General features: G+C 63.5%; 57 protein-coding genes, 1 tRNA gene and 2 pseudogenes (1 of these 60 only partly in view). 22 read left to right on the forward strand and 38 right to left on the reverse strand.

Annotated features, from left to right (window positions below; genetic code table 11):
• Nucleotides 1-24: 24 nt before the first annotated feature.
• The 3 genes from QMK31_RS03570 to QMK31_RS03580 form a co-directional block, all read right to left on the reverse strand.
• On the reverse strand, nt 25-771 hold the full coding sequence (locus QMK31_RS03570; RefSeq protein WP_283499546.1) for an HAD family hydrolase: 747 nt from the start codon (nt 769-771) through the stop codon (nt 25-27).
• 293 nt (nt 772-1,064) lie between these two features.
• Nucleotides 1,065-2,060 carry a Gfo/Idh/MocA family protein gene (locus QMK31_RS03575; RefSeq protein ID WP_283499547.1) on the reverse strand — a complete coding sequence of 332 codons (996 nt, stop codon included), beginning with the start codon at nt 2,058-2,060 and terminating at the stop codon, nt 1,065-1,067.
• Between the two features lie 349 nt (nt 2,061-2,409).
• Entirely contained in the window at nt 2,410-3,411 is a 1,002-nt protein-coding gene (locus tag QMK31_RS03580; protein WP_283499548.1) for a hypothetical protein, read from the reverse strand.
• Nucleotides 3,412-3,817: 406 nt separating this feature from the next.
• Between QMK31_RS03580 and QMK31_RS03585 the strand changes: the two genes are divergently transcribed.
• Nucleotides 3,818-3,982: a hypothetical protein gene (locus QMK31_RS03585; protein ID WP_283499549.1), complete on the forward strand. Its 165-nt coding sequence runs from the start codon at nt 3,818-3,820 to the stop codon at nt 3,980-3,982.
• A gap of 120 nt (nt 3,983-4,102) precedes the next feature.
• Here QMK31_RS03585 and QMK31_RS03590 read toward each other — a convergent pair.
• Nucleotides 4,103-4,477 (reverse strand): annotated as a pseudogene (locus QMK31_RS03590) (transposase); the annotation flags it as partial.
• 586 nt (nt 4,478-5,063) lie between these two features.
• Between QMK31_RS03590 and QMK31_RS17285 the strand changes: the two are divergent.
• Nucleotides 5,064-5,618 (forward strand): ROK family protein, encoded by a 555-nt coding sequence (locus QMK31_RS17285; protein ID WP_502852471.1) that lies wholly within the window; start codon nt 5,064-5,066, stop codon nt 5,616-5,618.
• Here the strand turns inward: QMK31_RS17285 and QMK31_RS03595 are convergent.
• The 6 genes from QMK31_RS03595 to QMK31_RS03620 all read right to left on the reverse strand — a co-directional run bounded on the left by QMK31_RS03595 (nt 5,597) and on the right by QMK31_RS03620 (nt 10,913).
• Entirely contained in the window at nt 5,597-6,373 is a 777-nt protein-coding gene (locus QMK31_RS03595; protein WP_283499550.1) for an endo alpha-1,4 polygalactosaminidase, read from the reverse strand. The two genes, QMK31_RS17285 and QMK31_RS03595, sit on opposite strands and share 22 nt — an antisense overlap.
• Before the next feature lie 356 nt (nt 6,374-6,729).
• Nucleotides 6,730-7,035: a hypothetical protein gene (locus QMK31_RS03600; protein ID WP_283499551.1), complete on the reverse strand. Its 306-nt coding sequence runs from the start codon at nt 7,033-7,035 to the stop codon at nt 6,730-6,732.
• A 210-nt stretch (nt 7,036-7,245) separates the two neighbouring features.
• On the reverse strand, nt 7,246-7,692 hold the full coding sequence (locus QMK31_RS03605) for an SRPBCC family protein (protein ID WP_283499552.1): 447 nt from the start codon (nt 7,690-7,692) through the stop codon (nt 7,246-7,248).
• 73 nt (nt 7,693-7,765) lie between these two features.
• Complete coding sequence (locus QMK31_RS03610) at nt 7,766-8,116, reverse strand: hypothetical protein (RefSeq protein ID WP_283499553.1); 351 nt, start codon at nt 8,114-8,116, stop codon at nt 7,766-7,768.
• Nucleotides 8,117-8,670: 554 nt separating this feature from the next.
• Nucleotides 8,671-9,588 (reverse strand): MBL fold metallo-hydrolase, encoded by a 918-nt coding sequence (locus tag QMK31_RS03615; protein WP_283499554.1) that lies wholly within the window; start codon nt 9,586-9,588, stop codon nt 8,671-8,673.
• Entirely contained in the window at nt 9,585-10,913 is a 1,329-nt protein-coding gene (locus QMK31_RS03620; RefSeq protein ID WP_283499555.1) for an MFS transporter, read from the reverse strand. Before QMK31_RS03620 ends, QMK31_RS03615 begins: the two co-directional genes overlap by 4 nt.
• 98 nt (nt 10,914-11,011) lie before the next feature.
• Between QMK31_RS03620 and QMK31_RS03625 the strand changes: the two genes are divergently transcribed.
• A complete protein-coding gene (locus QMK31_RS03625) occupies nt 11,012-11,656 on the forward strand; it encodes a TetR/AcrR family transcriptional regulator (protein ID WP_283499556.1) in 645 nt (214 codons plus the stop codon).
• Here the strand turns inward: QMK31_RS03625 and QMK31_RS03630 are convergent.
• From QMK31_RS03630 to QMK31_RS03640, 3 genes are all read right to left on the reverse strand, one after another.
• Nucleotides 11,653-12,702, reverse strand: coding sequence for a medium chain dehydrogenase/reductase family protein (locus QMK31_RS03630; RefSeq protein ID WP_283499557.1), 1,050 nt, complete (start codon nt 12,700-12,702; stop codon nt 11,653-11,655). The genes QMK31_RS03625 and QMK31_RS03630 overlap by 4 nt on opposite strands.
• Nucleotides 12,703-12,784: 82 nt before the next feature.
• Complete coding sequence (locus QMK31_RS03635; protein ID WP_283499558.1) at nt 12,785-13,378, reverse strand: TetR/AcrR family transcriptional regulator; 594 nt, start codon at nt 13,376-13,378, stop codon at nt 12,785-12,787.
• Nucleotides 13,379-13,705: 327 nt separating this feature from the next.
• Complete coding sequence (locus QMK31_RS03640) at nt 13,706-14,113, reverse strand: RidA family protein (protein ID WP_283499559.1); 408 nt, start codon at nt 14,111-14,113, stop codon at nt 13,706-13,708.
• Nucleotides 14,114-14,191: 78 nt separating this feature from the next.
• Here QMK31_RS03640 and QMK31_RS03645 point away from each other — a divergent pair, with 78 nt between their 5' ends.
• From QMK31_RS03645 to QMK31_RS03655, 4 genes are read left to right on the forward strand one after another with little or no spacing between them, the layout of a single operon-like run.
• Nucleotides 14,192-14,581 carry a winged helix-turn-helix transcriptional regulator gene (locus QMK31_RS03645; protein ID WP_283499560.1) on the forward strand — a complete coding sequence of 130 codons (390 nt, stop codon included), beginning with the start codon at nt 14,192-14,194 and terminating at the stop codon, nt 14,579-14,581.
• A gap of 36 nt (nt 14,582-14,617) precedes the next feature.
• Nucleotides 14,618-15,187, forward strand: coding sequence for an IclR family transcriptional regulator domain-containing protein (locus QMK31_RS03650; protein ID WP_283499561.1), 570 nt, complete (start codon nt 14,618-14,620; stop codon nt 15,185-15,187).
• The gene (locus tag QMK31_RS17290; RefSeq protein WP_502852368.1) at nt 15,171-15,347 is read left to right on the forward strand and encodes an MmgE/PrpD family protein; all 177 of its coding nucleotides are present in this window, start codon (nt 15,171-15,173) and stop codon (nt 15,345-15,347) included. Before QMK31_RS03650 ends, QMK31_RS17290 begins: the two co-directional genes overlap by 17 nt.
• Nucleotides 15,348-15,400: 53 nt before the next feature.
• A complete protein-coding gene (locus QMK31_RS03655) occupies nt 15,401-16,102 on the forward strand; it encodes an MmgE/PrpD family protein (RefSeq protein ID WP_283499562.1) in 702 nt (233 codons plus the stop codon).
• Nucleotides 16,103-16,239: 137 nt separating this feature from the next.
• Here QMK31_RS03655 and QMK31_RS03660 read toward each other — a convergent pair whose 3' ends face one another.
• On the reverse strand, nt 16,240-16,671 hold the full coding sequence (locus QMK31_RS03660) for an Lrp/AsnC family transcriptional regulator (protein WP_283499563.1): 432 nt from the start codon (nt 16,669-16,671) through the stop codon (nt 16,240-16,242).
• A 115-nt stretch (nt 16,672-16,786) separates the two neighbouring features.
• Here QMK31_RS03660 and QMK31_RS03665 point away from each other — a divergent pair, with 115 nt between their 5' ends.
• Nucleotides 16,787-17,566 (forward strand): carbon-nitrogen hydrolase family protein, encoded by a 780-nt coding sequence (locus QMK31_RS03665; protein ID WP_283499564.1) that lies wholly within the window; start codon nt 16,787-16,789, stop codon nt 17,564-17,566.
• Nucleotides 17,567-18,064: 498 nt separating this feature from the next.
• Nucleotides 18,065-19,409, forward strand: a pseudogene (locus QMK31_RS03670) (IS1380 family transposase).
• Nucleotides 19,410-20,012: 603 nt separating this feature from the next.
• Here the strand turns inward: QMK31_RS03670 and QMK31_RS03675 are convergent.
• The 3 genes from QMK31_RS03675 to QMK31_RS03685 all read right to left on the reverse strand — a co-directional run bounded on the left by QMK31_RS03675 (nt 20,013) and on the right by QMK31_RS03685 (nt 22,739).
• Nucleotides 20,013-20,084, reverse strand: a tRNA-Gln gene (locus QMK31_RS03675).
• A 104-nt stretch (nt 20,085-20,188) separates the two neighbouring features.
• The gene (gene gltX / locus QMK31_RS03680) at nt 20,189-21,712 is read right to left on the reverse strand and encodes a glutamate--tRNA ligase (RefSeq protein WP_283499565.1); all 1,524 of its coding nucleotides are present in this window, start codon (nt 21,710-21,712) and stop codon (nt 20,189-20,191) included.
• 91 nt (nt 21,713-21,803) lie between these two features.
• Entirely contained in the window at nt 21,804-22,739 is a 936-nt protein-coding gene (locus tag QMK31_RS03685; RefSeq protein ID WP_502852473.1) for a LysR family transcriptional regulator, read from the reverse strand.
• An 84-nt stretch (nt 22,740-22,823) separates the two neighbouring features.
• Between QMK31_RS03685 and QMK31_RS03690 the strand changes: the two genes are divergently transcribed.
• Entirely contained in the window at nt 22,824-23,897 is a 1,074-nt protein-coding gene (locus QMK31_RS03690) for an aminotransferase class V-fold PLP-dependent enzyme (protein WP_283499567.1), read from the forward strand.
• 40 nt (nt 23,898-23,937) lie between these two features.
• Here the strand turns inward: QMK31_RS03690 and QMK31_RS03695 are convergent, their stop codons facing one another.
• Complete coding sequence (locus QMK31_RS03695) at nt 23,938-24,645, reverse strand: type 1 glutamine amidotransferase domain-containing protein (protein WP_283499568.1); 708 nt, start codon at nt 24,643-24,645, stop codon at nt 23,938-23,940.
• A gap of 36 nt (nt 24,646-24,681) precedes the next feature.
• Nucleotides 24,682-25,716 (reverse strand): NADP-dependent oxidoreductase, encoded by a 1,035-nt coding sequence (locus QMK31_RS03700; RefSeq protein ID WP_283499569.1) that lies wholly within the window; start codon nt 25,714-25,716, stop codon nt 24,682-24,684.
• 92 nt (nt 25,717-25,808) lie between these two features.
• On the opposite strand from QMK31_RS03700, the gene QMK31_RS03705 reads away from it, so the two are divergent.
• Nucleotides 25,809-26,480 carry a TetR/AcrR family transcriptional regulator gene (locus QMK31_RS03705; RefSeq protein ID WP_283499570.1) on the forward strand — a complete coding sequence of 224 codons (672 nt, stop codon included), beginning with the start codon at nt 25,809-25,811 and terminating at the stop codon, nt 26,478-26,480.
• 5 nt (nt 26,481-26,485) lie between these two features.
• Here QMK31_RS03705 and QMK31_RS03710 read toward each other — a convergent pair whose 3' ends face one another.
• Genes QMK31_RS03710 through QMK31_RS03720 form a run of 3 tightly spaced genes read right to left on the reverse strand, consistent with a single transcriptional unit; the run spans nt 26,486 to nt 29,421 of the window.
• Nucleotides 26,486-27,223 (reverse strand): fumarylacetoacetate hydrolase family protein, encoded by a 738-nt coding sequence (locus QMK31_RS03710; RefSeq protein WP_283499571.1) that lies wholly within the window; start codon nt 27,221-27,223, stop codon nt 26,486-26,488.
• A 33-nt stretch (nt 27,224-27,256) separates the two neighbouring features.
• Entirely contained in the window at nt 27,257-28,354 is a 1,098-nt protein-coding gene (locus QMK31_RS03715; RefSeq protein WP_283499572.1) for a branched-chain amino acid aminotransferase, read from the reverse strand.
• Nucleotides 28,351-29,421, reverse strand: a complete 1,071-nt coding sequence (locus QMK31_RS03720) for a 3-isopropylmalate dehydrogenase (protein ID WP_283499573.1) — start codon at nt 29,419-29,421, stop codon at nt 28,351-28,353. Before QMK31_RS03720 ends, QMK31_RS03715 begins: the two co-directional genes overlap by 4 nt.
• Nucleotides 29,422-29,544: 123 nt before the next feature.
• Here QMK31_RS03720 and QMK31_RS03725 point away from each other — a divergent pair, with 123 nt between their 5' ends.
• On the forward strand, nt 29,545-29,796 hold the full coding sequence (locus tag QMK31_RS03725; RefSeq protein ID WP_283499574.1) for a DUF6458 family protein: 252 nt from the start codon (nt 29,545-29,547) through the stop codon (nt 29,794-29,796).
• Between the two features lie 199 nt (nt 29,797-29,995).
• Here QMK31_RS03725 and QMK31_RS03730 read toward each other — a convergent pair whose 3' ends face one another.
• The gene (locus QMK31_RS03730; protein ID WP_283499575.1) at nt 29,996-30,973 is read right to left on the reverse strand and encodes a putative endonuclease domain-containing protein; all 978 of its coding nucleotides are present in this window, start codon (nt 30,971-30,973) and stop codon (nt 29,996-29,998) included.
• Nucleotides 30,974-31,262: 289 nt separating this feature from the next.
• Nucleotides 31,263-32,780, reverse strand: coding sequence for an MFS transporter (locus tag QMK31_RS03735; RefSeq protein ID WP_283499818.1), 1,518 nt, complete (start codon nt 32,778-32,780; stop codon nt 31,263-31,265).
• Between the two features lie 259 nt (nt 32,781-33,039).
• Between QMK31_RS03735 and QMK31_RS03740 the strand changes: the two genes are divergently transcribed.
• Complete coding sequence (locus tag QMK31_RS03740) at nt 33,040-33,600, forward strand: TetR/AcrR family transcriptional regulator (RefSeq protein ID WP_283499576.1); 561 nt, start codon at nt 33,040-33,042, stop codon at nt 33,598-33,600.
• Between the two features lie 63 nt (nt 33,601-33,663).
• Here QMK31_RS03740 and serA read toward each other — a convergent pair whose 3' ends face one another.
• Nucleotides 33,664-35,256: a phosphoglycerate dehydrogenase gene (gene serA, locus QMK31_RS03745; protein ID WP_283499577.1), complete on the reverse strand. Its 1,593-nt coding sequence runs from the start codon at nt 35,254-35,256 to the stop codon at nt 33,664-33,666.
• A gap of 86 nt (nt 35,257-35,342) precedes the next feature.
• Between serA and QMK31_RS03750 the strand changes: the two genes are divergently transcribed.
• Nucleotides 35,343-35,738, forward strand: coding sequence for a DoxX family protein (locus QMK31_RS03750; RefSeq protein ID WP_283499578.1), 396 nt, complete (start codon nt 35,343-35,345; stop codon nt 35,736-35,738).
• Here QMK31_RS03750 and QMK31_RS03755 read toward each other — a convergent pair.
• The 11 genes from QMK31_RS03755 to QMK31_RS03805 form a co-directional block, all read right to left on the reverse strand.
• Nucleotides 35,735-36,091, reverse strand: a complete 357-nt coding sequence (locus tag QMK31_RS03755; protein ID WP_283499579.1) for a hypothetical protein — start codon at nt 36,089-36,091, stop codon at nt 35,735-35,737. The two genes, QMK31_RS03750 and QMK31_RS03755, sit on opposite strands and share 4 nt — an antisense overlap.
• Nucleotides 36,088-36,678 carry a hypothetical protein gene (locus tag QMK31_RS03760; protein ID WP_283499580.1) on the reverse strand — a complete coding sequence of 197 codons (591 nt, stop codon included), beginning with the start codon at nt 36,676-36,678 and terminating at the stop codon, nt 36,088-36,090. The genes QMK31_RS03755 and QMK31_RS03760 overlap by 4 nt, the downstream gene beginning before the upstream one ends.
• Before the next feature lie 30 nt (nt 36,679-36,708).
• On the reverse strand, nt 36,709-38,007 hold the full coding sequence (locus QMK31_RS03765) for an Nramp family divalent metal transporter (protein WP_283499581.1): 1,299 nt from the start codon (nt 38,005-38,007) through the stop codon (nt 36,709-36,711).
• A gap of 220 nt (nt 38,008-38,227) precedes the next feature.
• Nucleotides 38,228-38,371 (reverse strand): BBE domain-containing protein, encoded by a 144-nt coding sequence (locus QMK31_RS03770; protein WP_283499582.1) that lies wholly within the window; start codon nt 38,369-38,371, stop codon nt 38,228-38,230.
• 57 nt (nt 38,372-38,428) lie between these two features.
• The gene (locus tag QMK31_RS03775) at nt 38,429-38,686 is read right to left on the reverse strand and encodes a hypothetical protein (protein ID WP_283499583.1); all 258 of its coding nucleotides are present in this window, start codon (nt 38,684-38,686) and stop codon (nt 38,429-38,431) included.
• A 228-nt stretch (nt 38,687-38,914) separates the two neighbouring features.
• Complete coding sequence (locus QMK31_RS03780) at nt 38,915-39,580, reverse strand: DUF998 domain-containing protein (protein ID WP_283499584.1); 666 nt, start codon at nt 39,578-39,580, stop codon at nt 38,915-38,917.
• 80 nt (nt 39,581-39,660) lie between these two features.
• A complete protein-coding gene (gene ilvC / locus QMK31_RS03785; protein WP_283499585.1) occupies nt 39,661-40,689 on the reverse strand; it encodes a ketol-acid reductoisomerase in 1,029 nt (342 codons plus the stop codon).
• Nucleotides 40,690-40,733: 44 nt separating this feature from the next.
• Nucleotides 40,734-41,243 (reverse strand): acetolactate synthase small subunit, encoded by a 510-nt coding sequence (gene ilvN / locus QMK31_RS03790; RefSeq protein WP_283499586.1) that lies wholly within the window; start codon nt 41,241-41,243, stop codon nt 40,734-40,736.
• A 2-nt stretch (nt 41,244-41,245) separates the two neighbouring features.
• Nucleotides 41,246-43,039, reverse strand: coding sequence for an acetolactate synthase large subunit (locus QMK31_RS03795; protein ID WP_283499587.1), 1,794 nt, complete (start codon nt 43,037-43,039; stop codon nt 41,246-41,248).
• 86 nt (nt 43,040-43,125) lie between these two features.
• Nucleotides 43,126-44,820, reverse strand: a complete 1,695-nt coding sequence (gene ilvD, locus QMK31_RS03800) for a dihydroxy-acid dehydratase (RefSeq protein WP_283499588.1) — start codon at nt 44,818-44,820, stop codon at nt 43,126-43,128.
• A 48-nt stretch (nt 44,821-44,868) separates the two neighbouring features.
• Nucleotides 44,869-47,079, reverse strand: a complete 2,211-nt coding sequence (locus tag QMK31_RS03805; protein WP_283499589.1) for a bifunctional alpha,alpha-trehalose-phosphate synthase (UDP-forming)/trehalose-phosphatase — start codon at nt 47,077-47,079, stop codon at nt 44,869-44,871.
• A gap of 246 nt (nt 47,080-47,325) precedes the next feature.
• On the opposite strand from QMK31_RS03805, the gene QMK31_RS03810 reads away from it, so the two are divergent.
• The 8 genes from QMK31_RS03810 (at nt 47,326) to QMK31_RS03845 (ending at nt 53,642) form a co-directional block, all read left to right on the forward strand.
• Entirely contained in the window at nt 47,326-47,514 is a 189-nt protein-coding gene (locus tag QMK31_RS03810) for a hypothetical protein (protein WP_283499590.1), read from the forward strand.
• A gap of 188 nt (nt 47,515-47,702) precedes the next feature.
• On the forward strand, nt 47,703-48,125 hold the full coding sequence (locus tag QMK31_RS03815; protein ID WP_283499591.1) for a hypothetical protein: 423 nt from the start codon (nt 47,703-47,705) through the stop codon (nt 48,123-48,125).
• Between the two features lie 63 nt (nt 48,126-48,188).
• Nucleotides 48,189-50,006, forward strand: a complete 1,818-nt coding sequence (locus QMK31_RS03820) for a glycoside hydrolase family 15 protein (RefSeq protein ID WP_283499592.1) — start codon at nt 48,189-48,191, stop codon at nt 50,004-50,006.
• Nucleotides 50,007-50,051: 45 nt separating this feature from the next.
• Complete coding sequence (locus QMK31_RS03825; protein WP_283499593.1) at nt 50,052-50,654, forward strand: biotin transporter BioY; 603 nt, start codon at nt 50,052-50,054, stop codon at nt 50,652-50,654.
• The gene (locus tag QMK31_RS03830) at nt 50,651-51,334 is read left to right on the forward strand and encodes an energy-coupling factor ABC transporter ATP-binding protein (RefSeq protein ID WP_283499594.1); all 684 of its coding nucleotides are present in this window, start codon (nt 50,651-50,653) and stop codon (nt 51,332-51,334) included. The genes QMK31_RS03825 and QMK31_RS03830 overlap by 4 nt, the downstream gene beginning before the upstream one ends.
• Nucleotides 51,335-51,344: 10 nt before the next feature.
• Entirely contained in the window at nt 51,345-51,938 is a 594-nt protein-coding gene (locus tag QMK31_RS03835; RefSeq protein ID WP_283499595.1) for a CbiQ family ECF transporter T component, read from the forward strand.
• A gap of 128 nt (nt 51,939-52,066) precedes the next feature.
• Complete coding sequence (locus QMK31_RS03840) at nt 52,067-53,059, forward strand: FKBP-type peptidyl-prolyl cis-trans isomerase (RefSeq protein WP_283499596.1); 993 nt, start codon at nt 52,067-52,069, stop codon at nt 53,057-53,059.
• 172 nt (nt 53,060-53,231) lie between these two features.
• Nucleotides 53,232-53,642: a DUF1801 domain-containing protein gene (locus tag QMK31_RS03845; protein ID WP_283499597.1), complete on the forward strand. Its 411-nt coding sequence runs from the start codon at nt 53,232-53,234 to the stop codon at nt 53,640-53,642.
• Between the two features lie 67 nt (nt 53,643-53,709).
• Here the strand turns inward: QMK31_RS03845 and QMK31_RS03850 are convergent, their stop codons facing one another.
• The gene (locus QMK31_RS03850; RefSeq protein ID WP_283499599.1) at nt 53,710-54,609 is read right to left on the reverse strand and encodes a glycine betaine ABC transporter substrate-binding protein; all 900 of its coding nucleotides are present in this window, start codon (nt 54,607-54,609) and stop codon (nt 53,710-53,712) included.
• A gap of 117 nt (nt 54,610-54,726) precedes the next feature.
• A protein-coding gene (locus tag QMK31_RS03855) for an ABC transporter permease (RefSeq protein WP_283499600.1) crosses the window boundary here: on the reverse strand, nt 54,727-55,576 show its 3' portion. It continues 86 nt past the right edge of the window; only the last 850 of its 936 coding nucleotides appear in the window; its start codon lies off the right edge, out of view; the stop codon is at nt 54,727-54,729.

The following is a 55,576-nucleotide window of genomic DNA, read 5'->3' on the forward strand; positions in this document are numbered from 1 at the left end:
AGATGCTCTTGGCAGCCGGAGAAATTACCGGTCTGGGGACGTGTGCCGCGCGATGTGGATGCCGCCAGCCGTTGCCGAAAATTCGAGCTCGACCAGGCTGGCAATAACCAAGTCAGCCCTCAGACTCGCCGATGTATGGGTGCCCGCCACCGCCAGCGTCGTGCACCCGGCATCATGCGCGGAGCGCAGGCCACTCGGTGCGTCCTCGACGACGAGGCAGCGGCCTGGGTCGAAGCCCAGCCGCTTGGCGCCCAGAGCGAAGGGCTCAGGGTTTGGTTTTCCCCGCACAACGTCGTCGGAGGTAACTACCACCCGGGGTGGCGCCAGCCCGGAAGCCATGATTCGTGCCGTGGCCAGGGGTCTCGTGCACGAGGTGACGATCGCTTTGCGATTTTCCCCGATAGCCGAGAGCGCTTCGGCGGCTCCCGGAAGGACCGTGACGTCAGCGACTTCGGCGATCTCGATTTGTTGAATGCGCTCAAAGGCATCGTCGAACTCCTCGGTCGGAACCAGGGAACCCACAATATCCCGGGCCGGCTGGCCGTGGGCGCCCTCGAGGAACGATGGATCGAGTCCACGTTCGGCACACCACGCGAACCAGGCCCGACGCACCGCGGGAGTCGAGTCAATGAGGGTGCCATCCATATCAAACAGGACAGCGTCAAACGTCTGCCCGATCACGGGTCGCACAGGTCGGCTCACCTCACCGGCACTGGCTCCGGAGACAGGGATGGTTCGTTCATCGAACTTGGTCATGTATGCGTCTTTCATTCTCGGCACTCTGGAATGGATTTCGGGGGTTGCGCGGATCTGAGCAGGGATTGGCGCCTAGCCCTATAGAAGGTCTCCTCGGCTGAAACACTTCCGAATAGTCCTAGGTCCGCCCACTGCACAGCACACAATTCTCGACTGAAGGGGACGTACTCCGCGCCCCTCTGCTCGGGTCCGAAGGGTAGATATGTTGGATCGGTTTCGGCGGTGGGGAGTGGATAGAGTCTCTGTCTCTCCGGCTCGAGCGGCGTCTTCGGCTAACGCCTATGCCAACGACGGATTGTGTTCTCGGGTCAGACGCCCGCCTCTTGTTTCCGCGCTTCCCTGTCCAGAGATTCCAACACCCGCGCGTTGTTTGTAGCGTCCGTGAGATCGTAGCGGAGCGGCGTACCGTTGATGACGCTGTCCGCGAAGTGTTCGCCCATCCGTACGAAGTGGTTTTCGCCCTTAACGTTGTGATAAATAGTGTCCTGACCGAAGTGATGCTCCTCCAAGACCGAATCCTCCTCTAGGAGTCCAAAAGGATTGTCGACGTAGAGCCTGCCCTCGGTACCCGTGATTTCCAAAAAATTACGGCGCTCGAGGTTCACTCCGGTATCAAAAAGCGCGGTTGCACTGCCGGGGAAGCGCAGCATGCCCGCAATGCTGGTGTCAATGAGACCTCCGTCGTTGGCGTCGCGGTAGTTGCCGAAAGCGGCGACTCGAGTCGGCTCCTGCGCCGTGACCATCCGGCTCATGTTGACGCAGTAGCACCCCGCATCGAAAAGTGCGCCTCCGCCAAGCCCGGTGTACCAGCGAATATTGTCGTCCCCGCCCGCATCGAAGGAGTGACCGACGTGGACAAATGTCAATTTGCCCACGGCATCGGCCGCGAGCAGCTCTTGTAGCTTCTCGAAACGCGGGTGAAAACGGTACATGAAGCCTTCTAAGACTTTGAGTGCGGTCTCGTTGGTCTTGCGAGAAATCTTCTCGCACTCGGCGGCGCTCATCGCCAAGGGCTTTTCACAAAGGACGTGCTTGCCTGCGTCCAGGGATTTTAGAATCCACTCGAGGTGCAGTGAGTTGGGCAACGCAATGTAGACAGCGTCGATGTCCGGGGAAGCGAGAAGCGCCTCATAAGAGCCAAACGCCTGTGGGATGCCGTGCTTGTCGGCGTACTCCCTCGCCTTTTCCTCGGTACGGGAAGCAATACCTACGACCTCACCGTTTTTCGTTTCCTGCAACGCCGGAATTGTCTTACGGACAATTCGGGCGGTGCCCAGAACGCCCCAACGCAATTTCTCGCTCATTAAACTCTCCCTTTTTAGAACCTGCCCCGCCCGAGAAAGACGGAGTTTTCCAATAACAAGCGGCCGGCGCAAGACGGCCGTCATCCGCCGGTCACGAAAGTTTCCGCTCTTAGGTCTCCCCAAGAGCAACCGTGGGGCTGAGATCTTGGGCAACTCGTGAAGTTGACCGGGTGTGGAAACGAGGACTTCTCAATTCTCGATCGTCTGTCTAAGCATAATAAACACCCTTGTGATATTGGCCACGATATTGTCAACAGACTGACACGAACAAACGTTCAAGTCAACCGTTCGAATGAAGACGCGAAACCTTCCAAGCGGACCGCTTCTGCAGCCTCGCCTGCGGCGATCGTCAGTTTGCGCTCGCTCCGACTGGCTCGTTGAGATCAACTGAGTGATCTCGCGAATATCGGCGTGCACGTCGAATGCGAACGATTTGTATAGGCAGCAGAACGGCCAATATCACGACGAGGAAAACTATGATCGCGATCGAGAAAGTATCGGCAATGCCAGTGCGGAGCACATTAATTTGTTGGAGGAAAAGACCGGCGTACAGCAGCACGATGTAGGCCAGCTGGAATGACAGCGTCACGGAGATCACGGCTGCGTACCGCGCCGCGGCCACGAGGTCTCGGCCATCGAGATCGGCGGGTTTGTTCCGAAGGACAACTCTGACAACTCGGCGGAGACGGGATGGATCTCTATCAGTAACGTCTACAAGTCGGCGGCTCCACCCGAGGGTGGAGAACACGCATACAGCTCCGGAGGAAATGAATGCGAACGACAGCGCAAAGAGAAGCATCTGGGGAACACTCAGTACGTTTGTAGCGACTCCGTTCACGATGGCCGTGCCAATGAGACCCAAGACTAGAACGCCCAGAAAAGTAATCGTTGTGGCCATGATTCTTTTTGTGATCGCGGCCTTCTCGATTGCCACCCAGGCTGATACAGCGCGCGGATGAGCGCGGTCATATCGGTAGATCGCGGGGCCAAGGAAAATAGCCGTAACGGTGAGGATCACGCCGCCACCAATGAAGGCAACAGGAATGAGCGGACCGGCCACCGTCAATATGGCAAAGATGACCGTGACGATCGCAGCAAGCACCTCTAGGGCAAGGACGACCAGAACAATTCGGCGGTAATAGCGCCGGGATTCCTTCGAACCGGTCACGTCCCAATAGGCCCGGAACGACCCCAGCGTTAGCGGACCATAGACGAACACAACCATTGCCAATGATGCAATGAAGATCCAGACCGAGTCTGTTTCTTTCGTCTCAACGACGAGAAGAACCACTCCTGCCATCAACAGTGCGGTCGAAACAACGATGGACAAGATGAACGCCAGAACGCGCATGAGCCGCCTTTCAGATCGCCGTTGAACGTCACTCATCTTGGCACGAGCTAACTACGAGAAGCTCATCGACGCAAAGACCATGAAGCGACGAGATCAATCGCCGTGGTGAAGGCTGCCAGGTGGGGACGATTCAAGAATGCGTGCGGGGTTTCGGGTAGAACATGACGCTCAACGTCACCATCCGCGAAGGCGAGCTCAGCTGCGAACTGGCCACCCGAAGCGCGCATGTTGCCCCGGTCGGCATTGACCATCAAGTCTCGCGGGAACCCGCTTAGGTCATGATCCCCAAGGAACGCGAAAGGGTCAGCCAGCACGACGCTCGAGCCCGCCGACGAATCGGCATTGAACCGTCTCCACCACCGCGTCGAAAACCGGAACCTCGTTCGCACCGGCAGAAGGCGTCATAATGCAATCGACCGTAGCGCCGATCCCGGTGATCGAATTCGCCGACCAGCGCTCGCTGGAGGTCACGGACATCGGCGTTGGATCCACAACTGACGGTGCCGGCCGCTCAGCCATGACCGTAAGCTTGTCCACCACCCTGTCGCGGAACCTCTACAAAAAACGATAATTACGTCTTGACTTAGCTATCCAATGCCCGAGTTCAGTCGGTCAGTCGATGTGAGTCTCGAGACCGAACTCCCTGGGGGAAGAATTTCGGGGGGCCCGGGAGTTGCGCGCACCACTTTCAGAGGGCTTTGACGAGGTCGTCGACCTTCCGGGTCGATACGCCGTGAACGTAGGCCTCCATCACGACCGCGAACAACGCCTGGTCGACCCGGCGGCGCCGCTCCAACAGCGCCGGGAAGAAGGAGCCGGCGCGCAGCTTCGGGATCTTCAGATCGAGGTCCCCGGCCATCGTGCTCAACGTCCGCGGCCTGGTGCCGTTGCGGTGGGTGGTGCGGTCGCCGGAGCGTTCGAACGGGGCGGCGCCGATGAACGCGGTCGCCTCCGCATCGATCAGTTCTTGATACAAAGCTTCGGTCGCGACGCGGATTCGGTCGGTGACATCGGTGAGTTTGAGGTCTCCCAGCAGGGTGAGCAGGGCAGACTGGTCTAGAGCCATCGTGTGGTGTCCTTCGTGAGTTGCTTTAGTCGGTACTCACTGACCATCGCACGATGGCTCCTTGCGTTGACGAAGCAACGCTCAAATCCGGGAAACTACACCACTCAATGGGACATGACCACGCGTAGTTGGCCGGGCTAGGCGCCATCGCTGTCGCCAAAACGGCGTCTGGGAATCGTTTTTGGCACCCAAAGTGGCACTTCGGGCCGTGAACGGTGTGTCTGGAAACAAAAAAGGCCCCTGGTTTCCGCGGAAACTCAGGAGCTAGTGCTGGGGTACCTGGACTCGAACCAAGAACAAATGAAGCGAGCCGGGCTGCCAGTTTGAGTGGCATCCATCCCCCAAGTTCCGCGTGATTATGCGTAAGTTGGTTAATTTAGGTTACCTTCTACCCCGTGTTTAAACGAACTGATTCTGGCAATTTGAAGGGTTTATGACATCCAAAGTGGCACCTGCTCAGCGGCTCCATTTGTCCGTTCCGCGATGTCTTCCTGTCGCTCACGTCTCAATTTTGCGGTGGTAGGCCACACCGTCCATCGCCGCACCCATCTCGCCCGAGGTGAATATGTGGTGTCTGCTGATGGCGATGACGTCCGCGAAGTCGCGCCACCGAGGTGACCCGGTCGTAGGTGGTGGGCGGCTCCCACTTGCCAGCGCCGCCGGAGCAATATTCACGGCGGTCACGGCCAGCCGATGTGGGCAACAATGGGCGGAAGAAGCCGCTGCTCGTCACTCAGTCCTCTGCGCTAGAGCCGCTGACCGTGACGGAATCATCAAGAACCCCAGCACCTTCCCTGCGTTCTCCGGCGTCGATGTTCCCGGAATCCTCACGGGCAAATTCTGCATCCCGAGTTTCATCGACAACGACCCAGTCGCCGCGGCCCTCGGGGAGGCCATCTCATGCGCCGTGCGCGGCTTCGACAACATCCTGAGGGCCACGTTGGGCACGGGGATCGGTGTCAGCGTAATGCAGGCCGGCGAGCCCCTCCGTGGCGCCGACAGGCAACATCCCGAAGCCGGCCGCCTCCCGCACTACCGCCAATCAGTCATGACCTCTCTCGACAGCCTGACCGGCACATTCCCGCGGCCAACCCATGTTGGAGCCGACAGCCGGACTTCTCAACATCTCTGGTATACGTAGGCAGGTGCAGCATGGGGCACCAGCTCGCGGTCGCGCAAGATCATCAGCTGAGCCGTTGTTTGGCGGGCACAAGCCTCTGCGAAACTGTCTCGGAGGTCGTCGGTGTATTCGACGTCAATTACGTGCGCCCCGTAGACCTTGGCGTATTGGTCACACTCGGCGAATCGGTCACATTCCTCCGCCATCGCGAAGTCGAAACCTATTTCCGACTTGCCGCGCGAGCCCAGCTGTGCGGTGTTCTTCTGGCCCGCCGCGAGACCGTCAGCGTGGGCATCCGAGACCAACAGCTTCGCGAAGGCGATCGCGTCGGCCCCGGTGAGCGCGTCCTTTGATCGGGTGTATGAGTCGAGGTTGTCGAATTCGACCGCTTGGAACCCTGAAGTCTTGCATTGCGCGATGGTTTTCGCTTGCATCTCTGCGGCTGCTCGCCGTTTGTCGGCGGTTGAGATGTCGAGCAGATGCTCATCGGGCCAACCCGGGTCGACGAGAGGCACGCCGCTTGCAGTTTTGACGACCAGGCTGCTCGGCCAGCTCACTCCTGGCTGCGTCTGGAACCCATTGACGTAACAGATCGTATAGATGCCTTGAGCTGGCTCATCATTGCTGTCGCGGGTGACTACGGTGACTCCGTCCGGCGGCGGGTAGGAGCCGCCGAGTTGGTAGTCGAACGCGCCCGACGTGGGAGGGAGAACGATACCAGGAGGGACAGCCAAGTCCGCGGCACACCCACTAAGAAGAAGCGCAACGGCGAGCATCGCTGCCCATGTGATTCGGATTCGTGTCATGCGGATTTCAGCCTATTGGTCATAGCGGACAGTGGCCTTTCCGGGGGTTGAGCCGCCGATGGCCGTCCCATGTCGTTGCGGGGCTTCCGGCGCCCGGTATCCGCACCGGCAACTGCCGCCGCGCGCGAATGCTGGTAAATGCGCTCGGGCTTCTCCTGCGCAATGATATCGACTTCCCGCACCAACACCTTGGGCGCGCTGGCCAAACGTCGTGGTGGCGCCACGGTTCACTACACTCGTGACGGTCGCGCCACTGATGACACACCTCCGCTGATCAGATCAGGTGCGCCGGTCACGATTCCTCCGTCGGAGAACACGTCGCCGGTCTACAGAATGTCGACTGAGATCGTGCCGCCGTCGGCCTTGCCCGCGGTGTCTCCATAGCCGCCGACGAAAATCCCACTGCCGCGGACGGACGCATCGGCGCGACCCGCGGAGATGTTTTCGAGGCGCGCAGCGAGGCTCACTGCGGAGTCGCGCTGCCTATTCCAGACGGTGAAGGCGCCGTGCAGCGCCTCGACACCGAAGCCCGTCGGTCGATCGGCCCTGCCTCTGGTGTCTGCCTCGGCGACATGGACACCGTCGGCCTCGATGCGGCCGCCGCGCAATCTCCCCTCCGTGGTGAGGTACACCTGCCCAAAAGTGACGACATTCCTCAGTCTCAGAACGCCAAGGTCCGCTCGACGGAGTCATCGTTGCATATTGCCAGTTCGAGCAGCGAAGCGCGCACCGTGATGTTCTCAACGCTGTTGTCTCGTGTCGAGAACTCAAGTCCCAGTGAACCCGGGCGGGAGCCTCGACGCGGCCTGGGCGCCCTACTCGACCCGACATTTGCCTGCCAATCAGGCGTTTTCTGCGGCCCGCTTGATCTCGGAGAGCCAGGAAGTCAGCGATCCGTCGAGGGTCGTCTGCATCCCGGCGACATCGGCTTCGACCGGCGCGCCGGCGAAGGATTCGGTAGTGGTGATGGTCACGCCTTCCGGCGTCTCGTCGAACAGCCATTCATGGATGCCGGTGATGCCGCTGGCTGGGCCGCCCCATAGGATGCGGTGCTGGGGCTCGATCGCGTAGATCACCGAGGTCACCGGAAAGTTGTGGCTGGTCCAATCGAAGGTGCTGCTCACTTCGAACGGTCCGTTCAGGTGCGCTTCGGTGATGTCGGTGTTCCAGCTGGCCCAGGCATTCACACCGGTATGCAGCGCCCAGACGGTGGCGACCGGCGCGGCGATAGAGATGGAGTGGCGGGCGATGACGGGCGCGGTGCGATCGACGTCGGTGGGGTTGTTCATGATGATGCTCCTTGGATCTGATTCTAGTTGTGTGTTCGAAGGTGGTACGGCGGGTGTCGGCCAGCGACCGAAGTCAGCGTTTGCGCGTGTAGATCCGCACCAGGAAAGCGACGGAAACGAGCACGATGAGCGTGGCGAAGATCGGGCTTATGTCCTTGGAGAGGCTCTGGGCGCCGTCGGCGCGCAGAATCCAGATTGCGAGCGGCGTGGCGTACACGGCGGTGAGAGCGATAGCCCACCAGCGCAGCGCACGGGTGGTCTTCTCCCGGAAGGCGCCGATCAGCACCAGGATGACAGGCACTACCGCTAGCATCGCGAAACTGCCGACAACGAGCACCGGCACCGCCCAGAGGGAGATGAGCACGAGTTTGGAGGCCCGGCGAGCTTTGACGGTGGTGGGGGTTTGGATGGTCGAGGTTGTCATGATGCGAGTTCCGTTCTGTTAGTGGGTGTTGAGAGTGACTGTGCACTCACTGATTGGCACAAATAAAAAAGCGCACTGACTGCTCGGACCGGTCAGAACGGATGCTGCGTGCCGTTCGACAGCAACCGCGCCCAGTCCTCAGACCGGGCATCGATACCGGCGGTGAGGCTGAGATGACATAGCTGCCGTACGCAATGAACCGCTGGACGTCTGCATCGCTCGACCCCGAGCGTGACTTCGCGAACCTGGTGATCTTGGCGACCCCTCACGAAGGGCGCGACCGATTTTCGGAATGTCGGCGACCGACTGAGCATGCACCTGCAGCATGAGCAGTGTGCGGTCGGCCCTCGATCCGAGCCTCGGATAGGTCGGTGTTCCAGCTCGTCCACGCATTCACGTGGCTGTGGAGAGCCCACACGGTAGCCAGCGGCGCCGCGATGGAAATGGTCTGGTGAGAGATATCTGGCGCGCTTCTGTCGATGTCACGTGGTCGGTTCATGGTCGTGTCTCCTTGTGTCATGAGTGTCATGCCCTGTTTGATGAGCGTGCCGTTGCTATACAGCGGTGAAGTCCGCCCATTTGTCCACCCTGAAATTGGCCGCATCATGGGCAGAAACGGATGCCGCACCGTGACCCGCAAAATGCGCCGGGAACACGGTGGCACCCGCCCGGGCAGCGGCGCTGAGCACCTGTCGGCGAGAGGCGCTGGCCGCCTCGGGATCCAGGTCGAAGGCGCACGGGTCGTCCGGATGGGCGATCTGCACCGGTGTGTGCATGAGATCGCCGACGAAGACCGCCCCGGCGCCGGTTTCGAGCCATGCTACCGATGAACCGGGTGTGTGACCTGGTGCGGACTCGAGCCGCAGCGCGTCGTCGATGCGATGTTCGCCGTCCCAGGTTTGCAAATGTCCGGCCTCGACGATCGGTGTGATGCTGTCTGCGAACACGAGCCTCGCCCCGGCGAATCGCCGCTCTTCGTCCTCGGTGCGTGCCGCGCGCATGCTTCCGGCGTTCTCGGGGTTGAAGTAGTCGTAGTCGCGTTGCGGGACCAGATAGGTGGCGTTCGGGAACGTCGGCACCCAGTTCGTGCCGTCGAGCCTCGTGTTCCATCCGACGTGGTCATAGTGGATGTGCGTGTTGACCACGACGTCGACTTCGGCTGGATCGACCCCCAGCCGGGCGAGCCGCTGCAAGAAATCCGTATCCAGATGGTCGAAGGCGGGGGCCTGCGGGCGGGCACGGTCGTTGCCGACTCCGGTATCGATGAGGATCGTACGCCCGCCCTCTCTCAGCACCCACGTTTGGATTGCAGCGCGGTAGGCTCCCGTCGACGGTGTCCAGTGGTGGGGCGCCAGATCCTCGGTCCAGGCTTCGTCGGCCGTGTCCGGGAACATCTCGCCCACGGTCTTGATCGGTCCGACCCATTCGAGTACTCGTTGGATCTCGAACGATCCGATACGCATTGTGCTCATCGTGTGTACTCTCTTTCGTTGATCAGTGCGAGCGTGCCGATGGGCGCGCTCGGTGTTGGCGATGTCAGTGTTGGCGACCTCAGCGTTGGCGCGCTCAGTTCGCCGGGGATGTCCGGCGGGGATGTCCGGCGGCGGCCAGCGGGATGCGGTTGGTGTCTGCTGACGAGCAAGGAGGCCGCGACGGCCGCGATGCTCAGGATCGCGATGGCGGGCGCACCGAGGTTGAGGGCCTGAGTGAGCCCCGACCGCGTGGCCACGGCGCCAAGCAGTAGGGCGGTCACGCCCTGCATCAGGTACGCGATGAGGTAGACGGCTGAGATGGCGCCCGCGCGGGAGCGAGCGGGAGCGTTAGCGGTGATCAGGCCGAGCCCGCCGAGGAACAGCAGGCTGTAGCCGGTGCCCATCGCGATCGCTGAGGCGAGAAAGAGAACGAGAGAGGCCTGGGCGGCGGCCACTGCGAGCAAGGTCATCCCAATCGTCGTGCCGGCACTTCCCAGCATGATCGCGACTTTGGCAGGCGTACCCTTTGCGAGGAGAGCGACCACCGCGATAACGACGGCGAACATGGCCAGGATGCCGCCAGTCACGAGCGCATTGTTAGACCCGATCAGGTCACGCGCAATCTGGGCACCGAGCGACATCATGATGGTGCCGACACCGAACGCGGCGGTCATCGCAATCGCAGACGTGACGAATATCCAGCGGAATCCGCTCGCGAGACGCGGGGCACGCGGATGCCAGTGGCCGGTCGCCGGGTCCGCGGCGTGCCGCGGCAGGAACCATGCGAACACGAGGACGACCGCGATCACCGCGGCGAGTACCCAGAAGCTCAGGCGGGTCGGGAACGGCGCGTACTCGATCAGGGAACCGCCCACGAGAAAGGCCAGCCCCAGGCCGGCCGCCGTGGCCAGCGTGGCGATCGAGCCGGCCCGGCTCGCCTTTCCCGGGGCGCTGAACTCGGTCATCGCGGCCGTGGCAGGAGTCAGCGAGAGGCCGACACCGATGCCCATCAGTGCGCGACCGGCGAAGACGACGCCGACGTCGGGCGCGACGGCGAAGAGCAACACGCCCACCAGTGAAGTGGCGAGGCCCAGCAGGATCGTCGTTCGGCGACCAAGATAGTCGGACAGGTCACCGGCGAGAAGGAGCACGATGACGAGAGTGGCGGGGTAGACGGCGAAGATCCCTGTCGTCACCGTCGCATCAAGGTGCCACTCCGCAGCGTAGAGCGGGTACGTCATCGTGGGCGCCGCACTGGTCCAGAGAGCAATTGCGGCGACCGAAGCGGCCACCCAGAGGCTGGCTCGTCTCCCGAGTACGTACATGTTGTCTTCTTTCGGCTTGGTGTTTTTTTGGAGTGATCACTTCTATCCTGGGGATTCTTTTTTGGAATATCAACTCCAAAAAATGTTAGGGTGACTTTATGACAGCAACCAGTACCCTCCAGCCGACTCGGGCCGAGCCGCGACTCACGGCGAAGGGTGAGGCAACGCGGGCACGGATCGTCGAGATCGCGGCGGAGCTGATCATCGCCCAGGGGGTCGCTGGCACGAGCATCGAGGACGTCCAGCGCGCAGCGGGGGTGAGCGCGTCACAGCTTTACCATTACTTTGGTGACAAGCGAGGCCTCGTGCACGCTGTCATCGAGTTCCAGGCAGACGCGATCCTCATCAACCAGCGCCTGCGAACCGACCGGCTCGACAGCTTCGAGGCGCTCCAGGCCTGGCGCGACCGGCTCGTGGCAGCTCAGGATCGCCGGGGCTGCCTGGGCGGCTGCGCCATCGGCTCGCTCGCGAGCGAGCTTGCCGACAGCCAACCGGATGCCCGTGAGCACCTCGTGAACGCGTTTGCGCGCTGGGAGGCCCCGATCAGCGAGGGGCTCCGGGCGATGCGCGACCGCGGTGAACTGCGTGCGGATGCCGACCCTGACGGCCTCGCGGTGGCCCTCCTCGCCGCGGTCGAGGGTGGGGCGCTCCTGACCAGGACCAGGCGCGAGACCAAACCCCTTGAGATCGCCCTCGACACGATGATCGGCCACATCCGGTCGCTGTCCACCGCGGCTGGCTAAGGAAATAGGATCACCTTGCCACTGACCGTTCTCGACTCGGCCAGTGTGAGAGCGGCCACCACCTCGGCGAGAGGGAACCGGGCGGCAATGTTGGCTTTCACGGTGCCGTCCAGCAGGAGGGCGAACACTTGACCGAGGTCCTCCTCCAGGTGCTTTCGGAACCGCGCTGGCCTGCGCTTGTGTCCGGCCCACAGGTCGTAAAAGGTCGCGCGGCGACCGTTGGGGAGCAGATTCCAGAGCGCGATGTGGCCGATCGCCTTCGCGAACGGCATGAGAAGTCCGCCCGTGCCACCGACCTCGGCGATGATCGAATAGCAGACGAGCACCCCGCCTGGTGCCAGCAGGCCGAACGATGTGCGTGCCATCTCCCCTCCAACATTGTCGAAGACGGCGTCCACACCATTGGGTGCGAGTTCGAGCACTCGCGCGGCGAGGTTGGGGTCGTTGTAGTCGACCGGGTCGACGCCCGCCGCACGGAGGGCGTCGTGGTGACGTGGTGACGCCGTTCCGATCACCCGCACGCCGGCGTGCTGGGCGAGCTGAATCAGGATGCCGCCGACTCCGCCGTTGGCTCCGTGCAGCAAGACCGTCTGCCCCGCCTTCACTCGCGCCGAGCGGTGCAGCATCTGCCAGGCCGTCACTCCGTTGACGACCACGGTTTCCGCGTCGGCCGGGTCAATCCCGGCCGGGACGACAATACTGTCGCGTGCCGCGACGAGTGCGTGGCTGGTCCATCCGCCCGTCTTGGTCAGAGCGGCAACCCGCTGCCCGATCAGGGATGGGTCGGTGCCGGCGCCGGTTCGGAGGACCACTCCGACCACGTCGTAGCCGGGGACGAACGGGAACGCGGGCTGCCCGAAGTAGCGGCCGCGGCGCATCGATTGCTCAGCGAACGAGATGCCCGTCGCCTCGACGGCGACGAGCAGTTGCCCCGGCCCCGGCTCATCGAGCGTCACGCGCTCGATCAATAGACCCTCGGGCTCGACGAGGCCGGGCAGCACCACCTGGGTGGCGGTAACCGGCTGTGGGGTTGTGGTGTTCGACATGGTCTTCTCCAGATCTTGTTATGTTACTGATTGGTCAGTCACTTATTTGGGTATGAATGAAAAATCGTGGCCCTCATCGATGTCACGGCCTGGGGTTCGCGTCGCTGTGACGGATGCCGTCACTCACGGTGTCCGCCCAGGCTTCGTTGACGCCGGAGAGGTCAGCCAGAACGACCAGGTGGCACAGCTGCCCGTAGGCGATGAATCGTTGCACGCTCGCCGCATCCGCCCCCGACAGTCTCGAGACAGCACGCACAACATTCGCGATGCCACGACGCACGGCATCCTGGACTTCGGGAACATCGCACGCGCTCTGAGCATGCACCTGCAGCATGATCAGGTCGCGGTCGCGAATCAGGTCGACATAGGCGCCGGTCATATGGTCCAGGATCTCGGCCGGACCGGCCGCTCCTGCAGTCTCCCCTCCCTGCACGAGGGCTTCGCAGACGCGGGCGTAACAGTGATCAACGGTCGCGACGAAGAGGCCGACCTTACCCGGGAACAGTCGGAACACGTACGCCGGAGACACGCCCGCCGCCTCGGCAACCGCAGCGACCGGTGTGGCGTGAAAACCCGCACGGGAGAATACCGTGACGGCTCGCGACACGATCTTGGCGCGTTGCGCCTCTGCCGTGGACCGGGAAGGTGCGGTTTTTGCGGCGACGGTGGGTGACATGTAACTGATTGAACACTCACAAGTGTGAATTGTCAAGTGGAGTCTTCGCGGACGCGCCAGGGTTGGGCTGTCCACGGGAGCGATCACGCGTCCAAAGAGTGGGGACCGCCTCTTCTGGCTCGACGACCCTGAGTTCGACCGCCAAAATCGGCAGGTGGATCGGGAGTCCGACAGGGTTCGCGCTGCGAGGTAGCGCTTCACGCCTCGTACGGCAACGAACCACGGATCGCCTGTCGTGGTAAATTCAGGATGAACTGCGGCGATTTACCCCGATGTGCATGTTGATGCCCATCCGTTTCATGCGTCATTGCTGGCACAGCCGCCTGCTTAGGTGAGCACGGCGTACGCCTCGAGTTCGACGAGCACGTCGGCTTCGAACAAAATGTCCACACCGATGAGCGACGCCGGTGGCATTGGCTGAGGCAGACCGAGCTCCCTGGCCACGAGTTCGACGCCTGTCATAAAGTCGCCCATCTTCTCTGGCGACCACTGGGTGACGAAGAAGCGCAGACGCACGACGTCGGCGAAGGTCGCACCCGCGCCGGCGAGCCCACGGGCGGTATTGCGCAGCGCCTGAGCGACCTGCCCGGCCAGGTCGTCGGCCATCTGGTCAGTGTCGGGGTCGCGGCCGATCTGCCCAGCGACGTGCACGTGGCGGCTGCCCGTCGCGACGGAGACGTGGGAGTAGGGCACGGGCTGGAGCATGCCCTCGGGGGATAGCAGTTGCACGGTCATAGATTTTCCTTTGTTCGAGCGAGTAAGTACCCCATTTCTACCTGGTGCATGAAGGGAACTTCAACGAGACTAGGTGTTATGAAAGAAACCTCCCACCCCGACGCTGCCCTCCTTCAGGTCGATGCACCGCACCGCGAACTACTCGACCAGGTTCTCGACAAGTGGTCGCTGCAGGTACTCGATGTGCTGTGCGGCCACCCCCGGCGCTTCAACGAGCTGCGCCGCGAGATCCCGGTCGTCGGGCAGAAGTCGCTCACCGCTACGCTGCGTCGCCTCGAGCGCAACGGCATGATCGAGCGCCACGTGATCAGCACGCGTCCCCTCGCCGTCGAGTACCGGGTCGCCCCGCTTGGCGACACGCTCAATGAGCTCATTGACGCGCTGCTGCGCTGGACGACGGCGAACATGCCGGAGGTGGCGCGGGCACGGGCACGGTTCGACGACGACGACGAGAACGAGGACGAGTAGTCGCGGCGCCTAATCCTCGCGGACCACGCCAGCGCAGTGGTTCTGGATGGCGATATCGGTGCGGTCCTCGAGGATGTCGAACACCACAAACGGAGCGTCCGCTACTTCGCGATCGTGGATGTGATCGGGCGCGATCCGCCCAATCCGTCGATCTGTATGACATCCGGTGACCCCATCAATCGTCTCGCCGTACTCGTTCTCGGAATGGAGAACACCGAGGAATCGTTGCGACGCGTCGCACGGGTCGGCGAGGCGGGACCACTGTTTCGTGGAGCAAGCGGCTTGGCCATCCTCGCTGCCTTGTCCGCCGAGGACGTTGCCGGTGTTGTAACCCGTGCAGCCGCGGAACCTGACCGCAACGTCGTGCTGGCCCAGGTGGCGCGCGTTCGGGAACTGGGCTGTGCCATCTCCCACGGGGCGAACCACCCCGGGGTGAATGGCATCGCCGCCGCCGTCGGATCAACCAGCGCAACGGCGCACACGACCAGCATCGCCGTGTCCGGCCCGGCCTCTCGCTGGGATGACAGCAGGATGCTCGCAAACGCACGAACTGACCTCTTAGTTACAACATCCAATCGGAAAGAATCCCATGACAAGCAACCTTGAACCCACTGACCCGTCCGGACCAACAGGCCAACTTGCAAGCTGGTTGGCGAATACGACGCTGGACGATATTCCCTTGGAAGTGCGCGATCGTGCGCGCTACCTGACGCTGGACGGCATCGGATGTTTGCTTGTCGGCGCCCAACTGCCCTGGCCTCCGTAGGGTACGTCGGCGTCAAGCGCGTCTTCGAGCGTGAATACGGAGGATTTCTGTCTGTGTTCGGAGAGGGACACGATCCAGACCCCTCGCAAATCGCCGCTGGCCTCGGCAGCCGCTGGCGCACCATGCGCTACGGCATCAAGCCGTACGCGTCGATGGGCGGCCTCCACGCCGCGATCGACGATGTTCTCGCTCTCGAGACGCATACGCCCATCGATGTCACATCCATCAGAGAGATTCGCGTAGATGTAAGCGACGCCGTATTTCACCACGGCGGCTTTGACATTCAGCGACCCTTGATCCCGATCACGGCTCAGATGAGTCTGAAATACACGGTACCGGTCGTGCTGCTCGATGGCGCAGCTCTGATCGACCAGTACGAACCCGATCGGATCAACCGCGACGACGTCTGGGATCTCATCGAAAAAGCAACGGTGACCCATGACCCCGACTTTGACGGATCGACGTACAAGACTCGAGTGCGAATCACTATGGAAGACGGTAGTTGCCGAGAAAAGATAGTCGACAAGCCCACGGGCAGCCTCGGCAATCCGCTGAGCGACGACGAGATCGTAGCGAAATACCGAATGCTTACCGAACACATCATCGACCACGATCGCCGTCAGGCCATCCAGGATGCCGTTCTGGGCCTCGAACAAAATGAGAATGGGCCTCGCGACCTGATGGCGCTGCTTGCACCGACCGTGGGAAGTGCGCTTGCTTTTCCCACTGACGTTGTGAACGCGGTCGAGGGGTGACTCGCGGGCCATCTGGCCGGGTGAACGGTGTGGTTTGGACGATAGGTCGGACAGGCCTGCCACACCGTCCGCCCGTTAACGGCGCACGCGACGTTGTAGATCTGCGGTGGTGCCGTGGGTCCACAGAGTTCACGGGTTCAGCGGCCGAGCGCTACTTCCGCCAGAACTACCCCGGTCTCGGTTTGGCGAACAATCCCGAGGGACCGTACGGCGTCGACGGCGCCGTCAATCTCTGACGCGCTCTGGGCGCTGAGCAATACTATCCAGTCCCAGGGCCCGGACATTTTATAGGCGGTCTGCGCTGCCGGCACCGCCTTAAGCGACCGGGTGACCTCGTTCGCGGGAACGTGTCGGCTAAGCGAAACGAGAACGAAAGCCTGAAATGGGACCGTCTGTTGGTCGTGGCCGAGGGCGATCGTAAATGCTTTAATCACTCCGGTTGCGGTGAGCCGGTCGATTCGTCGTTTCACCGCCGAGCCGGATAGATGTACCTCGGTGGCCAATTCGCCGAGTGTCGCGCGTCCGTCGATCGTCAGAAGCTCAACGAGGCGGGAGTCGATTTCGTCCATACGCAACAATGTCACTGATCACGCAAAAGAACGCCGCGCACCGACGAGCAGGCTGTCGCTAACCTGAAGTTCGGCGGTCAGATTGCGCCGGCCCACCACCCACGAAGGGACCCCGATGAAGATCACCGTTTGTCAGCTCGACAACCGCTCGACGGCACGCGAGGAGGTGTGGAGCCTGCTTGCCGCCCACGTCGAGTCCGCTCGGCCCGATCTGCTCGTTCTGCCTGAGATGCCGTTTTCCGACTGGCTCGCGAACGACCGGCCGACACCGGATGCTGCGGATCGCTGGGCCGCCGCGGTGGCCGAGCAACACCGCGTCCTGACCGAGATCGAGGGGTGGAATGCGGGTGCGGTCCTCGGCACCCGGCCCATCCTTCGCGACGGCACGAGCCGTCGCAACGAGGTCTTTGTAGCGACCGACGGGCAGCCGGCGCGGGGCATCCGCGAGAAGTACTACCTCCCCGATGAAGCTGGATACTGGGAGGCCAGCTGGTATGACCGCGGAGCGCTGGAATTCCCACAGACCCGGGTAGCCGGCGCCAGCATCGGGGTGCAGGTCTGCACCGAGCTGTGGTTTTTCGAATGGGCGCGCCGACTCGGCCGTGAGGGAGCCGACATCGTGGCCGTACCACGCGCGACTCCGAGAACGTCGACGAGCAAGTGGCTGGCCGGCGGTCGCTCGGCGGCGGTCACCTCGGGGGCTTTCTGTGTCTCATCGAACCTGGGCAGCCCGCTGGACGACGCCGAGGGATTCGGCGGTTGCGGATGGATCATCGATCCCGAGGGAAACGTGCTCGCGACGACTTCGGAGGATGACCCGTTCGCGACCGTGGAGATCGACCTTGCGGATGCCCGTGCCGCCAAGTCGACCTACCCCCGCTATGTAGCCGAATAGCTCTCTGCAGCCGGGAAGCGGAGCATCCGCCCCCGACAGTCGGGGGCGGGCGCAGGGCCAGCACCTCGCCGATGCGGGCTCTGGTGCCGCGCCTGCGGGGAGGTGGTCCCGCTGGGCCTGATCGCCGGATTCGCTCTCGGCGCGTACCAAACCGCATGGAACCGCGCCACCAGGATCGGCGGTGCCTGGATCGAGACAGTGCCGCTCTGGGGCTTCAAGCTGGTCTCGTACTCACCCTCATCGGGGCAAGCGTCCCGGCCGTCCTCGTGATCGGACGGCCGTCCAACGCCCGAGTCACCCGAACGATCCACCGCCGACTCCAGGGCGCTAGATCTTAGAAGAGCACACGAACCGCTTTCGTGCCGCCCCATCCCTAAGCCTGAATCCACCGATCGACGTGAGGTTCTGACGGCGCGTTAAACCGAGAATGCCCTTCTGATCAGGTAAAATAGGACTTGTCTAGAGTTCAACGTTACCAAGCAGAGGGGCATCTCGTAGATGCAAGTTTCCCACACCAACCGCGCCGTTTCTGCATCATTCACCGACCCGAATCTTGTGTCGTTCGCTGGGTTGGTCCCGATCATGAAATTGGCCGCCCGTGCGTGATTGGCGACCTTGGCTGATCACTGGTTGACCGTCCCCACCGATAAGGGCGCGAATGCCGGCTTGAAAGTCACCTCTCTGGTCGGCGGGATGGTCGCTGGCGCGGACTCGATCGACGACCTCGCGATTCTTCGCCACGGCGGCATGCGGAAGGTCTTCACCAACTGTTACGCGCCGTCGACGTTGGGATCGTTCCTGCGCGAATTCACGTTCGGTCACGTCCGGCAACTCGACGCCGTCGCCTCACGCTTCGTGCGGGTCCTGGCCGCTGAAACCCCGTTGCTCGTGCACGACACGGACGGCTATGTCTTCCTCGATGTCGACGACACCATCATCGAAGTCCACGGATACCAGAAGGAAGGCTCTGGCTACGGGTACTCCGGGGTGCGCGGCCTCAACGCCATCCTCGCGACAGTCAAGACCGACGTATCAGCGCCGATCATCATCGGCCAGCGACTGCGCCGCGGTGCCTGCGGATCACCGCGCGGCGCCGCCCGCCTGATCAGAGACGCCCTCGCCACGACCAAACGGCTCCGCGGAGCCGACAAGGCACGCGTGCTCTTTCGTGCCGACTCTGCCTTCTACGGTCACCGCCCGCATGGACCCCGCCATCAAACGAGCAATCGGAACGATCCCCGACAACGCCTGGACAGCGATTGAATACACCAACGCGATCTACGACGAAGGCACGAAAACGTGGATCAGTAACGCCGAAGTCGCCGAGGTCCCGTTCACCGCGTTCACGTCCCGCAAGAAGAGCGAGCAGATCACCGGGCGCCTGGTCGTGCGGCGAATTCTGGAACTGAACAGGAAAAACGTCGACCAGCCGACCCTGTTCGACACCCACCGGTTCCACGCATTCTTCACCACCAGCACTCTCGACACCGTCACAGCCGACAAAACTCACCGCGCCCACGCGGTGATAGAGCTCGTGAATTCCGACCTGAAGAGCAGCGCTCTGGCGCACCTGCCCTCAGGCGTTTTCACTGCCAATGCGGCCTGGCTGGTCCTGGCCGTGATGGCGTTTAACCTCACCCGCGCTGCTGCGACGATCGCGGGAAACGGTCTCGCCCGAGCAACCACCGCAACGATCCGCCGGAAGTTTGCCAGCGTCCCCGCCAGGATTTCCTCCTCCGCACGGCGCATCACTCTGCACCTGCCCGAACATTGGCCCTGGGAGAAACCCTGGACGGCCCTGTTCAATCAGAACTTCCGCCCGCGACGACCCGACCCCACCTGACCAACCAGCCGTTAACAGCATCAACAGGAGCACCAGTGGAACACCCGGGCCGCGAGTCCCGGACCTCACCCGCGCCGGAAACTCGGCAAGCTCGCCAAACCGAAAACAGGATCCACTCAGAGGCCGACCGGTGGATTCAGGCTAAGTGGGACGACGAACGGGACATCCGCATCGGAGTCGACAATCTGCACCTGGGGCTCGCGAACCCAAACCAACCGATTCTCGCCGACGGCCCGAATGTGGATGGCCACTCACTCTGCATTGTCTGCATAGGGCTGAAAACTGGGCAAAAGGAAAGTCCTGATCATCAGGTTTTTATTGCGGGCGAAACGGCTAGGGTGCCGGGACTCGAACCAAGATTATTCGCATCTTTTTCACGCGCGAGCCCAACCGAATCCACGTTCGCCGCAGCCTTCTGACATCCGAGTCGGTTAGCGTTTTCGCCGATTAAACGGCAAACAAGTCCGCGCGATGCCCGCAGAAATTACCCCGCCGCAATACGTAGACGATCACTCACTTGCGCGTTTGTGACACGCAAAGTGGCACTCATCGGCGAAAGAACGCCATCGCGTTGTGAGAAAATAGCCTCTCATCAGCATAAAGCTGGGGTACCTGGACTCGAACCAAGAACAAATGAACCAGAATCATCCGTGTTGCCAATTACACCATACCCCAATGCCTAATCCGAAGACCGGGCCGAGTAGCAGCCTAGCCCACTTGGGCTGGAGAGGCCAAACCGGGTGTCCCCCGGCGAGTCGAAGCCCCTACCGGCCCCGCTGTCAGGCGTGCATCACCACCGCGAGGGCCCGATCGAGGCGATCCAGGGTCTCGGCCTGGCCCAGAATTTCCATGGATTCAAAAAGCGGCGGCGAGATCTTGCGGCCCGATAGCGCGACGCGCAGCGGTCCGAACGCGACGCGCGGCTTGAGCCCCAGCCCCTCGATGAGGGTTTCGGCGAGCAGCGCATGCACTCGGTCGGTGTTCCATTCCGATTCCGGAATACCTTCCAGCGCCGTGCGAGAAGCACCAAGAATGTCGGCGGCGTTCTGTGGGAGGGAGGCGAGCGCATCCGCTTCGAGAACGAGGTCTGTACTGCTCACAAAGAGAAAACCGAGCATGGCGGGCGCTTCGCCAAGCAGGGCAATGCGCTCCTGAATGAGCGGGGCGCCCTGGGCGAGCATGGCCAGGTCGGCGTCGGTCGGCGTCTCGCCGAGCACGCCAGCGGTCACCAAATAGGGAACGAGTCGGGCGGCAAAGTCAGGGGCGTCGAGCTGACGAATGTGATCACCGTTAATCGATTCGGCCTTTTTGAGGTCGAAGCGGGCCGGATTCGGGTTGACGTTGACGACGTCGAATGCGGCCGTGAACTCTTCGATCGAGAACACGTCGCGGTCGTGCGAGAGCGACCAGCCCAGCAGGGCGAGGTAATTAAGCAGGCCCTCGGGGATAAATCCGCGGTCGCGGTGCAGAAACAGGTTCGCCTCGGCGTCACGCTTGGAAAGCTTCTTGTTCTTGTCACCCATGACGTAGGGCAGGTGACCGAAGCGAGGAATGAAGGTGGTCACGCCAATGTCAATGAGCGCGTGGTACAGCGCGATCTGGCGCGGTGTCGATGAGAGCAGGTCCTCGCCGCGCAGCACGTGCGTGACTCCCATGAGCGCGTCATCGACCGGGTTGACGAAGGGGTAAAGCGGATGCCCATTCGGGCGCACGACCACAAAGTCACTGAACGAGCCGGCCGGGAAGGTGATCTCACCGCGCACGAGGTCGTCGAAGGAGAGCTCGGTGTCGGGTACCCGAAGGCGCAGCGCCGGAGAGCGGCCCTCGGCGCGGTAGGCGGCCTTCTGCTCCTCGGTAAGGTCGCGCTCGAAGTTGTCGTAGCCCATTTTCGGATCACGGCCGAGGTCGCGGTTGCGGGCCTCGATCTCTTCGCCGGTGACGAAGCTCTCGTAAATGTGGCCACTCGCCTTGAGCTGCTCAATGACGCCGCGGTAGATGTCGTAGCGCTCGGACTGACGGTACGGCGCCTGGGGTCCGCCGACGTCGACGCCCTCGTCCCAGTCCAGTTTCAGCCAACGCATGGCCTCGACGAGCTGCAGAAAGCTCTCTTCGCTGTCGCGGGCGGCGTCCGTGTCTTCGATGCGAAAGATCATCGTGCCGCCGGTGTGCCGGGCATAGGCCCAGTTGAACATGGCGGTACGAACGAGGCCCACGTGGGGCGTTCCGGTCGGCGAGGGGCAGAACCGCACGCGAACATCGGTTCCGGTGGCGGTAGAAAACGGGTGTGCAGTGGTGTCAGACATTACTCATGATTCTAGTTGCGTGAGCCCTGCCGCCTCGCGTTCCGGGCCCTGGCCCGCAACCTGGGCCCGATTTTCTCGGCTGCGCCCGCGTTCACAAGGTGGATTTAGACGCGAAAAGCGCCATGAGCGCGCGTAGCGTTGCGGCCAGCGCAGGAACGCGCTCAGCTCCGGCGGCGGTCACGGCGTGCAGGGTGCGATGGTCGCGGCCGGTAGTGGCGCGAATCGAAACGCCCGGCCGTGCGCCGACGGACTCGATCGCGAGGGCCGGCAGCAATGCCACGCCGATGCCGGCCTCGACGAGCCCGAACACGGCGGCGACGTTGTCGGTCTCGTACGAGATACGCGGAGCGAATCCGCGGCGATCGCACAGGTCGAGCAAGTGACCGCGGCAGCGCGGGCAGCCGGCCACCCAGTTCTCATCCGCGAGGTCGCCGAGGTCGATCGGTTTGGCAGCACCGGCCAGTGGATGCCCGACCGGCAGCACCAGCATCATCTCGTCTCGTCGCAGGGTAGCTACGCGCAACCCCTGCGCGCTCGCCCGGTGCGGATCTACCCGGTCCCCCGGGTAGCTGAACGTGATGGCCAGGTCGGCGCGATTCTCGCGCACGGCGGTGACGGCCTCTGGCGGTTCGGCCTCAAGATAGGTGATGTTGATCTGGCCATGCTGTTCTTTCATGCGCGCCAGCAGGCTCGGCACGAGGGTAGCGGATGCCGACGGGAACGCCACGAGACGCACCAGCCCCGCGCGAAGCCCCTGCAGTTCGGCGATTTCGCCCGCCGCTGCATCGAGCGCGGTGCCGACGGTCACGGCGTGCCGGGCCAACACGAGGCCCGCTTCGGTGAGTCGAACGCCTCGGCCGACCCGCTCGATCACCGCGAGGCCGAGCCGCTGCTCGAGCCGCTTGAGCTGTTGGCTGACGGCAGGCTGGCTGTAGCCGAGCGAGGCTGCGGCCGCGGTGATGGAACCGCTTTCGTGCACCGCACGCACAACGCGCAGGGCATGAGCATCAACGTCCGGGCTCGGCATCATGGGCTAATCATAACTTCCGCCTATGGATTGCATCGAATACTGGCCGTTGTCGCATGAATGCAAGGCGGCCACACTGGAGTCATGACCTCCGCACCGACTCGCACGAGCACCGTGCCCCTGGCCGAAGCGCGCGGTCGCTATACCTCGGGGCGCGGCTACCTCGCCGCCTGCACCCTCGGGCTGCCGACGATCGACACGATCGCCGCGATGCGGGCCGACACCGAGGTCTGGGCCCGCGGAGACGCCTGCGCCTCCCGCTACGGTGAGACCGTTGAACGCGTGCGCTCCGGCTACGCCGACCTGGTGAACGTCACGCCAGAGCGGGTGGCGATTGGTTCACAGACCTCGGTAATGGCTGGCATGGTCGCTGCGAGCATCCCCGATGGCGCCGAAGTCGTGCTTCCGCGCGGTGATTTCAGCTCCATGGTGTTTCCGTTCCTGGCGCAGGCCCACCGCGGCGTGACCGTTCGGCAGGTCGCCTTAGCCGATTTGGCCGAGAGCCTCAGCGAGAATACTTGGCTCGTGGCCTTCTCCCTCGTGCAATCCGCCACCGGAACCCTCGCCGACACCGATGCTATCCGCGCCGCCGCGCTAACAACGAACACCTTCACCCTGTGCGACACGACCCAGGCCGCCGGGTGGATGCCGGTCGACGCGTCACTCTTCGACGCGACCATCTGCCACAGCTACAAGTGGCTCGGCGCCCCGCGCGGCGTCGCCTTCTTCACGGTCAACGATGCATTTGCTCTCGAGCTGCACCCGATCAACGCCGGCTGGTATGCCGGGGACGACCTGTGGGCATCCTGTTACGGACCAGCCATGACACTCGCACCCACGGCACGCCGCTTTGACGTATCACCGGCCTGGCCGGCCTGGGTTGGTGCCGAGCCGGCCATCGACATGTTCTGCAGCATCGACATGGCCGAGGTACGCGCGCACTGCATCGGCCTGGGCAATGCCCTGTGCGACCGCCTCGACCTGCCCCGCCTCGACCAGGCCATCATCAGCTGGCCGGATGCCGATGGCCGCGACCTCGCCCGTCTCACCGCCGCACAGATCACGGCTTCGGGCCGGGCGGGGCGGGCCCGCGTCGCCTTCCACCTCTTCAACGACGATGACGATGTGAACCTCGCCGTAGCGGCCCTGCGACCCTAACCAAAATATGGAGCGCCGAACCCACGAGCGCTTCGAGTCGTTACTGCTTCTGAGCGACAGCCTTAATGATGGCCCCGGCGAGGTCGGCCGACGAAGCGGGGTTCTGGCCAGTAAAGAGATTGCGATCAATCTCAAGGTGCGCAGCGAACGACTCGCCAGCAACAAAGTCTGCGCCCAGTTCAACGAGTCGGCTCTGCACCAGCCACGGCGCTTTCGGCGCCAGGCCACCGAGCGTTTCTTCGGCGTTGGTGAAGCCGGTCATGCGGTAGCCAGAAAATGGCCAGCTGCCATCAACGCGTTTGGCTGCGAGCAGGGCGGCGGGTGCGTGGCACAGCACACCGACTATGCGACCGGTGTCGAGGGCTTCGGTAAGAATGCTCCCGGAAACGGCATCAACCGCGAGGTCTTCCATTGGTCCGTGGCCACCAGGGTAGAAGACCACGTCGTAGTCGCTGACCGTGACGTCCTCTAGGCGAAGTGGTTCATCGAGCTGGTCCGAAATGGTTCCAATGTAGTCAATGATGTGCCCAACGCGCTCTTCTCCCCCCGCAGCATCCGCTCGCAGACTGACGGCATCAATGGTGGGAGCTACTCCACCCGGCGTGGCGATGCTGATCTGATATCCGGCCGCGCTGAACAGCCGGTGCGGCTCAGCGAATTCCTCAGCCCAGTAACCGGTGGGGTGCAAGCTGCCATCGTTGAGGGTCCAGTGGTCAGCGGCGCTGACGACAAAAAGTACGTTGGTCATGTGGTCTCCAATAGTGATCGGGTCGGGACGTGTGTTTTAGAGTGCTGAAACGGAGTCGCCCGTGCGGACGACCATCTTGCCGGTGTTCTCGCCGCGCATGAGGCCGAGGAACGCATCGACGCTGTTCTCAACCCCGTCTACGACGGTCTCATCGAAGACGATCTCGCCCGAGGCGAGCCAGTTCGCCATTTCAGTGGAAAATGCCGGGAGAAAGCTCCAAAAGTTTCCCACCGTGAAGCCGGTGAGGGTCAGCCCCCTGGTCACGATATTTGAGAGGTTGTTCGGGCCCGCTGGGGCATCCTCGCTGTTGTAGAGGGAGATTGCGCCGCACATAGCGGCACGCCCGCCGTCGTTGAAGGAGTCCAGGGCCGCCTCAAGGTGCTCACCGCCTACGTTGTCGAAGTAGACGTCGATGCCATCGGGTGCCGCAGCTGCGAGTTGGCGCTTAATCGCACCATCCTTGTAGTTAAAGGCGGCATCGAACCCGTACTTGCTGGTGAGAAGGGCCACCTTCTCGGCCGAGCCGGCGGAACCGATCACGCGCGTGGCGCCCTTGAGCCGCGCGATCTGACCGACCATACTTCCGACTGCCCCTGCCGCACCCGAAACGAAGACGGTGTCGCCCTGCTTCAACTTGGCGACTTCGAGTAAACCAACGTAGGCGGTGAGGGCCGTCATGCCGAGCACACCGAGGTAAGCCGAGAGCGGAACGCCGGGGAGTTCGGGAACGACGCGAAAACCGGCCCCGCCCTCCTGCGCCAGGTCGCGCCAGCCGTACTGGTGAGAGACAGCGTCGCCCACCGCAAAGGCGTCATTAGCGGATGCGACGACCCGGCCAACAGCCCCGCCGGTCATGGTTTCGCCGAGCGCGAACGGCGGCACGTAGCTCTTTACGTCATTCATCCGACCGCGCATATAGGGATCAACAGAGATGAACTCATTTCTGACTCGAACCTGTCCCGATTCAAGCTCCGGCAGGTCAACACTCACCGTTCGAAAATCCGCCGCCGTTGGCCAGCCAACCGGACGATTCACCAACTGAATCTGGGTACTGACGTTGGAAACTGCCATGGTGGGCTCCTCTGCTAGTTTTGTAACGATCGTTTTACTATATAGTGAACCTATCGGTACACAAAATTTGATCCACAGAACCAGGAGTCAACATGGGGCGGCTACAGACCTTCGACAACACTGTGGTCGTACAAGCTGCCCGCGACCTGTTCTGGAATAAGGGCTACGAGGCAGCATCCCTGGCCGATCTGGAAGCGGCGACCGGCCTGGGTCGGTCCAGCCTGTACCACGCCTTCGGAAGTAAGCGGGGCCTCTTTGATGCCGCGGTCGCTGACTACCTCGAGACGGTCATCCGCCCCCGCCTGACCGTGCTGCGCTCGGGGGCTACAGACGCCAGCGCGCTTCTGGAGTATTTCGATAGTCTGGCACGCTCGACGGCCAATCTCGCCGACGATTCCCTCCGAAGCGGCTGCCTGCTGGTCAATTGCGCGGCGGGCCTTGCCGCTCACGACGACCCGGCCCGTGCTGTCGTCGAGAGCTACCGCAGCGAGTTGACCGGTGCCCTGCGCTTGGCGCTCGCGTCTGCCGGGCTGGCGCCTGCAGCAGGAACAGCCGGTGGCGCTGCCGCCGCCAAGGGCGATGTCGCCCACAGGGATGGTGTTAGTGACGCAGCGAAGAGCAGTCTCGACGAGCGGGTGCGCACCCTGGCGTCCCTGTCGATGAGCGCGATGCTGGTGGCCAGGGTAAATCGCAACGAGGCGGTCGCACTACTGAACACGGCGTCGAATCAGATCCGAGTGTGGTTCGCAAACTCCGACCGCTGAGAAACTCAGACCGGGCGTACGGCGGGATTGACGAGAGCTCCAATGCCGGCGATCGACATGGTGACCGTGTCTCCGTCGACAACAGCGGCGGGGGCTTCTAACGCTCCGGTCAAAATTACGTCTCCGGGCAGCAGGGTGAACACGCTCGAGGCGAAAGCCACGAGCGCGGCTATGGTGTTTTCCGTTGTTGCATCGTGTTCATCAAGGTCAACCGCCTGAAACTCCTCATCGTTGATGAGCCCACGCAATGGCGTCGCTGCATCGTCGAATTCAGTCTCAATGATCGGTCCGAGCGGCAAAAAGGTATCAAAACCGCCGGCACGAGTCGCCGAAATCCCGGCAAGATCGGCGGCGGTGACCACGGTCGCAACCGTGTAGCCGAAGACGCGGCTGAGGGCATCCGCTGCCGTAACGTTCTTGGCGATCTTGCCGATGATGATGGCCAGCTGGCCGTCGACTTCGACCCGTTCAGAGGCTGCGGGCAGCACGATGGCATCATTCGGGCCGACGACGGCGGTATTGGGCCGGAGCACGAAATCGGGTTCGGCGCCGAGTGCCTGCACCGCCACAATTTTCGAGCGAGGAATCACCGGCGCGAGCAGCTTCACGTCGGCCAGGGCCACCCGGTCGCCGGTCGTGTCAAAACCGGCGAACATGGGGTCGCTGGTGAGCACGACCAGTTCGTCGTCGTCAACGATGCCGAACGCGATGGCGCCCTGATAGCTGTAGCGTGCGATCTTCACGTGTCCCATTCCCGCCCGTCAAGGCCAAAAGCTTCAGTCTAGGCGGGTGAGCCAGCCGTGGCGGTCGGGCAGGCGGCCGTACTGAATATCGGTGAGCTCCTGGCGCAGCGACAGGGTGATCTGGCCGGCCGGGGCATCCGCTTGGCCGATCGTGAAGTCCTTGGCCTTGAGCTGGCCGATCGGGGTGACGACGGCGGCGGTTCCACAGGCGAACACCTCGGTGATGGCACCGGATGCGACACCCTCACGCCACTCCCCCAGCGTCACGTCACGCTCCTCAACGGTCATACCGCGGTCGCGGGCGAGCTGCATGATGCTGTCCCGGGTGACGCCTTCGAGAATAGCTCCCGTGAGGCGGGGAGTAACGAGCGTGTCGGTGCCGTGCACGAAGAACACATTCATGCCGCCGAGTTCATCAATGTGACTGCTGGTCTCGCCGTCGAGAAAGAGCACCTGGGCGCAGCCGTTCTCGTAGGCCTCCATTTGGGGCAGCAGCGACGCGGCGTAATTGCCGCCGCACTTGGCCGCGCCGGTGCCGCCGCGGCCGGCCCGGGAATATTCGGTTGACAGCCAGATCTTCACCGGGGCAACGCCGTCGGCAAAGTAGGCACCGGCCGGGCTCGCGATCACGTAGAAACTCACCTTGTGGGCGGCGCGCACGCCGAGAAAACTCTCATTGGCGATCATGAAGGGGCGCAGGTAGAGGCTGGTTTCGGGAGCGGACGGCACCCAATCGCCGTCGATAGCAACCATCTGCTTCACCGACTCGATGAAGTCCGGAACCGAGAGTTCGGGGAGCGCGAGACGGTGCGCCGAGCGCTGCAGGCGCTCGGCGTTCTTCTCGGGCCGGAAAGTCCAGATGGAGTTGTCGGCGTGCCGGTACGCCTTGAGGCCCTCGAAGATCTCCTGGCCGTAGTGCAGCACCGAGGAGGCGGGGTCGAGCAGCAACGGACCGTAGGGCGTGACGCGGGCGTCGTGCCAGCCGGCGTCGACCGACCAGTCGATCGTGACCATGTGGTCGGTGAAATGCTTGCCAAAACCCGGGTCGGCGAGGATCTCGTCGCGTTCGGCTTCGGCGCGCGCGTCGGTCGACGGAGTGAGAGCAAAAGTCAGGGGGAAAGTCACGGTCATTTCAGTACCTTGTCTGTCAGAAGTGTCACGATGGCATCTCCCACCTCGGCGGTGCTGCGTCGCACGAGAGCCGAGCGTCGTGCCAGGTCGTCGGCCACCGCCTCGTTGACGCGAGCCGCGGCATCCGTCAGCCCGAGGTGGTCGAGCAGCAGCGCCACCGAGAGGATGGCCGCGGTCGGGTCAGCGAGTTGCTGGCCGGCGATATCGGGGGCCGAGCCGTGCACCGGCTCGAACATGCTGGGAAAGCGACCCGTGGGGTTGATATTGCCGGAGGCCGCCAGGCCGATGCCGCCGCTGATTGCCGCCGCCAGGTCGGTGAGAATGTCGCCAAAGAGGTTATCGGTGACGATGACATCGAATCTACTCGGATTTGTGACGAAGAAGATCGTTGCCGCGTCAACGTGCAGGTATTCAACCTCAATCTGGGGGTATTCGGCGGCTACCTCATTCACGATGCGCTGCCACAGGCTGCCGGCGAACACGAGAACGTTGGTCTTGTGCACCAGGGTGAGGCGTTTACGGTCGCGCCCCTGGGCCACCTCGAAAGCATGCCGCACAACACGTTCCACCCCGAAGGCAGTGTTGACGGAGACCTCGTTGGCGACTTCTTGGGCTGTGCCCCGGCGGATGGCGCCGCCGTTGCCCACATACGGGCCCTCGGTTCCCTCCCGCACGACGATGAAGTCGACCACGCCGGGAGATGCGAGGGGGCTTGTCACGCCCGGGTAAATCGTGCACGGGCGCAGGTTCACATAGTGATCGAGCGCGAAGCGTAGGCCGAGCAGCAATCCGCGCTCGATGTTGGCGTCTTTGAGGCGTGGATCGCCCGGAACGCCTCCGACGGCGCCAAGCAGAATGGCGTCGTGCTGCTGGATCGACGCGAGGTCGGCATCCGTGAGCACGTCACCGGTCTTGAGAAACCGAGCAGCACCCAGCTCAAAGGTGCTCGTCTCAATTGTGACGTCATCTCGGGCGGTGACAGCGCCCAGCACCTTGACGGCCTCGGCGACAACTTCCGGTCCAATCCCGTCTCCGGGAATGACTGCGAGTTTGATAGTGCGAGACATGCGGCTCCGAACCAATCAACGAACAACTGAAATACGTATAGTGAAACCTTACCTTTCTCGCTGAACTGCCTAGGCTGGTCACCAGCGCACCACCACAGCACAACCAACGGAAAGAAGGACATCATGAGTATCGGACTGGGAATCTTTCTGCTGGTCGTCGGCGCCATTCTGGTGTGGGCCCTCGACATCACGGTCACCGGAGTGGACCTGCAGCTCGTCGGATACATTCTGCTCGCGGCCGGCGCCCTCGTGACGGTGCTCGGCATCGCGCTGATGACGCGCCGCCGCAATAGCGTGAGCACGACGCGCACCATCGCCGACCCGGCGAACGGCGAGCAGGTCACCCGTCGCGAGAACTCGATCGACGACCTGTAACTAGCGGGCTCGGCGCAGCCGGTTGCGCCAGCGAGCTAAGCTCGGAGATTTTCGCGACACGCCGCGTTCGCTTTCGTGTAGCACGGTGTGTCGCGAATTTCTCCGAGTTTATGCGCCGCCAGTGCTCGTATGCTCGAAGTTTTTCGAGCGTCCCGACTCGCTGGGCCGTAACCTCGGAGATTTTTCGCGGCTGGGCCCGTCAGGAATCGAAACCGGTCGTAATCTCGGAGATTCTCGCGGATGATCGTCCACCCAGCCTGGCGGGTTGCCACCGTGCGCGCTTGGCGTCGGCAACGACGCGCTCAATGGTGGCCAGCGTTGTTTCCCATTCAAACATGACGTGCTTGTGGGTAAGGCGCAATGTTCGTCGACCAAGTCCCTCGGCGAGTAGATCCCGGTCGCGGTCTGCCTGAAACCGGTCAGCCCCGTGCCATTTCTCCCCATCGGTTTCAAGCGCCACAAAGTCGTCAACGACGAGGTCCTCGTCACCGAGCCCGTTAACATGCACCTGGGCGACCACGGAAAACCCGGCGTGACGCAGACGTCGGCGAACCACCGTCTCCAGACCGGAATCCGAGGTGAATTCCATCTCTCGGATACCGCTCTGCAATCGCGCCGGGGCAGCCCGACCAATTTCCTGCACCTGGTCGATAGTCAGATACTCCATGTGCACCGCTGACTCGAGGCAGGCGATCGCATTCTCCTCGTCTAAACAATGGATGGCTTGCCACACCGCATTCATCGGCGAGACGAGCCACGACTGCCCGGCATCCGAGAAGCGCAGTTTGGTCCAGTGCACACGCACCGGCCGACCGGATGCATCCGCAACCTGAGACGCATTGGTATGCAGCGCATTTTCTGCGGCGAGCTCACGTGAGGCGCGATGAGCTCCACCGGGGTGGGCGTGAGGCAACCTGCGCAGGTGAAGATCGAAGCCGAGTCCGGACCAAACTCGTGCCCGCCGAACAGCGCTGACGCAATCGATCTGCGCGCGAGACGAGGCGGCCACACGCTGGTCGGCATCCGAATGGCGACAAATGTAGATCCCCCGAGCCGCGCGCTTAATGACGCCGGAAGCGATCTCGGCTCGAATTCGCCCGGCGCTGACCCCGCGCGAAAACAGTTCATCGCACGTGGCCACGTGTCCCAGCGAGCAGATAACGTGCAATGCCACCATGATGCCAGCGTGCAACGGGTGGACCTCACGAAGGCGACAAACCCCACAACAGTGCACTTCGGAGGCCAGGGGCCAACAGTGGAGGAGCCGCCCCGAACATAATGCGAGCCACCGGATAGGAGAGGAGACCGGTACGAGTGCGCCTTTCCTCGGACAAATTTGCGACTCGCGGCCAGCGGAGTGGCCACATGCGGCGTGTCTCGAAAATCTCCGAGCTTGTGCACTTCCCGCGCGGAGACGGCAGAACGCCCGCGGGGCGCAGCAGCGCACCGCGACTCCCCGGAATGCCCTAGCGGGCCCGGCGCAGCGCGACCAGCGCCACGACGGCCGCCCCGAGCACGAGGGCCACGCCGATCCAGGCTGTGAGGCCGACGCCGCTGTCGAAGGCGTGCCGCGCCGAATCGAGCAGCTGCTCGGCAACCCCGGCGGGTAGCTGCTCGGCCACTGCCACGGCCCCACCGAGCGTTTCGCCGGCGGCCAGCCGCTCGGCGGCAGTCAGCCCCTCGGGCAGCAGCACCGCCGCGCGGTACGACACGGTGAGAATGGTGCCAAGAACGGCCGTTCCGAGCACCGCTCCCAGTTCGTAAGCCGTCTCCGACACAGCGGATGCCGCGCCCGCCTTATCGGCCGGCGCCGTCGCCACGATGAGCTCGTTCGAGACGGTTTCAGCCGCGCCGATTCCGATGCCGAGCAGCACGAAGGCTACGCCAATGGAGAAGGCATCGATCTGCCCGCCGCGCAGGGCGATCGACGCGAACCCAGCGACCGACACCAGCAGCGCGAGCGGCACGACCCGCGACGGTCGCACCCGGCGGGCGATCGGCACGATCAGTAGTCCCGCCACGATCATCGCGGCCAAGCCGGGAACCAGCACGAGTCCGGCCGATAACGGCGAGAGTCCGAGCACGAGTTGCAGGTGCTGCGAGATGAAGAACAGGCACCCCACGAGCGCCGTCACACTGAGCAGGTTGACGCCGACGGCACCGCTGAACGCGCCGCGCCGAAACAGGCCCATGTCGAGCATGGGGTTCGGCACGCGCAGCTGCCGGCGCACAAACCAGACGCCGAGGCCCAAGCCGAGCGCGATCGGGGCCAGGGTGAGCCAGCTCACACCGTGCTCGGCGATGCTCTTGATGCCGTAGACGATCGGCAGCATGGTGCCCAGCGAGAGGGCGATGCTCAGAAAGTCGATGCGTCCGGGGTGGGGGTCACGCGACTCTGTGACCAGAAGTGGCGCCAGCACGAGCAGCGGCAGCAAAACGGGAACGGCGAGCAGAAACACCGAGCCCCAGGCGAAATGTTCGAGCAGAATGCCGCCAACAACCGGCCCGAGGGCGCTGCCGGCCGCGAACCCGGTGGCCCAGATCGCGATGGCGAGGCGACGCTGGTCGCGATCGACGAAGGTGGTGCGCAGCAGCGACAGGGTCGACGGCATCAGCATCGCACCAAAGAATCCGAGTGCCGCCCTGGCAATGATGAGGCCCTCGATGCTCGGGGCGAACGCCGCGAACACCGACACCACACCGAACCCGGTCGAGCCAATCAGCAACAGGCGACGACGCCCGATGCGGTCGCCGAGGCTGCCCATGGGCACGAGCAGTCCGGCCAGTACCAGCGGGTAGATATCGACCATCCAGAGCAACTGCACGCCGGTCGGCAGGGTGGCCGTCGAGATGGCCGGCAACGCAAAATTGAGCACGGTGTTGTCGATCGAGACGAGCAGCACCGGCAGCATCAGCACGGCCAGCGCCCACCAGCGCCGACGGTCGTGCTGCACCGGCAGAGCGGATGACGCGTGCCCGGTTATGCCGGAGCCTGCCAGCTGAGCGCCGCGCGCTGGGACTGCGCGATTACGGGCCGCCTGGGCCTCGGCAGCACGGTCGACTCGGGGTAGCACGACGGAATTGGTGGGAACAGCGGGGACAGACACGATCTCGTTCACTTTCTGGGTTGATTCTCGACCGCCATCGGCGGAGCAACAGCATTTACTGTACCGGCTAGACGGTATAGTTGTCTAGTCCGCTCGTGCCTCACCGACAGTCTGCGTGTTCGTTACCATGGCCCCTATGTCGAAAAATGCCGCTGTGCCATCCGTTCCCACTCGGGATCGGCTGCTCGACGCCTTCGAGGAACTGCTGGTCGAAGGCGGCGAACGCTCCGCCACCCTCGAGGCCGTCGCGGCGGCGGCCGCGGTATCCAAGGGCGGATTGCTGTACCACTTCGCTTCGAAAGACGCCCTGATTGACGGCCTGCTGGCCCGCCTCGACGCGCTCGCCCTCGAAGACGCCGACAACATCCGCACCGCCCCAGCCGGCCAGGTGGATTACCTCATTCGCACATCGGTGCACACCGGCAGCCCGCTTGATCGCGCCTACATCGCCGGCTCCCGGCTCGCGCAGGGGCGGGACCCCCGTGCCGTGCAGGTGCTCACAGAGATTCGTCGACGCTGGCTCTCGGTGATCGAAGACGCCGTGCACGACCCGGATGTCGCGCAGGCGATCATGCTGATCAGCGACGGACTCTACGTGAACAGCTCACTTGCCGAAAACGAACTGGCGCCACAGGATCACACCGATGCGGCAATGACGCGGCTGATCGCCCTGATCGGGCGACTCCTGCCGACCTGAGTCGACACGAAAAAAGCGGGCGCCTGCATGGCAGGCACCCGCTCGCATCCGTTCTGCAGGAACCTACTCGGTGAGGTCGATCTCCACCATAATCTCGGCGTCGATCGCGGTGCGCACGGCGGCGAGTAACCCGGCCGGAACCTCGGAGTCGACGGTCAGCACGCTCAACGCCTTGCCGCCAGCCACGTCACGGGCGACCTGCATGCCCGCGATATTGATGTTGGCGTCGCCGAACTCGCGACCGTAAACCGCGACGATTCCCGGGCGATCCGCGTAGAGCATGACGATGAGGTTCTTAGCGAACGGAACCTCGACGTCGTAGCCGTTGATCTCAACGATCTTTTCGATCTGCTTGGTACCCGTCAACGTGCCCGAAACTGAGACCTGCGAGCCGTCGGCGAGGGCACCGCGCAGGGTGATCACGTTGCGGTACTCGGGCGATTCGGCGTCGGTGAGCATACGCACGGTGACACCGCGCTGCTCGGCTAACAACGGTGCGTTGACGTACGAGACGGTTTCGCTGACCACGTTCGTGAAGATACCCTTGAGCGCGGCGAGCTTGAGCACACTGACGTCGTACTCGACCAGTTCGCCGCGTACCTCGATGTCCACGCTTGTGAGCGGGCTGTGTGCGGCGAGGCCGGAGAAGACCTGGCCGAGCTTTTCCACCAGCGGGATGCCGGGACGCACATAGGGGTCAATGACGCCGCCAGCCACGTTGACCGCGTCGGGAACGAGCTCGCCGGAGAGCGCGAGGCGCACGGACTTGGCCACGGAAACGCCGGCCTTCTCCTGGGCTTCGTCGGTCGACGCGCCGAGGTGCGGGGTCGTGATGATGTTGTCGAGGCCGAGCAGCGGCGAACCGGTAGGCGGTTCGCTCACGAACACGTCGAGGCCGGCGCCAGCGATGGTGCCGGCAACCAGTGCCTCGTGCAGCGCATCTTCGTCGATGAGTCCGCCGCGGGCGACGTTGACGACGAATGCGGTCGGCTTCATCAGCTTGAGCTGTGCGGCACCGATCATGCCGGTGGTCTCCGGGGTCTTCGGCATGTGGATCGTGACGAAGTCGGACTGCGCGAGCAGTTCGTCGAGACTGACCGGGGTCACGCCGAGCTGCTGGGCGCGAGCCGAGGTGATGTAGGGGTCGTAAGCGATGACGTTGGTGCCGAAGGCCTGCATGCGAGCGGTGATGAGCGCACCGATCCGGCCGAGACCGATGATGCCGATGGTCTTCTCGTACAGCTCGGTGCCGGTGTACTTGGAGCGTTTCCACGCTCCATCGGCGAGGGCGCCGGAAGCGGCCGGGATGTGACGGGCCAGGCTCAGGATGTGCCCCACGGTCAGCTCGGCGGCCGAGATGATGTTAGAGGTGGGAGCGTTGACGACCATGACGCCGGCCGCTGTGGCTGCCTTGATGTCGACGTTATCGAGGCCGACGCCCGCACGGGCAATGACCTTCAGGAAGGGAGCAGCCTGGATGGCTTCTGCATCCATTTTGGTGGCAGAGCGCACCAAAACGGCCTGCGCGGTGGCAAGCTCGGCGAATAGCGCGGAGCGATCCGTGCCGTCGACCTGGTGGATGTCAAAGTCGGGCCCGAGGGCATCGACGGTGGCGGGGGAAAGTTCTTCGGCGATCAGGACGACGGGCTTCGACAATAAAATCGGATCCTTAGATTGCAAGTGTCGGCGGCGCGACAGAGGGCGCTACTCAATTTCCACCCTACCGGCTGCACAATAGACCAATGAGCAACGACGTAATAGACGGACTCCAACTGGCGCTGCGCATTGTTCTGGCACTGGTTTTTATCGGGGCCGGTATTACCCACTTTCTGCCCTCGGTGCAGCGCACCATGGCGGCGATGATCCCGCCGCGCCTGCGCCACAGCGGCCTGGCCAGCCCGGTCAATCTCGTGCTGTTCACCGGGATCTGCGAGGTGGTCGGCGGGCTGGGATTGCTCTATCCACCGACCGTGGTGGTCGCGGCCGGGGCGCTCGTGGTGTTCCTGGCGGCGGTATTTCCGGCCAACGCCTACGCAGCGCGGCACCCGAAACGGTTCGGGCGGGTGGCGATCCCGTTTGTTCCCCGACTCATTGCCCAGCTGGTGTTGATGGGACTAATCGTGGTGTCGGTGCTCTAGACGATCAGTCTGGCCAGGCTGAACACCTCGGTAATGTCGAGCGACACGGCGGCGACCGCGCAGAGTCCGACGAACAGGGTTAGGGCCTGCACTCCGAAGGCGCGGTCGCGGCCGAGCCAGTAGGCCAGGGCATAGACCAGCACCGGCAGGAGTACTCCGAAGATGAGCACGGCCCAGCCGAAGCCGCTCAGCTGGGTGTTGAGGGACTGCGCCTGCAGGTTCAAACCGACCAGGTTGCCGATCGCTTCCCAGACGTCGTAGGCGTAGAAGAGTGCCATGAACAGGGCGATGGCTAGCAGAAGCCAGCGCGGGCGCCGGCGGTGCTGCAGCACTGTGGTCTCAATCTCACTCATAGCGGCTGCCCCGATCCGACAAGAAAAGGAAACGGAATCAACACGACAACGCCGAGCAGCAGAAAAACCCACCGCGCGCGCGGCCGACTCATTGTGAGCCAGAACGTCGATCCGAACCAGACCAGCGGTGCCGCCACCGCAAGCCAGCCGCCCAACGACGTCATGAACTCGGCGACCGGGTCAGCCGTGCTGACGACCAGAGACTGGGAAGAGAGACGGGCGGCCGCGATGAACCAGCCGATCGAGTACAACAGGTACATCCCGGCGAGGATCCCCATGCCGACCAGGGCGGCAGAACTCACTGCCGCGCCGTCGGGCTCTGCAGCGTCTGACTGGGCGCCGTCGGATTCGACGGTGTCAGCATCCGCTGTGGTGCCGGCATCCGTCGTGGTGCTGGCACCCGTCGGAGTGCCGGCATCCGTCGGAGTGTCGGGCGCGACCGGGTGGTCCGTCGAAACCTGCGGAATGGTCCATCCCTCTGGCAGGCCGACACGTTCGGTCCTCGCCGAATCGGCGCTTCCCTCCTGCAGCGTCGGGTCGTCGTCACCGGCCCAGTTCAGTGCGTCGTCGTCGCGTCTCGGATTCATTTTTCCAGAGTATCCGGTTGTGGGCCGTGGCTAGCCGAACAGCGGGTTGACGGCCGTGATCAGTTGCTGGACACCCAGAATGATGAAGAGCAGGGCACAGATGCTCAGGGCGATGTTGGTGAACCAGCGGTTGCGCCATTCCTTCGGAATGCGCTTGCCGTTCAGCAGCCCCAGCAGGGTGATGGCGAGGAACGGCATGAACAGCGAGCCGAGCACGCCGTAGGCGAGGATGAGTCCGATCGGTGAACCGAGCAAAAACAGGATCATCGGCGGAAAGGTGAGCCACAACAGGTAGAACTTGAAGTATTTGCCGCCGACCAGCGTGTCGCGGTGACCAGACTTTTTGCCGCGCATGTTGCCCCAGAAGTCGGCGAACATGAGGCTCACACCGTTCCACACGCCGATGATCGATGAGAAGGATGCCGCCCAGAAACCCACCAGGAAGCCGGTTCCGACCACGACGCCGTACTTCTCGTTGAGCACCGTGGAGAGGTCGAGCAGACCCTTGTCACCAGCGCTCAGGGTGATGCCGGCGGCACCGACCACTTCGGCACCAACGATGAGCATCGCGACGACGAAGATGCCGGTCATAACGTAGGCCATGCGGTTGTCGATACGCATGACTTTCATCCAGCGCGGCGTTGACCAGCCCTTTTCGCGCAGCCAGTAGCCGTAGGCGGCCAGGGTGATGGTGCCGCCGACGCCGCCAGCGAGGGCGAGCGTATAGAGCACACCGCCCTCGGGAATGATCGGCACGAGGCCGCGCAGCATGGCCGGAAAGTTGGGTACGGCGATGACGGCGAGACCGACGACAGTGATGAACATGATGCCCACGAGCGCCGCGGTGATCTTCTCGAAGATGGCGTAGCGCCCGAACCAGACCATGGTGAGTCCGGCGAGGCCCATCACGACCGCCCACACCGGCAACGGAAGGGCCGGGAAGAGTGCCGCGAGGGGCAGGGCGGCCGAGGACATGGCGGTGGCACCGTAGACGAAGCCCCACAGCATGATGTACGGGCCGAAGTACCAGGTGGTCCACTTGCCGAGCGACCGCCAGCCCTCGAAGATGGTCTTGCCGGTGGCGAGGGTGTATCGACCGGCGCCCTCGACCAGCACGATTTTGAGAATAACACCGAGGATGACCGCCCAGAGCAGGGCGTAGCCGTAGCGTGAGCCGGCCACAAGGGTGGCGACCATGTCGGCCGCTCCCACACCGGTGGCGGCCACGACGAGTCCGGGGCCAACGATCTTCCACTTGGGAAGTTTTCCGGGCTCGAGGTCGACCGGCGCTACCGGCTTCGAATCGTCGAGGTTCTTGCCTGAGGTCATAGTGTCGGCCTTACGCGAGTGGAGCGGGCGGTCCCACCGGCATCCCTGTGACGGATTACCAGCGACCAAGCTGTGCGTCGGTGCACAGGACCAGAACAACCGGTGGTGACACCGGCGTATTGCTCGACTCTACGTGACCCCTCGACCGCAAAACGTCACTAACACCCCAGATTGGGGGCGAACAGCGCGTTTGTCGCGCCGATACCCGGTGTCGGCTCGCTCAATCCGGCGGAATGTTGTGATTCTGGCGAAACACATTCTGCGGGTCATACTGCCGCTTGAGCGCGACGAGTCGTTTCAGCTCGTCGGCGGCGCTCTGCCACGTTGCCCAGGACGTCGGTTCGCGGAGGTCGATGTCGGGCACCGCCCTCTCGCACAGCGCGTCGATGACGTCTTGGCCGGCCGCCAGGTCGGTCGCAAGCTACGCGAATCCGAACAGCATGAGCGGGGCGTCGCCGAGTTCCCAGTCGGGCGGCGGCACCAGGAACGACACGATCGAGGTGAGTTCGTCGGGCACGGTCGCGGTCCACTCGGCGTAGGCACGGAGGGCCCCCTGCCAGTTGTGCGGCCGGTAGATCAAATTTCTGCAATACACTAGTCGGCGCAGCGGATGCGCTCGAAACGTGAACGAGGAAACCACACCGAAATTGCCGCCGCCGCCACGCACGCCCCAGAACAATTCAGAATTCTCCGTCGAACTCGATCAAATGATCTCGCCGGCGGCGGTCACGAGCTCGACCTCATCGAGGTTGTCGATTGTGAGGCCGTGCCCCGGGTCTGCCACCCGAAGCCTCCGCCCAGGGTGAGCCCGGCAATGCCCGTACCCGACACGACACCGACCGGAACAGCCAATCCTCCTTTGGATCCCGCAATCCATGGTGGCACTCCCTCGCCACCTGACAAGGCATTATTTGATCTGCCGGATGCCCGCGGTCACCGAAAAAGTCCACCCCAGAATGCCCAGCAGGGCAGCGCGTTCGGCGGCGCCGATCACGCCCGGCAGCCAGGTGCTCGCAGCGACGACCAGGAGCAGCCCGGCCAGGGTGAGCGCCGCGCAGGCGACCGCCCACGGCAGCGCCCGCGGCAACACGCGGCGCAGCCACAGCCAGCCAGTCAGCAGCAGAATCGCGACGAGCGCCGTGACAAAGCCGAAGGAGGCCACCGCGAGATGGATGACGCCGACGGTGGTCGACGCGTGCAGGGTACTCTCGTGGGACGCGCTCACGTCGGTGGGAAAGACGGCGAGCACGGCCGAACTGGCTCCCCCCACCAGCAACAGCACGAGGCCGGTGCCGAGCAAGTGATCTCGGCGCGGAGGCGGCAGGGCCCGGCTGGTCAGGGCGATCGCCACGACGGCGGCGGCGCAGAACACCGCGCGGCCCAGAAAGTTGAGGTTCATCACCCAGCCGTACGGGCCGACGGCGAGATTGCTTTCGGCGTCGCTGATCGGGCTGTAGTGCGGCGGCAGAAACTGCAGAACCACGTCGATGAGCACGTAAAGCACGACGCCCACCATCGCAACCGTCGCGCTCCACCGTCGCCACCGGCGGGTGCCTGTGTCGTGCGCTGCCATGCGACCATCCTTCAGAAAAAAACGAAGGGACCCTCGCGAACGAGGGCCCCTTATGTCATGCGGATTGGTTCAGCGGATGCTTAGCGCGAGACCGAGCCGTCGGTGTAGTCGTCGTCGGTGGAGGCGTTCCACGCGAAGAGCTTGCGGAGGCTCCGGCCGGTGGCCTCGATCGGGTGCTCTTCACCCTTTTTGCGCAGGGCAAGGAACTCGACTCCGCCGTTGTCCTGATCGGCGATGAAACGCTCGGCGAACGCGCCGCTCTGAATGTCGGCGAGAACGGCCTTCATGTTCTCCTTGACGCTCGGGTCGATGACCCGCGGGCCGGAGACGTAGTCGCCGTATTCGGCGGTGTCGGAGACGCTCCAACGCTGCTTGGCGATGCCGCCCTCCCACATGAGGTCGACGATGAGCTTGAGCTCGTGCAGCACCTCAAAGTAGGCAACCTGCGGCTGGTAGCCGGCCTCGGTGAGAACCTCAAAGCCGTACTGAATGAGCTGCGAGGTACCACCGCAAAGCACGGCCTGCTCGCCGAACAGGTCGGTTTCGGTCTCTTCGGTGAAGGTGGTCTTGATGCCGGCAGCGCGCAGGCCACCGATCGCCTTAGCGTAGCTGAGGGTGAGCGGCCAGGCGTTGCCCGACGCGTCCTTCTCCACGGCAACGATCACGGGAACGCCGCGGCCGGCCTCGAATTCGCGACGCACGGTGTGGCCGGGTCCCTTGGGAGCGACCATAACGACGTCGACGCCGTCGGGGGCTTCGATGTAACCAAAGCGGATGTTGAAACCGTGTCCGAAGACGAGCGCCTTGCCGGCAGTCAAGTTCGGCAGTACATCGTCCTTGTACAGGTGACGCTGCACCTGGTCGGGCGCGAGGATGACGATGACGTCGGCCCAGGCCGCGGCATCCGCTGTGGAGAGCACGGTGAAGCCCGCTTCTTCAGCCTTGGCCTTGCTCTTGGAGCCGTCCTTCAGACCAATCTTCACCTCAACGCCGGAGTCGCGCAGGTTCTGCGCATGGGCGTGGCCCTGCGAGCCGTAGCCGATGACGGCTACCTTTTTGCCCTGAATGATCGACAGGTCGGCGTCTTTGTCGTAGAAAATCTCAGACAATGTGTTTCTCCTAGTGAGTTGATGGTTAGAAAAGCTGAACAGCGTTAGTTTTTGAAGACTCGTTCGGTGATGGACTTTGATCCGCGGCCAATGGCCAGCAGCCCGGACTGGGCAATCTCACGAATGCCGTAGGGCTCGAGCACCCGCAAGAGGGCCTGGGTCTTGCCCGACCCGCCGGTGACCTCGATGACAACAGCATCGGTGGAGACGTCAACAACGCGGGCCCGAAACAGGGTGACCGCTTCGAGAACCTGCGAGCGTGTGGTGTTGTCGACCTTGACCTTGATGAGCAGGTGGTCGCGCTGCACCGACTGGGCAGCATCGAGTTCAACAATTTTGATCACGTTGATCAGCTTGTTGAGCTGCTTGGTCACCTGCTCAAGCGGCACGCCCTCGACATCCACGAGAATGGTGATGCGGGACAGGCCCACGATTTCGCTCGGGCCCACCGCCAGGCTTTCAATGTTGAACCCACGCCGCGCAAACAGTCCGGCAACGCGTGTGAGCAGGCCGGGCTTGTCCTCGACGAGCAGACTCAGAACATGGCTCGTCACGGTTACTCGTCTCCCCAGGTTGGTGCGTGGTCTTTGGCGTACTGAACGAAACTGTTGCTGACACCCTGCGGAACCATCGGCCAGACCATGGCGCCGGGGCTCACGATGAAGTCGATCACGACCGGGCGGTCGTTGGTGGCGAGGGCCAGCTTGATGGCGTCATCCACCTGGTCCTTGCTGGTGACCCGAATGCCCAGCGCGCCATAGGCATCCGCCATCTTCACGAAGTCGGGCACCATGGCGGTGCCGTGTCCGGTGTTGAGGTCGGTGAAGGAGTGGCGGCCATCGTAGAACAGCGACTGCCACTGGCGCACCATGCCGAGCGAGGAGTTGTTGATGATCGCGACCTTGATCGGAATGTTGTTGATCGTGCAGGTGGCAAGTTCCTGATTGGTCATCTGGAAGCAGCCGTCACCGTCAATAGACCAGACCACGCGGTCTGGCTCGGCCACCTTCGCGCCCATAGCCGCCGGAACGGAATAGCCCATGGTGCCGGCGCCGCCGGAGTTGAGCCAGGAGTTCGGCCGCTCGTACTTGATGTACTGCGCCGCCCACATCTGATGTTGGCCAACGCCGGCCGCGTACACAGCTTCGGGACCGGTGAGCTCACCAATGCGCTGGATCACATACTGCGGGGCCAGGAGCCCGTCGGTTGGCTCGGTGAAGCCGAGCGGAAATTCTTCCTTCAGCCCGCTGAGGTAGGTCCACCACTCAATGGTGTCCGGCGTGGAGCCCTGGGCTGCATCGGCAAAGGCCAGGGTGAGGTCGGCGATGACATCTTTGGCATCACCAACAATTGGTACATCGGCCATGCGGATCTTGGAGATCTCCGCCGGGTCAACGTCAACGTGCACGATCTTCGCGTTGGGGGCGAATTCGCTGATTTTTCCGGTTACCCGGTCGTCGAAGCGAGCTCCGAACGAAATGATGAGGTCGCTCTCCTGCAACGCGAGCACGGCCGGAACCGTGCCGTGCATGCCCGGCATTCCGAGGTGCTGCGGGTGCGAGTCGGGAAACGCGCCGCGAGCCATGAGCGTCGTCACGACCGGGGCACCGGTCGCCTCGGCGAGCACGAGCAGTTCAGCGGATGCGTGCGCGCGGATGACGCCGCCGCCCACGTAAAGCACCGGCTTCTTGGCGGCCAGCAGCAGCTGGGCTGCCGCCTGCACCTGCTTGCCGTGCGCTTTGACGATCGGCCGGTAGCCGGGCAGGTCGAGCTTGGGCGGCCAGATGAACGGCGCCAGGTTCTGCTGCGCGTCTTTGGTGATGTCCACGAGCACCGGTCCGGGGCGGCCGGTGGAGGCGATGTGATAGGCGGAAGCGATCGCGGCCGGGATCTCTTCGGCGCGACGGGCGAGGAAGGAGTGCTTGGTGATCGGCATGGTGATGCCGATAATGTCAGCTTCTTGAAAGGCGTCCGTGCCCATCGAGGTCGAGAACACCTGACCGGTGATCGCGAGCAGCGGCACCGAGTCCATGTAGGCATCCGCTATGGCGGTGACGAGGTTGGTGGCACCGGGACCGCTGGTGGCAATGGCGACGCCGACGCGACCGGTCGCGGAGGCGTAGCCCTCGGCGGCGTGGCCGGCGCCCTGTTCGTGCCGCACCAGGATGTGGCGAATCTTGGTCTGGGTCATGAGCTCGTCGTAGAGCGGTATGACGGCGCCGCCAGGAATGCCGAAGACGTCGGTGACACCGAGCAGTTCGAGGGTGCGAATGATCGCACCGGAACCGGTGAGCATTTCCGGCTCGGTAGACGCTGGAGCCGAGGGCACGGGAGTGGTTTCCGTGGTCATGATCGTTGAATCCCTACTTCGAAATCGGTCGTTTCGACATTGAACCGGTTGCCCTCACGGGCACCCGGGGTAGCCCGTACGCTCTGTCAGCCGGTAATGGCGCCTTCGGCAGCGGAATGCACGAGCTTGGCATACTTTGCGAGGACGCCACGGGTATAGCGCGGGGACAGGGGCGCCCAGCCGTCTCGGCGGGCGGCCAGCTCTGCATCGGTAACCAGTAGGTCAAGCGTGCGAGCTGCGATATCGACCCGTATCAGATCCCCATCGCGCACGAAGGCGATTGGACCTGCGTCCACCGCTTCGGGTGCTATGTGGCCGATACACAGTCCGGTTGTGCCGCCTGAGAATCGACCGTCCGTTAATAGTAGTACATCGGAGCCGAGGCCTGCGCCCTTGATGGCGGCCGTTATAGAGAGCATCTCGCGCATCCCCGGCCCACCCTTCGGGCCTTCATAACGGATGATGACGACGTCACCCTTGTAGATTTTGCCCTCGGTCAGGGCGTCCATCGCGGCGCGTTCCCGCTCGAACACCCGGGCTGGTCCTTCGAACACGGCAGCGTCGAAGCCGGCGGTCTTCACCACGGCGCCCTCGGGGGCGAAGGTGCCCTTGAGGATGGTGATGCCGCCGCTCTTGTGAATGGGGTTGTCGAGGGTGCGCAGCACCTCACCGTCGAGGGCCGGCGGGTCGATCTCGGCAAGGTTTTCGGCCACGGTCTTTCCGGTGACGGTGAGTGCATCGCCGTGGATAAGTCCGGCTTCGAGCAGCGCGCGCATGACGGCGGGCACGCCGCCTTGGCGGTCGACGTCGTTCATGACGTACTTGCCGAAGGGCTTGAGGTCGCCAATGTGTGGCACCTTGTCGCCGATGCGATTGAAGTCGTCGAGGGTGAGTTCAACCTCGGCCTCGCGAGCGATGGCGAGCAGGTGCAGCACAACGTTGGTCGATCCGCCGAAGGCCATGGCCACGGCGATCGCGTTCTCGAACGCCTTACGGGTGAGAATGTCGCGGGCGGTGATGCCGAGGCGCAGCATGTTGACCACGGCTTCGCCCGAGCGGTGCGCGAAATAGTCGCGGCGACGATCAGCGGATGCCGGACTCGCCGAGCCGGGCAGGCTCATTCCGAGGGCTTCCGCCACGCTGGCCATGGTGTTCGCGGTGTACATGCCACCGCAGGCGCCCTCGCCAGGGGCAAAGGCGCACTCGATGCGCTTGGCATCTTCGACACTCATGCGGCCGGCCTTGACCGCTCCGACAGCTTCGAACGAGTCGATGATGGTGATGTCTTTTTCGGTGCCGTCACTGAGCTTGACCCAGCCCGGAGCGATCGATCCGGCGTAGAGGAACACGCTCGCGAGGTCGAGGCGTGCGGCGGCCATGAGCATGCCGGGCAGCGACTTGTCGCAGCCGGCCAGTAGCACGGAGCCGTCGAGGCGTTCGGCCTGCATGACAACCTCGACCGAGTCGGCGATCACTTCACGGGAGACCAGGGAGAAGTGCATGCCCTCGTGGCCCATCGAGATGCCGTCCGAAACCGAGATGGTTCCGAACTGCAGCGGGTAACCGCCGCCGGAGTGCACGCCTTCTTTGGCCGCCTGGGCCAGGCGGTCCAGCGACAGGTTGCACGGTGTGATCTCGTTCCACGAGCTCGCAATACCAATCTGGGGCTTGTCCCAGTCGGCGTCGCCCATGCCGACAGCACGAAGCATGCCACGAGATGTGGTGGCCTCGATCCCATCGGTGACGTCGCGGCTACGGGGTTTCACATCGATCTCAGACATGCCTTTGAGTCTAGAACCTCACGGGACGCCCGCAATTCCGTTGACTACTCAGCTGGTCTGGCCTGAACGTAGGGCCGCGATGCGAATGAGCACCTCGGTGACCTCTTTGGGGCTGCGTACCCGGTAGCGGGCGAGGGTGGCACCCTGCCCGATCTTGAGTCCGAGATCGTCGTCACCGAGCACCGAGAAGGCATCCTCGTCGGTCACGTCGTCACCGGCGTAGAATACCCGGTCGGCCCCGGTGTACTCGCGCAGCTTCTGTAGGGCATCGCCCTTAGTACTCGACCGCACCGAGAATTCCAGCACGTTTATACCCTCGCGAACGGTAAGACCGGGAAGTTGCTCGCTGAGCTGCTCCCGCGCCTGGCGCTGTGCGGTCTGTCCGCCTTTCTCCGACGCGAGTCGGGTATGCAGAGCCAGGCCAGCAGGTTTGCGTTCGACGGTGGTGCCGGAAACGGAGGCGGAAATTGCTCCGAGCACCCGGGCGAGGATATCCAGCTGCTCGAGCTCGGATGAGAGCAGATTGAGCTCTATTTCGGGGGTATCCAGCTGCACCTCAATGCCGTGCGACCCGGTGAGTAAGACCGAGCTCTGCGGTTGCGCAACGTGCTGCAGGCTGACCAGGGCACGCCCCGAGACTAAGGCAACGCGCACTCCGGGCAGGTCCAGCAATGCCTGCACGGCCTCGCGGGTTCCCTCAACCGCCCTGGCATCCTCGGGGTGGTCAACGTGCGGCGCGAGGGTGCCGTCGAAGTCGAGCGCGATCAGCAGGTTCTCGACCCGGGCGAGGCTTTCTAATTCAGCGTCGAGGTCGTCAGGGATTCCAGCCGGCACGGCGGCGCCTCCGGTGAGCGCTCGCAAAAAAGAAGCCGACCATGCCGCGACATCGTTTTCGGCGACCTTACGGCGCAGCGATCGCATGCGCCGGGTGCGCTCCCGTTTGGGCATCTCCACCGCGCGCACCATGGCGTCTTTGGTACCGTCGATGTCGTGCGGGTTAATGAGGATCGCCTGTTTGAGTTCGTCGGCCGCACCGGCGAACTCGCTCAAGACGAGCACCCCGTCCACGTCGAAGCGCACGGCCACGTATTCTTTGGCGACGAGGTTCATGCCGTCGCGCAGTGCGGTGACGAGCATCACGTCGGCGGCGAGGTACATCGCCACCATCTCTTCGCGAGGGTAGCTGTGGTGGTGGTAGCTGATGGCGGTGTGGCTGATGGTGGAGAAGTCGCCGTTGAGCCGACCAACGGCCAGTTCGATTTCATCACGCAGAGCCATGTAGGTACTGACGCGTTCGCGAGATGGGCTGGCGATCTGCACCAGGGTGACGTCTTCAACGCTGAGGCGTCCATCGGCGAGCAGCTCACCGAACGCCTTGATGCGATGGCCGATCCCCTTGGTGTAGTCGAGCCGATCGACTCCGAGCATCAGAGTCTTAGGGTTACCGAGGTCTTCACGAATCTGCCGGGCTCGAGCCTGAATCTCGGGGCGCCGAGCGAGTTCGTCGTAGGCGGCCGCATCGATCGAGATGGGAAAGTGCTTGGCGATGACCCGGCGACTGTCACCGTCTTCCCCGGAAGGCACATCGATAACGACACCGCGGGTCGGGTAGCCGAAAAGGCGACGCACCGCTTGAGAGAAGTTACCGGCATCCGCTACTCGCTGAAAGCCGATGACGTCTGCTCCCAGCAGGCCGTGCAGAATCTGTTTACGCCAGGGCAGCTGCGCGTATATTCCGTATGGCGGAAATGGAATGTGATTGAAAAAGCCGATGACGAGGTCGGGGCGGGCTTCCCGCAGCATGCGGGGAACGAGCTGCAGCTGATAGTCGTGTACCCAGACCGTGGCACCGGGGGCAGCGACCGCGACGGCGGACGCCGCAAAACGGCGATTCACGGCGACGTAGGCGTCCCAGGTTTCGCGGTGAAAGCTCGGCGGCGCAATGACATCGTGGTAGAGCGGCCAGAGGGTGTCGTTGGAGAAACCTTCGTAATAGTCCTCGATATCGGTTTCGGTCAGCCGCACCGGCACGAGCGAGATGCCATCGTTCTCAAATGGCTCGAAATCGCGGTCGGCTACTCCCGGCCAGCCCACCCAGGCTCCGTGCGATGAACGCATCAACGGTTCCAACGCGGTGACCAACCCCCCGGGCGAGGTGCGCCAGGTGACGGTACCGTCGGGAGCTTCTTCGTAGTCGACCGGCAGCCGGTTCGAGACGACGACAAGCGTATACGTGCCGGCCGGGGCAGCGGCTGGCACGTGTGGGGCTGGGTCGATCTGGGACCCTATGGATTCGGCTGAAGAATTGATGGATCATCCGTTCCGGGCGCACCCAAAGTGCACACCTGTCTTGCGCGACCAAGGCTACCAGCCGGGCCAATCCCTGTTTAGGGTCGCCGCGTTGACGCACACCCGTGCCCGCTCACGGGCTTTTCTCAGCAAACCGTGGCGTGAGGCTTTGCTGCTCGCTAGCCGGTGACGGGTAATCTGATGCCGGAGGTTCATATGCGAAAATTCGTGTTCAACAGTGCGATGATCGGCGTCGTCGCCGGCGGGTGGAACACCGTGCAGGCAACTCGGCACGGCCCGCGGGACTGGCGCCTGATCATGTTGTGGCTCGGCTGGGCCCTGAGCGCCGCCGTCGCTATCGGCACGGTCATCGAAGACGCCAATAAACGCAAAATTGAGAGCTGACTTCCGCTCGTAAACGGCGTGTCCCCCACACCCCACGAACTCTTTAACCGAAAATGGGGGGAGGAGCCGGTTTTCGGCTGCCGCAGTGTGTGTGGTACCCAGTAGCGTATCGGCACCAATCAACGTGTGTCCGGAAGGGGCGTGTCATGTTTGGTCGTCGACGTCGACGTTTGGCCGCGAATGCAGCAATGAGTGTCGCCCAGGCTCCGGTGCTGCGTGACGAGCAAATATTCGAGCTCCTGCACGACAAGCTTCAAGATCTGGTCGGCGAACACGGCGCGTGGACGCTGGTTGCTCGCAGCGCAGTCGACACCGAGGTCATATTTCACGGGCTGAAGGCCAGGCAGATTGCCACCGAGTTGTCCGAGGCAATCACCACCGAGCAGGCCGCCCTCCGTGGTGAGAGCACCGGTGAGCCGACGGCGCTGTCCTGGACACCCGCGCCAATCACGACGTGGAATGAGCCGGCTGCGATCGAGCCGACTCGCCTCAACGCCCGTCAGGTCGAAACTGTTCCGATCGATTCCAGCGATGACGACCTGGCAGCGGCATCCGCTGCCTGGATAGACAAAGCCTCGGCAACGCTGGCGTCTGCCCGCCTCGTCGCCTGACCGGTGCCTCGGCCGCGACGAACGCGGAGCGAATTCTCACCCTGCTGCTGACAGGATGGCCTGATGGCACTCAACATCGAGGACTACGCGCTGATCAGCGACTGCCATTCGGCCGCGCTCGTGGGACGAAATGGGAGCATCGACTGGCTCTGCCTGCCGCGATACGACTCGGCCTCGATGTTCGGTGCGCTGCTCGGAGATGAGAACCACGGCCGCTGGTTGTTGGCTCCGGCCGACGCTGCAGCCACCGCAACTCGCAGCTACCAGGGTGACACCTTTGTGCTGTCGACGATCTGGACCACGGCCACCGGCCAGGTCGAAGTGCTCGACTTCATGCCACACGGTGACCGCCGAGCCGACCTCGTGCGTCGCGTGCGCGGCATCAGCGGCAGCGTGCAGATGACCCAGGACCTGCGTATTCGCTTCGGCTATGCCTCGACGATGCCGTGGGTACGCCAGCTGCAGGGTGAACAGGTGCGCGGCCTCGTCGCCATTGCCGGGCCCGATGCCGTCGTGGTGCGCGGACCGGAGTTGCACGCCTCCGACCACCGTCACGTGTCCCGCTTCGACGTGGTCGCGGGGCAAAAGATTGACGCACAGCTGACCTGGTATCCCTCGGAGCGCGAGATTCCACCGGCAGTCGACATCGACTCGGCTCTCGCCTCGACCTCGCGGTGGTGGCAGAACTGGGCATCGAGCTGCAGCCACGAGGGTCCCCTGCGCGCCGAGGTCGTGCGATCCCTGCTCGTTCTGCGCGCACTGACCCACGAGAAAACCGGCGGCATCGTCGCCGCAGCGACTACCTCGCTGCCCGAACAGACCGGCGGAACCCGCAACTGGGACTACCGCTACGTCTGGCTGCGCGATGCCTCACTCACGCTCGAGGTGCTGCTCAGCCACGGCTACGAGGTGGAAGCCGACGGCTGGCGGGCTTGGTTGCTGCGCGCCATTGCCGGCGATCCGGCCGACGTACAGATCATGTACGGACTCTCCGGCGAACGTTACCTACCCGAGCGTGAGCTGACCAGCCTGCCCGGCTATAAGGGTTCCTCCCCCGTGCGTGTCGGAAACGGCGCCGTCGACCAGTTCCAGTCCGACGTGATCGGCGAGGTCATGGTGGCCCTGCACGCCGCCCGCGCGGCGGGGGTGCGCGAAACCCAATTCTCCTGGCCACTGCAGCGTGCCCTTATGAGCTTTCTCGAGAAGAACTGGCGCCGCGCCGACCAGGGCATCTGGGAGGTGCGCGGTCAGGCGCGGGAATTCACCCACTCCCGCGTCATGGTGTGGGCGGCGTTCGACCGCGCCGTGCGCGGCATCGAGGAGTGCGGGCTCGACGGCCCCCTCGATCGGTGGAAGGCCCTGCGCGACCAGGTGCGCACCGACATCGAGACCCGCGGCTTTGACAAGCGGCGAAACAGCTACGTGCAGTATTACGGCAGCACCGCAGTGGATGCGTCCCTCCTCGTTTTCCCGCAGGTCGGCTTCTGCGCACCCACCGATCCGCGCATGCTCGGCACCGTGGCCGCGATCGAGGCGGATCTTCTGCACTCGGGCCTGTTGCTGCGGTACCGCACGCACGCCGCGGTTGACGGCCTGCCGCCGGGTGAGCATCCGTTTCTGGCCTGTTCGTTCTGGCTGGTCGAGCAGTACGCCCGGTCGGGACGACTCGATGACGCCACCGAGCTTATGAACACCCTGGTCGGCTTCGTGAACGATGTCGGGCTGCTCTCCGAAGAGTACGACGTGACCAACGGCCACCAGATGGGCAACACCCCGCAGGCGCTCTCGCATCTGGCGCTGGTGCGGGCAGCGGATGCGATCGTCGCCGGCCTGGCCACGCACGAAACCAGTACCTCTACAGTTCACGGTATTTTCTTGTAGGTATTCTTCAGCGGGGGCTGGTCTCCGAATTCTAGATTTGGAATCATGACTGCCACCGTTCATTCGAGCACCCCGACTCGACGCATTCTGCCCGCCCGTGATCTCGCCCAGATTGCAATTTTCGCGGCCCTCATCGCCGCACTCGGCCTGCCGGGGCCGCTGAATATCGGTCCGGTGCCGATCACCCTGCAGTCGCTCGGCGTGATGTTCGCCGGGGCGATTCTCGGTGCGCGCAAGGGGTCGCTCGCCGTTCTCCTCTTTCTCGTTCTGACGGCCGTTGGCCTGCCCCTGCTCGCCGGCGCGCGCGGCGGCATCGGGGTATTCACCGTGAGCCCGGCGGCCGGCTACCTTTATGGCTGGCTGCTGGGCGCCTTCGTCACCGGTTACCTCACCGCTCGCCTACTGCCGAAATACCCGTTCTGGCCGGCGCTCGGCGCGACCACTCTCGGCGGCATCGTGGCCGTGTACCTCGTGGGCATCCCGGTCATGGCCGTCAACCTCGGCCTGCCACTCTGGACCACCCTCGGGCTGAACGTGGCGTTCATCCCCGGCGACCTGATCAAGGTCGTGCTGACCGTGCTTGTAGCCGGCCAGGTGCACCGGGCCTATCCCGGCCTGATCATACGGCCGACCCGGCGTCGTGCGTGAGTGACATCCGCTTCGAGCAGGTCGGGCAACGCTTCGGTGACCGCTCGGTGCTGCACGACGTGAACCTCAGCCTGACCGAGCACCGCATCGGCATCGTCGGCGCGAACGGTTCGGGCAAGTCCACCCTCGTGCGCATGATCAACGGGCTCGTGACGCCGTCGACCGGTACCGTGACGGTCGACGGCCAGAACGTAGCCCGCCATGCCCGCGAGGTGCGCCGCAAGGTGGGGTTCATTTTCACCAATCCCGACAACCAGATCGTGATGCCGACCGTGCAGGAGGATGTTGCGTTCACCCTGCGCCGTCGCGGCCTCACCCCGGCCGAAATCGCGCGGCGCACGGCGGCTGCCCTTGACCAGTTCGGGCTGAGCGAGCACGCCGAGCATCCGGCGCACCGCCTGTCCGGTGGGCAGAAGCAGCTGCTCGCCCTCGCCGCGGTGCTGGTGGCGGAGCCGGCGACCATCGTCGCCGACGAACCGACCACGCTGCTCGACGCCCGCAACGCGCGTCGCATCGGCAACCTGCTGCAGACGCTTCCGCAGCAGGTCATCGTGGTTACCCACCATCTGCACCTGGTCGAAGATTTTGATCGAGTTATCGTGATCGATGAGGGCACGGTCCTCGCCGACGGTGCACCGCAACAATCGCTCGCAACCTACCGCTCCCTGTTGCTCGCATGATCGGCCACCGGTGATCGGTCTCTATAGCCCCGGCACCTCGTTCGTTCACCGGGCGCCGACGCTGCTCAAGCTGTTTCTGCTCTCGCTCTGCGTGCTGCTGATCGGCACCTCGCCCAACCCCTGGGTCATTGGCGGGGCCGCGGCCGGCGCCCTGCTGTTGTTCGTGGTGGCCCGGGTTCCGGTGCGCGCGGCCGCGGCCCAAGTCGCGCCCATTCTTCTCATTTTGCTCGTCGCTGTACCGGTTCAGGGGCTACTCTCCGGCTGGATGATCGCCGCCCTCATGGCTGGCCGTCTGCTCGTGGCCGTGGCTCTCGCCGCTCTGTTCACCATGACCACGACGGTCACCGCGGTGCTCGAAGCCTTCCAGACCCTGTTGCGCCCTTTTGGTCGGTTTATCGACGCCGACCGGGTGGGGCTACTCGTCGCCCTCACCATTCGCTGCATCCCCCTGGTTTCCGACATCGTGCGTGAGGTGCTTGAGGCTCGCACCGCTCGCGGCACACAGGGCTCGCTGGTGTCGATCGCCGTTCCGGTGGTCGTGCGCTCCCTCTACGCAGCGGATGCCCTGGGCGAGGCCCTGATCGCGCGCGGTCTTGACGACTGACCGCTGGGCTGCGCGGTGTTCAGCGGTCTCATAGGCGCACCGTGGCAGAGTAGGCTTTTGGCCGTTCGCGCCAACAGACATTCCCAGATCATCGCCTGCACCCCAGGTGCATTCTCGAAAGAGGCCCCGTGTCGAAAATTCCAGCCCTACTCACCATCGTGGGACTCACTCTCGCGCTCACTGCTTGCGGCACCAGCAACACTCCTCAGGCAACGGATGCTGCTGCCGCCAGTTCCCCCTCGGGCGACTGCACGCAACCGGGAAAGCGTTCGGACAGCGTCAAGGTCACCGGTGATTTCGGCGCCCCCCTGGACATCTCAATCGACGCACCGCTCGAGCCCACGACCACCGAGCGCACGGTCGCCATCGAGGGAAAGGGAAAGGACACGGCCAAGAAGGATTCGATCGTGGAGGTCGCGATCACCCTGTACAACGCAAAGACCAAAAAAGTGGTTCAGCCCACAACGTACTCCACCGACGGTGCCAGTCTCGTGATCCCCGTCAACGACACGAGTTTTTTGCCCGGCCTGGTGCGATCAGCCAACTGCGCCGTCGAAGGCGACCGCGTCGTAACCGTCAGCCCGGCCTCGGATGCTTTCGCCGATAAGGGCGCTACCGGCGTTGCCGCCGGTGAGCCCGTCGTGTTTGTCATGGACATCGTCAAAGTGATCGCCGACGTGCCGACGCAGGCGTCTGGCGCGGACCAGCCCGTTGAAGAAGGCTTCCCCGCCGTGGCCCTCGCCGATGATGGTGCTCCGACCATCACGATGCCCGCTACGGATGCTCCCACCGATCTGAAGATCTCCACCCTGAAGAAGGGCGACGGCGAGGTCGTCACCGACGGTGCGAGCGTGGCCGTCGCTTACACCGGGGCGCTCTGGGCAACCGGAGCGACCTTCGATTCATCCTGGGGCAGCGTTCCGTATGCTGTCTTTCCGACCGGCGGCGTGATCGCCGGCTTCACCCAGGCGCTCGTCGGCCAGACCGTCGGTTCGCAGGTCATCGCCGTCATACCGCCGGAATTCGGCTACGGCCCCGAGGGCACCGAGGGCATTTCGGGCACGGACACCCTTGTGTTCGTGATCGACATTGTCGCCGTCGCTGGTGGCCCGACGGCCTAGCATCAGCTGTTTTCTGGGCGCCGCTTGCCGATGTTTGATCGGTGGGCGGTGCTTTTTTTGCGCCGCCACTGCCCGGTTCCTGTGTGCCTGTCCAGCCGCGAGTGCCCACGGCGTGAGAGTGTGGAAGAAGAAAGACCATCGCCCGGCACCGCGCCGGGCCAAAACGTTACCCGTGAAAGAGGCTATTCCCCTGACATCCACACTCGCACCCACCGCTGTCCCCTCCGCCGTCAAGCCGACGACGATCGACGAATATGTCGCCGCCCCGGCCGAGCCGCTCGCGAGCGTCGTCACTTTGCTCCGCGAGAAGTTCGACCTGGCCCTGCCACAGACGTCGACGGAACTATGGCACGGGCACCCGGTCTGGCTCGACGACGACCTGCCGGTGGCCGGTTTCAAGGCGTACCCCACCTTCGTTACCGTGTTGTTCTGGCGCGGCCAGGCCATCACCGATGACTCGGGCAAGCTTAATGCAAGCGGATCGGCCGAGATGAGCGAGTACAAGCTGAAAAGCGTCGACGACTTTGACAGCGAGCTGTTCGATGGCTGGCTGCATCAGGTGAGCGAGCTCGAAGCCGCCTAGAGAAACCGTTTACCCAGAACGGCCCGCGTCCAAGGACGCGGGCCGTTCGTTTTGCTGCAAATCGTGACTAGCTGGTGAGGCCGTCCACGTACTCCTGGTTGTCTTCGATCCACTGGGCAACGATCGGTCCAAAGTCCTGGCCCTCGTAATCGATGAACATAGCCTGCTCGAGCGAATAGAGCGTGTCGAGGTCCATCTCGAAGTCCTCAACCCAGCCGGCTGCCGTCGGGAACTCGGTCTTGAAGTCGGTCTTGGCGTAGGAGTGAATGCTCTCCGTACCACCAAGGGCGCCCTTGGGGTCATCCAAAATCTTGATCGGGAACTTGTTGTAGGCCCAGTGCGGCTCCCACAGGGTCACGACGATGTTTTCGTCGTTCTCGGTGGCTGTCTTTAGCTCCACGAGCATGGCGGCCGTCGACGAGGTGAGATATTCCATGCCCTCCAGGCCGTATTGCGGAATGACCTTCTTGGTTGTTGCAAGCGTCAAGCCAGCACCTGGCTCGATGCCCACGATGCGGTTGCCGAACAGGTCAGCGTTGGCCGCGAGCTCATCGAGTGAGTCGATGGGCGCATCCGCGTTGACCGCGATGGTGTTGCGCGACTCCTCGTTCCACGCCCCCAGATCGACGATCTTGTCACCGTATTCCTTGAGATAGGAGGCGTGGGTGACAGGCAGCCAAATGTCCATGCTGAGGTCATAGTTGCCGGTGGACAGGCCGGAATAAACCGGCGCGACGTCGGCGTATTCGAGCTCAACGTTGTAGCCCTTCTCGTCGAGAATTGCCTTCCACAGCTCGGAGGCGGCGATGCCTTCATCCCAACCGTTGAAAACGGCGATCGACATGTCCTTCTTGTCGTCGTTGCCGTCACCGACGGTTTCCACCTCACCAGAGGCGGCGCAGCCGGTCAGGGCGAGCACACCGACCGCTCCGAGAGCGAAAATTGATTTCAAACGATTCTTTTTCATTTGTCTTCCTTTCGTGCCACCTGCTGTGGGTGACTGGGATTGACGCTTGGTGCATACGGCAGAAGCCGTACTGATGAAACGGATGCGGACGCACCCGTAAGTCTGGAGACAGCCCGGTTACACGCGGGCGGGTTGGGTCGGTGCGAGGGCCGGAACGGAGCTGGGTGCGGCATCCGTTTGCTTGCGGCCGCGCAGCACGACACGAATGGAACCGAACATGCCCGTGGAGTGCGTGTCTCCAAGCGAGGCTGTGATGCGATCAAGGAAGATGGCCAGAATCACCACGGAGAGGCCCGCTTCGAAGCCGAGGGCGATATCGATGCGGTTGAGGCTCGCAACGACCTCCGCCCCGAGCCCACCCGCACCGACCATGCCGGCGATGACGACCATGGACAGCGACAGCATAATGACCTGATTAATACCCGCCATGATGGTGGGAGTAGCCAGGGGCAGCTGAATTTGTCGGAGGATGCGCCAGGGGGAGGCACCAAAGGCCTGCCCGGCTTCCACGACCTCTTTGTCAACGCTGCGAATACCGAGCTCGGTCAGACGCACGCCCGGTGCCATCGCGAAGATAATAGTCGCGACGATACCCGGCACCACCCCAACGCGAAACAGAATCAGGGCCGGAATGAGATAGACGAAAGCCGGCATGGTCTGCATAAAGTCGAGCACGGGACGGATGATGTTGGACGCGAGGTTGGACTTGGCCGCGAGAATACCCAGGGGCACGCTGATCGCGATGGTGAGCACACTGGCAACGAGCACGAGCGCGAGGGTGTCCATGGCGTTGTCCCACTGGTCGACGCCGAGAATGACAACGAGGCCAACAATGGTTCCCACCGCGAACTTCCAGCCGCGAATACCGAAGGCCAGAGCGCCCAACACGAGCATGATCGCCCAGAACGGCGGTTCGCCGAGTACATACTCGATCGACTCATAGGCGCCGTCGAACACGGCACGAATA

Origin of the sequence: Cryobacterium sp. PH31-O1, from assembly GCF_030063455.1 — a bacterium.
Taxonomy (GTDB): Bacteria; Actinomycetota; Actinomycetes; order Actinomycetales; family Microbacteriaceae; genus Cryobacterium.

Coding starts and splice junctions, on each gene's coding strand:
- QMK31_RS03640 (WP_283499559.1), bottom strand. CDS start 14,113: ATGACCGTGCAACTGCTATCCCCCGAGGGCATGCTCCAGCCCGTGCCC.
- gltX (WP_283499565.1), bottom strand. CDS start 21,712: ATGTCTGACACCACTGCACACCCGTTTTCTACCGCCACCGGAACCGAT.
- QMK31_RS03690 (WP_283499567.1), top strand. CDS start 22,824: ATGACCTCCGCACCGACTCGCACGAGCACCGTGCCCCTGGCCGAAGCG.
- QMK31_RS03850 (WP_283499599.1), bottom strand. CDS start 54,609: ATGAAAAAGAATCGTTTGAAATCAATTTTCGCTCTCGGAGCGGTCGGT.
- QMK31_RS03635 (WP_283499558.1), bottom strand. CDS start 13,378: ATGTCACCCACCGTCGCCGCAAAAACCGCACCTTCCCGGTCCACGGCA.
- QMK31_RS03695 (WP_283499568.1), bottom strand. CDS start 24,645: ATGACCAACGTACTTTTTGTCGTCAGCGCCGCTGACCACTGGACCCTC.
- QMK31_RS03730 (WP_283499575.1), bottom strand. CDS start 30,973: ATGGTGGCATTGCACGTTATCTGCTCGCTGGGACACGTGGCCACGTGC.
- QMK31_RS17290 (WP_502852368.1), top strand. CDS start 15,171: ATGACAAGCAACCTTGAACCCACTGACCCGTCCGGACCAACAGGCCAA.
- ilvD (WP_283499588.1), bottom strand. CDS start 44,820: ATGTCTGAGATCGATGTGAAACCCCGTAGCCGCGACGTCACCGATGGG.
- QMK31_RS03630 (WP_283499557.1), bottom strand. CDS start 12,702: ATGTCGAACACCACAACCCCACAGCCGGTTACCGCCACCCAGGTGGTG.
- QMK31_RS03750 (WP_283499578.1), top strand. CDS start 35,343: ATGAGCAACGACGTAATAGACGGACTCCAACTGGCGCTGCGCATTGTT.
- QMK31_RS17285 (WP_502852471.1), top strand. CDS start 5,064: ATGACGTCCGCGAAGTCGCGCCACCGAGGTGACCCGGTCGTAGGTGGT.
- QMK31_RS03795 (WP_283499587.1), bottom strand. CDS start 43,039: ATGACCACGGAAACCACTCCCGTGCCCTCGGCTCCAGCGTCTACCGAG.
- QMK31_RS03625 (WP_283499556.1), top strand. CDS start 11,012: ATGACAGCAACCAGTACCCTCCAGCCGACTCGGGCCGAGCCGCGACTC.
- QMK31_RS03755 (WP_283499579.1), bottom strand. CDS start 36,091: ATGAGTGAGATTGAGACCACAGTGCTGCAGCACCGCCGGCGCCCGCGC.
- QMK31_RS03585 (WP_283499549.1), top strand. CDS start 3,818: ATGCAATCGACCGTAGCGCCGATCCCGGTGATCGAATTCGCCGACCAG.
- QMK31_RS03815 (WP_283499591.1), top strand. CDS start 47,703: ATGAGTGTCGCCCAGGCTCCGGTGCTGCGTGACGAGCAAATATTCGAG.
- QMK31_RS03595 (WP_283499550.1), bottom strand. CDS start 6,373: ATGCTCGCCGTTGCGCTTCTTCTTAGTGGGTGTGCCGCGGACTTGGCT.
- QMK31_RS03685 (WP_502852473.1), bottom strand. CDS start 22,739: ATGCCGAGCCCGGACGTTGATGCTCATGCCCTGCGCGTTGTGCGTGCG.
- QMK31_RS03605 (WP_283499552.1), bottom strand. CDS start 7,692: ATGAACAACCCCACCGACGTCGATCGCACCGCGCCCGTCATCGCCCGC.
- QMK31_RS03725 (WP_283499574.1), top strand. CDS start 29,545: ATGAGTATCGGACTGGGAATCTTTCTGCTGGTCGTCGGCGCCATTCTG.
- QMK31_RS03570 (WP_283499546.1), bottom strand. CDS start 771: ATGAAAGACGCATACATGACCAAGTTCGATGAACGAACCATCCCTGTC.
- QMK31_RS03700 (WP_283499569.1), bottom strand. CDS start 25,716: ATGGCAGTTTCCAACGTCAGTACCCAGATTCAGTTGGTGAATCGTCCG.
- QMK31_RS03820 (WP_283499592.1), top strand. CDS start 48,189: ATGGCACTCAACATCGAGGACTACGCGCTGATCAGCGACTGCCATTCG.
- QMK31_RS03620 (WP_283499555.1), bottom strand. CDS start 10,913: ATGTACGTACTCGGGAGACGAGCCAGCCTCTGGGTGGCCGCTTCGGTC.
- QMK31_RS03645 (WP_283499560.1), top strand. CDS start 14,192: ATGAAAGAAACCTCCCACCCCGACGCTGCCCTCCTTCAGGTCGATGCA.
- QMK31_RS03615 (WP_283499554.1), bottom strand. CDS start 9,588: ATGAGCACAATGCGTATCGGATCGTTCGAGATCCAACGAGTACTCGAA.
- QMK31_RS03740 (WP_283499576.1), top strand. CDS start 33,040: ATGTCGAAAAATGCCGCTGTGCCATCCGTTCCCACTCGGGATCGGCTG.
- QMK31_RS03660 (WP_283499563.1), bottom strand. CDS start 16,671: ATGGACGAAATCGACTCCCGCCTCGTTGAGCTTCTGACGATCGACGGA.
- QMK31_RS03610 (WP_283499553.1), bottom strand. CDS start 8,116: ATGACAACCTCGACCATCCAAACCCCCACCACCGTCAAAGCTCGCCGG.
- QMK31_RS03715 (WP_283499572.1), bottom strand. CDS start 28,354: ATGACCGTGACTTTCCCCCTGACTTTTGCTCTCACTCCGTCGACCGAC.
- QMK31_RS03780 (WP_283499584.1), bottom strand. CDS start 39,580: ATGGCAGCGCACGACACAGGCACCCGCCGGTGGCGACGGTGGAGCGCG.
- QMK31_RS03810 (WP_283499590.1), top strand. CDS start 47,326: ATGCGAAAATTCGTGTTCAACAGTGCGATGATCGGCGTCGTCGCCGGC.
- QMK31_RS03580 (WP_283499548.1), bottom strand. CDS start 3,411: ATGCGCGTTCTGGCGTTCATCTTGTCCATCGTTGTTTCGACCGCACTG.
- QMK31_RS03575 (WP_283499547.1), bottom strand. CDS start 2,060: ATGAGCGAGAAATTGCGTTGGGGCGTTCTGGGCACCGCCCGAATTGTC.
- QMK31_RS03720 (WP_283499573.1), bottom strand. CDS start 29,421: ATGTCTCGCACTATCAAACTCGCAGTCATTCCCGGAGACGGGATTGGA.
- QMK31_RS03765 (WP_283499581.1), bottom strand. CDS start 38,007: ATGACCTCAGGCAAGAACCTCGACGATTCGAAGCCGGTAGCGCCGGTC.
- QMK31_RS03825 (WP_283499593.1), top strand. CDS start 50,052: ATGACTGCCACCGTTCATTCGAGCACCCCGACTCGACGCATTCTGCCC.
- QMK31_RS03665 (WP_283499564.1), top strand. CDS start 16,787: ATGAAGATCACCGTTTGTCAGCTCGACAACCGCTCGACGGCACGCGAG.
- QMK31_RS03760 (WP_283499580.1), bottom strand. CDS start 36,678: ATGAATCCGAGACGCGACGACGACGCACTGAACTGGGCCGGTGACGAC.
- QMK31_RS03705 (WP_283499570.1), top strand. CDS start 25,809: ATGGGGCGGCTACAGACCTTCGACAACACTGTGGTCGTACAAGCTGCC.